Here is a 48569-nt window from a genome sequence, read left to right as displayed (position 1 = left end):
CTCGGGATCCAGGTTATTCATGAGCATGCGCAGCGGGGCTTCCGTCTGCCAGGACTTGGCGGTGAGCTCGGTGCCGCGGGCCGCTTTGACCGGGCGGGCACCGGTAGTGAAATCGGCGGGTGCCATGAGGGGCTCCTTCGTTGGTTTTGCAGACCAGTGCGGTCTGCGTTGGTGTAGGGGGACGGGATGCTCGGACTCAACTGCCGATCCCGTCCGTTTGAAGTGCTGATCTAAGTAGGCTGGATTTTCTCTCCCCGGGGTAGGGGAACGTGTGGGTTCTTGTCCGGTATCGCGGACAGGGCTGGCGCGGCTTAAACGAAGGCGGCGACGCCCGTGATGGCTCGCCCGGCCACCAAGGTGTTGATTTCGTAGGTGCCTTCGTAGGTGTAGATTGCTTCGGCGTCGCAGAAGATTTTCGCCATCTCGTAGTCAGTGACGATGCCGTTGCCGCCAAGGATGCTGCGGCCGAGCGCGACCGTTTCGCGCATGCGCTTGGTGGCGAAAGCCTTCGCCATGGCGGAATGTTCGTTCTTGGACTCGCCGGCGTCTTCGAGCTGCGCGAGCCGGACCATCATCCCCATGGAGCTCATCGAGTTGCTGAGCATGGTGACGAGCTGTTCCTGGACCAACTGGAACGCTGCCAGCGGTTTGCCGAACTGGTGGCGCTCTACGGCATATTTGCGTGCAACGTCGAAGGCGGCCATTTGGAGGCCGACAGCCTGCCAGCCGACGGTTGCCCGTGTGGACTTGAGGACTTTGTTGGTATCCCGGAAGCTGTTGGCGCCCGCGAGGCGGAACTCATCGGAAATGCGCAGATCTGTGAGCTTGATATCGGCGTTCTGAACGCTGCGCAGGGAAATCCTGTTTTGGATGAGCGTGGCGGAGAATCCCGGTGTCTTTGTGTCGACCAGGAAGCCCTTGACCTGCTCGTCCTCGATGTCCTTGGCCCAGATGATCACGTAGTCAGAGAACGTCGAGTTGCCGATCCACCGCTTTTCTCCGTTGAGAACCCATTTATCTTCTTCCCTGACCGCGGTCGTGCGGGTTCCGCCGGCCACGTCTGAACCGGCCAGCGGTTCAGTGATGGCGAACACGCCTGTTTTCTTGAGAGCGTAGATGTCCGGCAACCATGCCGCTTTCTGCTCTTCCGAGGCCAACAGTTCGATCGAACCGGTGAACAAGCCATCCTGTCCGCTCATGAAGGTTCCCACTGACGCGTCGGCGCGGTGGATTTCTGCGGTGAGAAGGCCGGCAAAGAGATGCGAGTGGCCCTGTCTGCGGACAGGGCTGATGATGTCCAGTGCGGCGATCTTCGGGATCAGCTCCATCGGAAATTCGCTGCGGTTCCAGTAGTCGGTGGCGATGGGACGCACCTCGGCGTCAAGCCACCTCCTGACTTCGTGCAGCCGTTCGCGTTCGTGAGACGGAAGGAGGCCTTCGAAGTCGAAGAAGTCCCCTGTCGGGTATGGCAGGTCAGTTGTTTGGGTACTGGGCTGGCTCAAGGTGGCCTCCGGATGTGTCAGGGATTAGGGAAGAAGTTTCCAGGCCTCCCGGCTCCGGACTCTTCCGTCGGCGGCGCGGGGGCATGGATCGAAGCTATCCGAAGCTCCGCATCAGAAATGAGCTGAATCACAGTTTTGCCCCCATTGTCCGAAACCCCGGACGAAACGTCGCGGCTTTCGGGTGATGCCGCTCACAGCCCGTGCTCAGATTGAATCAAAGGTTGGGGGACCTCCATACGGTCGTCAAAGTGAGGAATAGCATGCAGGCCACAACAAAAACGGGATCAGCGCCACGCGTTGAGCGCCGCTCCATCGACTTCGTCCCGGAAAACGAACGTCACGGTTCCCCGGCACAGCAGTTCACGCTGTGGTTCGGAGCGAACATGCAGATCACTGCCATCGTCGACGGCGCCCTCGCGGTGTTGTTCGGAGCAGACGCCCTGTGGGCGATCATCGGTTTGCTGATCGGCAACCTTCTTGGCGGTGCTGTCATGGCGCTGCATGCGGCCCAGGGCCCCAAGCTCGGGCTTCCGCAGATGATTTCCAGTCGGGCCCAGTTCGGCATTCTCGGTGCCGTTATTCCGCTGGTGCTGGTCATCATCATGTACCTCGGATTCGCTGCCACAGGTACGGTGCTGGCCGGCCAGGCTGTGGACGAGATCCTGCACACCGGCACGCCGGCTGTGGGCATGGTCATCTTTGGTGCGCTGACTATCCTCGTCGCGACGCTGGGCTACAAGTACATTCACATGCTGGGGCGCATCGCCACGATCGTCGGCGTGCTCGGCTTCACTTACCTCGGCATCCGGCTGTTCACCAGCCAGGACGTAGGAGCCCTCCTGGGATCCGGGAATTTCGAATTCCCCACGTTTTTGCTCGCCATCTCCCTCAGCGCCGGATGGCAGCTGACCTACGGACCGTACGTGGCCGACTACTCCCGCTACCTTCCTTCCAACACCCCGGCCCGCAAGACGTTCCAGGCGTCCTACTTCGGCACGGTGCTCGGCTCCCAATGGTCCATGACCCTCGGTGCTCTCTTCGCCGCCCTTGCTCTGCCGAAGGGGGAGAGGTTCCTGGACGGTCAGGTCGCCTTCCTCGGGGAAATGAGCGGCGGCGGGTTGATTGCCGTGGTCATCTACCTGGTTATCGTGATTGGAAAGCTTACGGTGAACACGCTGAACGCCTACGGCGGATACATGACCATGCTGACCTCGGTCACGGCGTTCACCCGCAAAACCGGTGTAGCGACCTGGACCCGGTTCGCCTACGTCGTCGGCTTCATTGGGCTGTCCGTGCTCATCGCCGTTCTGGCATCGCCGGACTTCATTGCCAACTTCAAAAACTTCGTGCTGCTGCTGCTCATGGTTTTCATCCCCTGGAGTTCCATCAACCTCGTCGACTACTACCTGATCTCTAAGGAAAAAGTCGACATCCCGGCCCTGTACGACCTGAACGGCCGGTACGGGCGTTGGAACAAGACGGCCCTGATCACCTATGCGGTGGGCATCCTGGTGCAGATTCCGTTCTTGGCCCAAGCCCTTTACACAGGGCCCATGACTAAGCTCCTGGGCGGGGCTGACGTCTCCTGGCTCGTGGGGCTGGTGGTCACAGCCCTGGTGTTCTACCCGCTGGCCAAGAGGAACTCCAATGCACCATCCCACATGATTTACCCGGCTGAAACCGGTACTGAAGCACTACAACAAGTGGCGAACCCCGCGCCCAGCAGCCCGGCCCTTTAGCCTGCCAGGGCGGGCCCTGAGACGCCTGCCCCTGAAAAACAGCACTGATACCGGATGAGTGTCCCGGCCACATACGTGGCCGGGACACTCATCCGTTAACCGGCAGTCACCCGCGAATGCCCAGCCTGCGCGATATCTCGCGGGCACAGCGGCTCACCTCGGGAATCCACTCGCGGGCCACGTCTTCAATTCGCATTGCCCGTTCCTCCGCCGTCTCGGCATCCTTGGCGCGGCGTGCACCTCCAGGAGGGAACGCCCGGTTGGAAACCGTCAACGTCACGCTTGCCACGGGATAACGCTCCCGGTCCAGGACCGCGACGGCAACGGAAGAGAAACCGACAGTGATCTCATCCTGTTCCCACGCGTAGCCCAAGGACCGCGCCCGCGACAGCAGGTCCTGCAGGGCCGGCAAGGACTGCGGCCCATTGTCATTGCGAACTGTGAAGGCCTCCGGACCGGGAAACAACGCAGCGACCTGGGCGGGATCCATTTGCGCCATCATCGCCCTGCCGCTGGCCGTCAGATGGGCCGGAAGCCTGACGCCGGTGTCGGTCACCAGAGGGCGCTGGCGGGGAGCGCGTTCTTCAATGACGTAAACGACGTCCCGGCCATGCATCACCGCAAGGTGGGCTGTGCGACGGGTCCGGCCCACCAGACGCGCGAGCGGGTGACGGGCAATGCGCTGAAGAGGGGCCTGCCGTGAATAGCCGGTCCCGAGTTCATGTGCCGTGACACCCAGCGCGTATTTTTGTTCCTCCGGAAGATGAACCAGAAACCCGTCATCAACCAAGGCCGCGATCAACTGATACGTCGTTGATCGAGGTAATCCCACGTCACGGGCGATGATCGAGGCGGCCACCGGGCCGGCCTGTTCGGCGACGTACCTGAGAACGGCGAGGACCTGGACGGCAGCGGGGGCTTTGGGACGCAGCAATGAGCTACTCATGATCCTAGAATACGCCCCATCGTGTCCGGCATACCGGACACGATGCAGGTGCTTCCCATCGCTCCCTGGGCTCTCCGGTGGTGGGATGGAAACAACAAAAAGGCCGCCGGAATACCTGCCGCAGCCGCCGACGATGAGGACCTCAAATGACCAACCAACCAACCCCCTCCGCAGCCGACAGGACCGCCGGCCAGGAGGAGAACCGGACACCTGCGGGTGCCCTCCAAGGAATCCGGGTCCTCGACCTGTCCAGGGTGCTGGCCGGGCCCTTCTGCGCCATGATCTTGGCTGACCTGGGAGCCGAGGTGATCAAAGTTGAAAGCCCCGACGGTGACGACTCACGTCACTTCGGCCCCACGGTGAACGGCGAATCAGGCTACTACCGCCTCTTCAACCGCAACAAGTACGGCATCACACTCAACTTGAAGGACGACAAGTGCCGGACCACGCTCCTGGACCTCGTCAAGAACGCCGACGTCGTCATCGAAAATTTCCGACCCGGAGTGATGGGCCGGCTCGGTATCGCTGCCAGCACCCTTCTTGAAGTCAATCCCCGACTCGTGGTGGTCAGCATCAGCGGTTTCGGGCAGGACAGTGCCCTCCGCAACGCCCCTGCCTACGACCTGATCGCGCAGGCAATGAGCGGACTGATGTCCGTGACAGGATGGCCGGGAGGCCAGCCGACGCGGGCGGGGGTCAGCCTTGGCGACCTCATCCCCGGGCTCTACGGCGCAACCGCCGCCCTGGCCGCACTACAAGAGCGCCATCTGACCGGACAAGGCCAGCACATCGACATTGCCATGCTCGACAGTCTGGTATCGATCCTGGAATCGGTCGGAATGCGTGCTCTGCACGGTGAGGAACCCACTGCCTGCGGCAATGATCACGCCATGTCCACACCCTTCAGCACCTACCGGACAAAGGATGGAACCGTGGCCATCGCCATAGCCGGTGACAGGCTCTTCCCTCGCCTTACCCAAGCCCTTGGACGGGAAGAATGGCTGATGGACGAAAGGTTCAGTGAACAGACGCGTCGGAACACGCACCCTGTCGAATTCCGGGCGGCCCTGGAAGATGCCCTCAGCACGCGCACCACCGAAGAGACAGTGTCGCTGCTTCAGGAGCACGAGGTACCCGTGTCCGAGGTCTACTCCGTTACGGACGCCCTCACCAATGACTATGCCCGCGCACGGGGACTCGTCGCAGTCGAGCCCGACGGGTTCGCCACTCTCGCCTCACCAATCCGGCTGACCGGTTCCGTGCAGCCCCGCCCAGCGCCCAAGCTGGGCGAGCACAACGACCGCATCAATGAGTGGCTCACATCATCATCGGCAGTCGCAGACCTGGCCTCGATCTGATCGACGAAACCAGGAGTTTGAAGGTCCGCGTCCCTTGAACGCCATCTTCATTACCTCCCTTGACCTTCACGCTGATGGCACGGTTTACAGTTGCCGAATGACTCCAGAAACAAAAGCCGCCGCGTCATATTCCCGCCGCCCTCCACGCCTGGTGGTCGTCCACGGCTACGGGGCCACCACGGAGAACCACTGGTTCCCGTGGCTGCAGCAACGGATGGCCTCGCAGGGCTGGGACGTCACGTTGGCGGATTTGCCGGACAGTGACGCACCGGCCGCGGGACCTTGGGCCGGGGCGGTGGAAGATGCGGTGGGCCAGGTTGACGGCCGCACCTATCTCATCGGGCACAGCCTGGGCTGCATTACCCTCCTGCGGCATCTGGCCGGACGCACAGATCCGTGGAGTCTGGGCGGGATCATCCTCGTTGCAGGATTCACCGGGAAACTCGAATCACTGCCGGAACTAGACCCATACCTCGAGGAGAACGTGGAACTGCAGGACCTGCCAGGCAGCATCCGGAACCGCCTGGTGATCCACTCCGATGACGACCCGCTGGTGCCGCCGTCCGCTTCGGCGTCCTTGGCCGACAGGCTCAAAGCGCCTGCTCTGGTGATTCCCGGGGCCAAGCACTTCCTGGACGTCGACGGCGTGACGGAGCTGCCGGAAGCGGCAGCGGCACTGGCCGGCTGGGCTTCCTAGCAGCCGGGTGCATCGGAAACCGGCAGGTTGACGCCGCTTCTACTGCGCGGTGTCCGCCCAGCCTTTGCTGGCCGGACCGCCGTCGGGCCCGTCCTCACAGAGCTGCGCCGCGGTGCCGGCGGCCTGCGCGATCGCCGCGGCTGACTCCTTGGAGTCAGCCCCGCCGCTGCCGACGGCGAGTCCCGCCGCGTAGCCCACCATGAGGGTGGTGATCGGTGCGGCGGCGTGGGTCACCGACCGCGCCGACGTCCTGGCGAGATCCAGCACCTGTTCCTGGTCGAATTCAAGGTCCAAGAGCTGCAGGGCCTGCGCCAGCCGGTGGCTCCACTGGGCCAGGATCTGTGCCTCGTCGTCGTCGACAGCCATGTTCACTCCTCGGTAGTGGCTTCTGCGGCGGGGCGTGCCAGCCATCCCGCCCGGTGGCCACGACACTACAAGGCTTTCCGGCGTAAGTCACCGGTGGGAGTGTGGGCGTGCCCGCATCCTGAGGAACAGCCAGACGGTTCGGGGGAGCGGCCAGATAAGGGCCAGCGCCAACACGGGCACGAGCATGACGCCGACGTCGGGAAACTGGCGGACGATGACGGCCAGGTGGGTGTCGAACTTGGCGGGGGCGTAGATGAAGCAGAGCCACAGCGCGAACCCGTCGAGGGCGAGCGCCCCAAGGCCCACAGCCCACGGCGTCCACCGGCTGCCGGCCGCGGCGGGTCTCCGGAGCAGGACGGCGAGCGCCAGCCACAGGCTCAGCAGTTCCGCCAGCAGCAGTCCCAGCGAGACGGCCCAGCTGTAGCGCTGGAGCCAGTCCTCCTGCACCACCGTCGGCGCCGGCTGCTGCCCGTGGAGAATCCGCAGGACGTTGGTGTCGATGGCCTTGAGCCGCGACGGGGCCGAGGTGTCATTCGCGTTGATGACCATGGCGACGCCGAGCCCGGAGGAGGGGACCACGGCCTGGTAGGTGTGCGAATTGCCCCATTCCCCTTGATGCTCCGCGAGCAGCGGCAAGGTGTCCGCATCGGGCTGTTCTCCAGGGGCGGCGGACTCCACGAGCGGCCGGGTGAACCACCCCATGGCGTACCCCTTGGACGCATCCACGCGCACCCGCGGCTCCAGCAGGGCCGCCACGCTTTCGGGCCGGAGGATGCGGCGGTCACGGTACATGCCCCCGTTGAGCAGGGCGCTCAGCTCATGGCTCTTGTCCTCGGCCGAGGCGTACATGGTGGTGGACGGCATTCCGGTGCTGGGTGCGGGCACGTCGGTCTGTTGCCAGAGCGCGCCGAACCACAGTGAATAGCCGGCAGCCGCATTGTCTGCACGGGCCGCAGCACGCGCGGGATGGCTGTGGGTCATCTCCAACGGCTCCAAGATGTGCTGCTCCACATAGTCCCCGAACGGCCGGCCGGAGACCGTCTGCACCAGCAGGCCCAGTATGTTGAAGTTGGCATTGGCGTAGCCGAATGCTTCGCCCGGCACTCCGGCCAGCGGGGAAGCTGACAGGGCGCGCACCCCTTCTTCGATGGCCTCCGGGCCCTGCGCGTCCGAGGCTTCGAAGGCCGTGTCCTTGGAGGCCATGCCGCTGGCCTGATGGAGCAGATGGCGCACCGTGATCTCTGCAGCGCGGCTGCCCCGCAACGTAAACCACGGGAGGTAGGTCCGCACCGGCTCGTCCAGCCGGAGCCGGCCGGCCTCGACCTGCTGCATCACGGCGATGGACGTGAGGGACTTGGTGGTTGACGCCAGCAGCACCGGCGTCTGGGGCGTCATTGGCCGCCCCGAGTCATCGGCGCGGCCGAACGCGGCGGAGTGCACCTGGACGCCGTCCTTGACGACGACGATGGCGACGCCCGGAATCCCCAGGGCGCTGATCTGCTCTCGGAGGAAGGTGTCCACCGCCTCGAATGCCTGGTCGGAGATGACTGGTTCTGCAGCCGGGCTTCCGACGGCGGCAGACGCCGGCGTTCCGGCGGCGTCTGCCGGCAGCGTGAAACCGCAGAGAACGGCAACCGCCAGGAAGCACGACAGCATGAAGCGCGATGACCAGGGACTCTTTCGCATGCGCACCTGCTTCGGCCGACCGTCTCTTCACGGTAGGGCCTGCCCGGGGGTAAGACAATGCACGCTGGCGCCGGGCGGGCGAGTGCGGCTCCCCTGCGGCCGCAACCTTCACGCCGGAAGATTCACGGCCGCAGGGGTGCCGGTACTACCCGAGAAGATACGGCAGGGATGTGGCAGCCAGGTGCAAGTCCTCCGCGCGAGCGGCCGGCCCGGTGATCATGCTGAGCAGGGGCGTGCCGGCGGCGCCGCTCACGGTCAGCGTCACCGGCGAGTCCACGATGGGCAGCGGGACCGCCATGATTCCCTTCCGGCCGGACAGTTCCAGCACGCCGGCGTCGATGATCACCCGCAGTTCGGACCCCTCGTCCGCCGGGAGGAACGCGTAGGCGAAGTCGGCGTTCCCGGCAGCCGTCACGCGGAGGCCCTCCCCGTCGTGTCGGAGGGTGGCCAAGGGCCCGTCTAGGGTGGCCAGGTGGATAACCGCCGCGGCGGTGACGGTGCACCGCAGGTCCGCGCCGCCGTCGAGCACTGTCTCGAAAACCGAGCCGCCCACGTGCTCCAGGTGGCCCGGCTGGGAGTACGTGGCGAGGTCGGCGTGCGGGGTGGCCACCAGGGTGTCGCCGTCGAGGGTCAGCGTGTGCGGAATGCTGAGCGCGCTGGCCCACTGCCCCTCGGGGCTGACCACGCCGCGGACCCAGAAGATCAGCGACGGCGCGCCGTCCTTGTCCCGGAAGAAGGACGGAGCGTAGTAGCTCTTGCCGAAGCTGAGCTGCCCCCAGGACCGGGCGGTGAACTTTCCGCCGGAGTAGCTGCCCACACCGTAGGCCACATAGTGCAGCACGTCGTCCTCCCAGATGGAGGTGACCAGGACGTGGGAGCCGCCGATCTCAAACAGCTGGGGGCATTCCCACATGGTGCCGGTCCAAACACGGTCCGTCTCCGTGCCGTTGCGCTGCGCGGCAACGCCGTCCAGCGTCCACCGCGAAAGGTCCGGGGAACTGTAGGAAACTGCGGCGGCGGTTCCGCCCTCCAGCCCGGCGCCCACGAACATGCGCCACTGGTCCCCGTCGCGGAAAACGAACGGGTCCCGGTAGGCCACCACGCCAAGGTCCGGCGCGGTCATCAGCTTCGTGCCCTTGGTCCACGTGGTCCAGGAGGCGTCGTCCGGGGTGGCCGTGCGGACGGTGCCGACGCCGATGTCCGGCTCGGTGACCGACGTGTAGAACATGGTGGCGGCACCATCGGTGCCGGTGACGATGGAACCTGACCAGACGCCGTCGTCCCCTTCCCCGGGAGCCACGGCGACACCCTGCTCGGTCCAGGCGATCATGTCCGGGGAGGTGGCGTGGCCCCAGTGGCAGTTGGAGGCCCACGTGGTGCGGCCGGGAACGTACTGGTAGAAGAGGTGGTACTGGCCGTCCTTCCAGGTCACGCCGAGTGGATCGTTGATCCAGCCTTCGGCGGCGGTGAAGTGGAGAGCGGGGCGGGGTTCGTGCGCGTTCATGCTGATCCTTCTGTGCTGGCTGCTGGAGATGGCTGCTTGATCGGTTAGGGGACCGGGACGCTGCTGGCGGCCAGGAACCGCTGCCGGACCTCCCGCGCCTGCTCGGCGTTGGCCCTCTCCCACTCGTCAATTTCTGCCCTGCGCTCGTTCCGGACCGCGTCGCGCGTTTCGGTGAACTGCGTCATCCGCGCGGACGAGGCGTCACGGGCGGCCTGCTGGGCCGGCGACAGGTCCGGCAGGGGGCGTTCTTCCACCTGGTCACGCGGCCGCAGCGGCAGGCGCTCCTCCACGGCGTCGATGTCCAGCACGGGGGAGGGGAGGGTCTGGTACCAGTAGGCGGTGGAGGACCAATCATCGGAGAGGTGGTTGGCGTGGCCGTGCTCGAACGTGACCTTGATGCGCTTCTGGAACCTGATGGGATCCGTCATGTGGAAGCGGTAGCTGTGGTGGAAGCCCGGCACATTTTCCTCGTGGACCATCGTGCCGTTCATGAGGAAGGCGTTGTGCTGCATGCCCCAGGCGTGGCCGAAGTAGTCCTCCATGCCAGTGCCGTGCAGGCTGGGCGGCCAGGTGTCGTCGTCGATGAAGATCATGTCGTCCCCCTCGCCCCACCAGGAGCCCTGGAAGTGGCGCACCGCAAGGTTGCAGCCCACGTAGTGCCCCTGGCCCTCGGTCTCCAGGACCACGTAGTTGTCCTCGCCGGAGAGGTTGGGGATGGCCACCTCGATGCTGTTGGTCTGCAGGTCCGGGCCCCAGCCGGCGTTGGGCTTCTGCCGGCGCCAGTGGGCGTGGAAGTAGGCGGTGTCCTCCGGCAGGGGCTCGGTGTAGAGCTCATAGTCGATGTAGAAGTACTGCAGGTAGGGGATGTCGTTCTGGTTTTCGACGGTGATGCGGGCCCGGGAGTTGAAGGGCATCTCGAAGTAGCTGTTGAACGCCGCGCTGCCGCCGAACGTGTTCAGTTCCCCCTCTTTGGCTGAGACGGAGAGCGGCAGTGAATCGTAGGAACCGGACAGGGAGTTCAGCAGGCCGAAGAAGTCACCCAGGGGCGCGATCACGCTCGGGGTCTCCTGGTCATCCCAGTACATCCTGATGACGATCTTGCGGTAGTAGTCCGGGTCCACCACTTCCCAGCTGACGCCGAGGGCGTTGTGGATTTCGAGCATCGGCACGCCCACCAGTTCCGGGGAGATCTGGCCGGGGCCCGGCTGGATCCGGCACGACTGGGTCATCCAGATATGCGTGATGGCACCCGGACCCTCGATGTCCGCCAGGACGCGTTCCTCCCCGGGCATGACGATCCAGTTGTCGCGGTTGCGGCCGGTCTGGTCCCAGCTGGAGGAGCGGGCCGTGCGGGCGGTGGAGAGCTTGGTCAGGCTCGAGAGCAGGCCGGAGCGGGGCGATGAAGCCATGGTGGTGTTGCCTTTCTTTCTGTAAGGAAGAGTTGGTGGTTAGCCCTTGACGGCTGATTGGGTGAGGCTGGCGATGATCCACCGCTGGGCCACGAGGAAGACGATGAGGGCCGGTGCGATGGCGATGGTGGTGGCGGCCATGACCTGGGCCACGTTGCCGGCGCCGTACGGGCCGAGCATCAGGACCAGGCCCAGCGGCAGGGTGGCGGTGTCCGTGCTGTTGAGGAAGATCGACGGCGCGAAGTAGGCGTTCCAGCTGCCCAGGAACGTGATCACACCCAGAGTGCTCACGGCGTTCTTGGCCAGCGGCAGCGCGATCAGCCGGTAGGTCTGCCAGGCGGTGGCGCCGTCCATGCGGGCGGCGTCGATGATTTCCTGCGGCAGCCCGAGGAAGAACTGCCGCAGCAGGAAGACGCCCAGCGCTCCGGTGATGCCCGGCAGGATCAGGCTGAGCGGGTTGTCCAGCAGGCCGAAGGTCCTCATCAGCAGGAACAGCGGAATGATGGTCACCTGCGCCGGAACCATCAGCGAGGACAGCAATCCCACGAAGATGGAGTTGCGGCCGGGGAATTCCAGCTTGGCGAAGGCGTAGCCGGCCATCGGCGCCGTGATGATCATGCCGATGCTGACGGCGATGGCAATGACCGCGCTGTTGAACATGTTTTTCAGGATCGGCACCGGCCCGCTGACAGCCCCCGCGTAGTTGGACCAGTCCCATTCCGTGGGCAGCCACTGGGGCGGCAGGTCGTAGGCGTGGCTGGCGTCCCGGAGCGACGTGGTGAACATCCAGAGGAAGGGGGCGATCATTCCCACCGCGCCGATGACCAGCAGCGCAACGGAAACGGATTTCCCGACGCCGGGCCGCCGTCGTACGGTTTTTCCGGTACCCGGGCGGGACGGGAGGACAGAGACGTTGGCGTTACTCATTGTTCACCCATGACTTCCTGAGGCGGAACTGCACCAGCGTCACCAGCATGATGATCACGAACAGCGTGACCGCGATGGCTGAGGCATAGCCCATATCGAACTTGTTGAAGGCAACTTCCGCGATGTACATCACCACGCTGCGGCTGGCATCGCCCGGGCCGCCCCTGGTGAGCACGATGATCGATTCGTAGATCTGGAACGCGCCGATGATGGTGATGGTGATGTTGAAGAACGTTGCCTGGCTGATCATCGGAAGGGTGATCCGGCGGAAGACCTGCCATTCGTTGGCGCCGTCCATGCGGGCGGCCTCCACCATGTCCTTGGGGACTTCCTGCAGGGCCGCCACGAAGATCAGCATGGCGAATCCCACGTTCCGCCAGGTGTCCACGATGATCACGGAGACCTTGGAGAACTCCGAGCTGTTGAGCCAGTCGATCCGTTCGCCGCCCATCGCGGTGATGTAGTAGTTCAGGATGCCGGTGTCCTTCTGGAACAGTGCCTGCCAGATGATGGACACGTACACCAGGGCCACCAGGTAGGGGAAGAAATACGCCGAGCGGAAGACGTACGTCAGGGCCCGGGGGAGGCGCTGGTTGATCAGGACGGCGAACAGGAGCGCGAAGCCGTTGATGAGGACGACGGCGGCGCCGACGTAGAGGACCGTGTTGCCGTAGGTGGTGGCCAGCCGTTCGTCCCGGAACATGCGGACGTAGTTGTCGAGGCCGACGAACTTGGGTGCCGTGAGGATGTTGTACTTGGTGAGGCTCAGGTAGAGGGCGGCCACCAGCGGGCCGAGGACGAAAACCAGGAACCCGATGACGGTGGGTGCCGTGAACATGTATCCGGTGAGGGCTTCCCGACGGCGGGCCGCGCTGCGGTGCCCGGGGCCGCCCCCGCGCCCCGAGGGGGGCGCGGGCGGCAGCTGCGTTTGGGGGGCGGTCAGAGTCACTGCTGCAACGCCTCCTCAACATCCTTTTGGGCCTTTTCCAGTGAAGAGCCGATGTCCTGACCGGACATGATCTCGTCCATGGCCCGCATGAACGCCGGATCGAGCACGTTGTAGGCGCGCGGGGCCGCTACCGGCTTGGCGTAGGAGAGGGAGTTGTAATACTCCGCCGCGTGCTTGGGGGAGGACAGGAACTCCGGCGATGAAGCGGCAGTCTTGGTGGACGGAACGGCGGCGCCGGCGTCGGCCCATTGCTTCTGCGTCTGCTGGTCGGTGAGCATCTTGATGAACTCCCAGGAAAGTTCCTGGTTCTTGGACGTCTTGGAGACGGCGAACGCGCCGGCGCCGAAGACCGTGGACTTGGTGGTTCCCTTCGGCCACGGGAGGATGTCGTAGTCGGAGAAGCCCGCCTTTTCGAAGCCGCCGGTGACGAAGTGGCCGGCGCCGGTCATGGCTGCCTTGCCGGCGGGGAACAGCTGGTAGGGGTCCGATCCCTTGGGCTGCGGCGACACTCCGTGTTCGGTGACAAGGTCGCGCACCCAGCCCACGGTTTCCTTGACCTTCTCGTCGGTCAGCTGGGCGGTCTCCAGGTCATCGCTCATCATCGACGTGCCGTTCGAGTACAGCCACGGGGTGATGCCAAAGGAGTAGTACGGCATGGCGAAGCCGTAGACCTTGTTCGCGCCCGAGCCCGTGGTCAGCTTCTTGGAGATCGCCAGGAACTCGTCCCAGGTCCAGTCGTCGCTGGGCCGTTCGATGCCGGCCGCCTCGAACATCTTGGTGTTGTAGTAGATCACCATGGTGTTGAAGGTGTTGGGCATCAGGTAGGTGGAGCCGTCCTTGCTGAACCCTTCGAGCAGCTTCGGGTCGATGTCCTTGCGCAGGGACGCTGCCTCGGGGTCGTTCTTGAGGAAGCCGTCCAGGGGAGTGAACAGCTCGTTGGCCAGGCCCAGCTCCACACCTTCGGTGGCGATGTTGATGACGTCCGGGGCCTGGCCGGCAGCGGCCTGCGTGACGAGCTTGTTGACGTATTCCGTCCACGTGGTGATGGGAGTGAAGTTGTTGTTCACCGTCACGTTCGGGTACTTCTCCTTGAAACGCTCGGCGACGCCGTCGTACACGGCTTTGTCTCCCGGATCGCCCCAGTTCGAGACGGAGATGGTGGCGGTGATGTCCTTCGCGGGGGCCGCGTAGGGGCCGGCCGCCGCCGGGGCGGCGGATTCGGTGGCGCTTCCGCAGGCGGTGAGGGCCAGCAGGGCCACGGCTGCCGCCGTGGCGATGGACGTGCGGACTGTTTTTCTCATGTGATGCTCCTTTGCATGCGGCGCGGGGGTGCGCTGATGGGATGCGTTGGGGTTTGTACAGCAGTTTTGGGGCCTGGCTGGTAGAGCTGTGAATCGGTGGAGCTGTCAGTCGGTGGAGCGGCGGAATTCGATCTCTGATTCGAGTCGAAGGATCTTGGTGGGGGCGGAGGGGGTCTCGAGGCGCCGCATGAGTAGACCCACGGCGCTCTCGCCAAGCTGGAACGCCGGCTGGCGTACGGTGGTGATCTGGGGCTGGAACAGGTCCGAGTAGGTAAAGCCGTCAAACGTGGCGAATGCCATGGTCCCGGGAACCTGCAGCCCTTCGTGCTGGACGGCACGCAGGGCCCCTGCCGCCAGCAGGGTGCTGCAGGCCAGGATCGCCGTCGGACCCGCGGCGGAGTCGCCCAGCAGCGGCCGGACCCGGTCAAACGTTGCCGCCGCCGTGACCGTGCCTTCGCACAGCAGGCTGTCCGGCACCTCCAGGCCCCGCTGCAGCATGGCGGCGCGGAAACCGTCATGGCGCTCGCGGAGCGAGGAGACCCGCAGGTCCCCGGAGACGAGCATGATCCGTTCGTGGCCGCGGTCCGTGAGGTGCTCAACCAGGGCTGCCATGGCGGACTGGTTGTTCACCCCCACCTGGTCCACGTCCAGGTCCGCGAGCCGGTCCAACAGGACCAGGGGCTTCTTCTCGTTGCGGATCCGCTCAAGCAGCCCGGCCCGTGACCCGGCTGCCCGCGCGATGATCAGGCCATCGACGCGGCGGTCCAGGAGTGCCTCCACCGCAGCGCGTTCCCTGGCGGGATCTTCCGCCGAGTTGGCCAGCAGCAGGGACAGGCCGTGCTGTGCCGCGGCCTCTTCCACCCCGTGCACCATGTCCGCGAAGGCAGGCTCCCCGGCGTCTGAGACAACCAGGCCGATGGAGTCCGTCCTGGCGCGGCGCATGGAGCGGGCCAGTGCGTCCCGCCGGTAGCCGGTGGCCTGCACCGCACTGATGACGCGGGCCTTGGTCTCCGGTTCAACGTGCCGTGTCTCGTTGAGGACGTGCGACACAGTGGACGTCGAAACGCCTGCAAGTGATGCGACATCGACGATGGTTGCCACTGCGACTCCTTCTAGCGAAACGATTGCGCGAACGTTTCGATAGTAGAGACAAACGTTTCGATGTGCAATGGGTCACATGAAAGATTCTGAAAGTCAGTGCGTTGCGGCCGCCGGTAGGGGCGGCGCCGCCGTGCGCGGCCGCCGGTAGGTGCGCCGCCGCAGAAGCCGATTGCGCGAACGTACACTTGAGGCCCCAAAAGCGGGGGCCTCAAGTGTACGTTCGCGCTCGGGGCGGTTTAGGAGGCCGGGGTGGAGCCGGTCGAGGCCCGGTATTCGATCGTCGGCGCCAGCCGGACAACGGAGGTCTCGGCCGACTTGTCGGCGATGCGCCGGGTCAGCAGCTCGGCGGCCGTGGCGCCGACCTGGAACGCCGGCTGCCGGACGGTGGTGAGCTGGGGCTCGAACAGGTCCGCATAGGCGAAGCCGTCGAACGCCGCGAAGGCGATGTCCTCGGGCATCCGCAGCCCCCGCTGCTGGATGCGCCGCAGCGCGGCTGCAGCCAGTACCGTGCTGCACGCGATGACGGCGGTGGGCGGGGCGGCCGCCGACAGCGCGTCCTCTATCCCGGCGTCGGACTCTGCCTGTCCGGCGGCGGTGACCGTGAGCTGGTCCGACGGTGGGATGCCGGCCGCCGTCATGGCGTCCTGGAAGGCGCGGTGCCGTTCCCGCAGTGTGGACACCCGGGTGTCCCCAGCCACGAGCAGTATCCGCTCATGGCCCTGCGACGTGAGGTGCTCCACCAGTTCCGTGATGGGCACGGTGTTTTCAACGCCCACCTGGTCAAAGGGGTCCTCGGACAGCCGGTCCATCAGCACCAGCGGCGTGTCCCGGTTGGCGAACTCCGCCAGGGCCTCCGGGCCGGAGCCGGCGGCGCGGGCCAGGATGAGGCCGTCCACCCTGCGTTCCAGGAGGGCCTCGACGGCGCGGGCCTCGCGCTGAGGGTCTTCGGCGGAATTGGCCAGGAGGAGGGTGATGCCCTGGTTGGCGGCGGTTTCCTCCACGCCGCGGATCATCTCGGCGAAAGCCGGCTCGCCGCCGTCGGAAACGATCAGGCCGATGCTGTCCGTCCGGGAGCGCCGCATGGCGCGGGCCAGCGCGTCCTGGCGGTAGGAGGTTTCCTCGATGGCCTTGAGGACGCGCTGCCGCGTCTCGTCGCCGACGTGCCTGGTGCCGTTCAGGACATGGGAAACAGTGGAGATGGACACCCCGGCAAGCTGGGCCACTTTTACCATCGTCGTCATCGTCGCCGCCCTCGGAGAATCGTTTACGCGAACGTTTCGCGCCCGCCTCCGCCAGTCTACAGACGGGCGCCCGGGAGCGGGCACAGGGCTTCAGGAGCGCGCCGGGCCCCAGGAACTGAGGGCGGCAAGGCCGGCGGCTGCTGCGGTGCTCAGCACCACAGCCCCCAACCAGAGTGATGGCGGCCAGCGGATCGCATCCGTCACCGCGAAGGCGACGAGCTGGCCCGTCCACAGGAGCGCCGCGATGCCTGCCGCGACCCCGGGCAGCCGCCGGCTTAGCCAGGCGTCCGGTGCCGTGGCCAGCAGCAGGTCAGCCACCACGGCGGCCACGGTGGCTCCGGCTGCTCCGGCGATGGCGAACGGTCGCAGGCCCACCATCGCGACGGGCAGCCAGGCCGCCGCAACGACCAGCATGGTGACGATCCCGCGGGCGGGGCGCCGGGCTGCGGAGAGTGTGAAGAGGAAGGGTGCGATGATCAGAGCCGTGGTCAGCAGGTAGCTCGCCAGGGCGATGACCACCGGCATCTCAGACTGGATGCGCCCGGGCGTCCCCACCGGCATTGGCGTGAAGAGGGCCGTCGGTCCCGGCCGGACGAAGGCGGAGCAGTAGATGAGGAAGAACGCCCCTAGCCCGGTCAAGAGGACGACGGCGAACAGCGCCGCCGGGGTCCACGCAAAGTTCCCGGGGTGGCTGGCCGCGCGGGCGCTGCGGACCGCGGTGCCGAGGATGAGGAAGAGGCTGAAACCGAGCAGCAGGTGGGTGGGGCTGACCAGGGCATCCAGCGAGACTTCGATGCCCAGCAGTTCGTGCCACAGCAGGTCCAGCCCGCCGGCGGTGGCAAAGAGGATTACCCCTACCGCGGTTCCGCGGTAGCCGGGCGGAGCGGCCTGCCACAGCGGCTGCCCGGGCGCCCTGTTCCGCCAGATCACGACGGCGGTCCACGCGGCCGTGGCCACCATGCCGGAGTAGAGGGCCGCGTGCCATGGGGTGAAGAAGGTTTCCAGGCTGGGGACGTTGAGGTGCGCCCAGCCGTCCAGGAACACGGCCAGCAGCAGCCACAGGCCCAGGAGCTCTGTCACCAGGTCGCGGAGTCCGCCGGCCCTTGTGTTGCGCGCAGTGTCGAGCATTGGTGCCCACTTCCACGGAGCCATCAGGTGAGGGGATGGTACTGCCGTGGCGGGGCAGTCACAAGGGAGGAGCTTCCGTGCCGCCATCACACTCCGGAGTGGCCTGTGACGGCGGCAGGGAATGGCTCCACTATCCGTAGCTCATTCCGTGCATCAGGTTGTTGCTTCGATCGGCGTGGTTTCAAGCGACAAGCTTTGCGTAGATCACGTAATTGTCGTCGAACAGACCTGTTTCCGGATCATAACCATCACACGTGATAAGCCGCAGTTCGGGGCCCGCGGTATTCCCGTAGACCGTCTGTGTTGGGAACGCATCCTTGGGGTACTGGTCGCCATGGTCGAATGCGAATACGCTCGTCGTGCCAGGTTCTAGTCTTCGTTGGCGGTCCCCATCCGCTTCATCTTTCCACCAGCGATGAGCATCCAAGCCATTGATCAAGTTCCTGGGACGTTCCGTATGGAACGGTTTCGGAAAGGGCCACGGTGTAGTGATCGTGCCGGTGCCTGGTGACAAGAATTCCGTGCGCTTTTGTGTGCCGGGCCAGTTGCTGGAGTTGCCAGACGGCTTCTTCAAGCTGTTCTTCAAGGCCGCGCCGGGTGGTGGGTTGGATTTTGCATTCAGAGAAAGCCGACATTATGGCCTTTCATTTGGATCCTTCGGGTCTTGGCTTTCACGCCAATTAGCCGGCCGGCACGAAGCGTACGGCAGAGACGCCGATGGAGCTTCCCTCAGTGGGAAGACAGGAGAACACCGTGCCGGGCACAGCAGCCACTACCTGTGACCGGCACGGTCACCCGTTCGCTCATGATTGCAGACCGACCGGGAGCCTCGAGAGCGTCTGCATGCCGCGTGGAGAAACCGTTCCTGGTTATTGGCGTCAGACGTACCTTCAGCGTTAGCCCTTCTGGAGTACGCCCACGGTCAGCAACGCGTTCGCGAACCGCCGTGAATCTCCCGTCACGACGCACAAGGCAAGATTCTGTGACCTGGCGAGGTCATAGAATCCGAATCGATCCACGAACTCCGTTTCGGTGCCTTCGGGCATTAGGTCATCGACTTCTGCATGAACAAGACACGGAGTTGCGTCCCCGGTGGGAGTGATCCGCGTCAGTTTTTCGACACGGACCGTGCCCAGGACGGCGCGTAGGACCTGGGGCACTGTCGGAAAGTCCGCCTCCAGGTTCAGGTACACGGTTTCTGCATTTGGGCCGACAGCGGTCGCTGCTGAATAGTGTCCGTCTGTGATCAGGACGGTGGCGCCGTGGCCGGCGGCAGCCAGAGCGGAGATGATGCGTGGATGCGTCAGTTGTCCGGTGATCATGCGAAGTACTGGCCGCCGTTGATGTCGACAACGGTGCCCGTGATGAAGCGTGCGTGCTCGGACGCAAGCCATAACGCCGCGCCTGCTACATCTTCGGGAACTCCTGCCCGTCCGAGCGGGATCGTCTCGATCGTGGCGGCTTTGGACTCCGCGGTGGTGAAGGTGTCATGGAAGGGTGTCGCTTCGATGAAGCCAGGGGCCAGGGCATTGACGGTGATACCGGACGATGCCATTTCTTTTGAAAGCCCACGGGTGAAGCCAAAGATAGCGGCTTTGGACGTGGCGTAGGCTGTCGCACCGGCGTGTCCGCCGTTGCGTCCTGCCAACGAGGCGACATTGATGATGCGGCCGCCGCCGTTGATCAATGGCAGGGCGAAGTGGGTCATCAGGAAGGTGCTGTCCAGGTTGACGGCCAGAACCTCCTTCCAGAGTTTGAAGTCCATGTCACCGATGGCCGAACGCTGAATGAGGCCGCCGACATTGTTGACGAGAATATCCAGCCGTCCGAAGTCACGGCCGAGGACTTCCACCGCCCGCTGGACTTCTGTTTCGATGGTCGCATCCAACTGCAGGGAGGTAAGGGGGTGTCCCGAGTGGCGTTCCACCTCATCGGCGAAATCCTGATCGGGTTTGTGGTTGTTGTAGGTGATGGCGATCCTGGCCCCGGCCTTGGCGATGGCCAGGGCAATGCCTTGTCCTATGCCGGTGCCTCCGCCTGTAATCAGAGCGGTCTTTCCGCGCAGTGACTGTTCAAACACGTTGACTTGTTCCTTTCATGCCAGCCGGTTCTCGGCTGGGCTAATTGGTTTTGGCTAGTTCGGCTGCTGCGACGGCGCTGGGAGTGGCTGTGCCTTCGGGCCGGTTCCGGGCGTAGAGGAAAGTCGCGACGGCGGTGATTACCAGGCATGCAGCGAGGAAGAGCAGGCCGGCAAGGTTGCTGTGTGTTGCGTCGTTGAGCAGCCCGACGGCGTAGGGGGCTACGAACCCTCCAACGTTTCCTATGGAGTTGACCAGCGCCAGGCCTGCTGCTGCGGCGGCGCCGCCCAATGCGGCTGATGGCATGGAGAGGAGGGGTGCTGTTGCAGAGAAGACGCCCATGGCGGCGATCGTGAGGAATAGCAGTGCTGCGACAGGGTTGAGCGGGAGGAGGAACGCGGCCCCGGTCAGCCCGAATGCTGCGATGAGCATGCTGATGCTGGCGTGGGCTGCGCGTTTGCCGGTCCTGTCGGACCGGCGGCTCCAGTAGAAGACGAAGAACGTTGCTGCGGCGTAGGGTATGACGACGATGAAGCCGACTTGTGCGGGATCGAGCTTGCCCAGTCCGGCCACCACTGTGGGAAGCCACAAACCAAAGCCGTAGATGCCGCAGACCATGCCAAAGTTCAGGAACGCATACACGAGGGCGCGGCGGTCTTTGAGCCCGTCCAGGAAGCTGTGCGATCCGCTGCGCTGCTTCTCGGCCAGTTCGTTGGCCATGGTCGTACTCAGCCAGCTACGTTCGTCCGGCCTAAGCCAGTGGGCCTCTTCCGGACGGTCGGTCAGTAACCGTGGAGCCATGAACCCCAGGATGATGGCGGGGATGCCTTCAATAATGTATAGCCACTGCCATCCGTGGAGGCCCAGCAACCCGTCCAGGTTCAGTAGCAATCCCGAGAGAGGTGCGCCGATGGCGTTGGATACCGGCTGCGCGAGGATGAACAGTCCGAGTACGGTTACCCGCTGGGCCGCCGGGAACCACAGGGTGAGGTAGAAGACGACGGCAGGAAAGAAGCCGGCTTCGGCGGCTCCGAGCAGGAAACGGATCACGTAAAACGTCGTCTCACCGCTGACCAGCGCCATGGCGGTGGCGCAGATGCCCCAGCTGACCAGGATCCGGGCGATCCACTTCCTCGCCCCGAACCTGTACATGCCTCCATTGCTCGGGACTTCGAACAGGGCATACCCAATAAAGAAGATGCCGGCACCAAGGCCGTAGGCGGAGGCAGTCAGGCCGATGTCTTCGCTCATCGTCAGTTTCGCAAAACCGACGTTGTTCCGGTCCAAAAATGCGACGAAATATAGAAGGCAGATCACAGGGATGATCCGGCGACGCACCTTGGCCAGGGTCCGGTCGCCAAGCTCCCCGAACGTGAGCTGGGCGGGGCGCTGCCTGGCTGAAATCAATGTCTTCATCAAGACTCCTTTGGCTTAATTCAAAGCCGCAACGGATCATTTGGCGATCCCACGACTCGTCGTACACATGGAAGTGTGCACCATATGCACGGCATGTGCAAGAAGCGCGCGCTCTTCGGTCATGGGCACTCCGGAATGTCGCCCCGTCTTGACCTCCATTCGACTAAGATCGTAGATTTATACACATGATGTGCATATGTTGCACCAGTGTCGATCGGCGAGATGATGCAGGATTTTCTCGAGGCAAGCGTGGTGGTTGTCCCTTTGCCTGCCGGGGAACGGGCGCTGCGGTATCAAGAGGGCCTAATCTGACTGGCGGGCCTGATCCAGAACGCTAGGCAATCCCGGTGATACTGCCAACCTCAAGTGGGCTGCTGTCTAAACTGGGAACCCTGATCAGCTGATGAGCCGTAATCCCGACCGACCACCAAAACACAGGATCGAGCAGAAACCATGTCGCAGACGGTAGCCCGGGCAATCCAGATTCTGGAATATTGCAGTGAACACCCGCGGACGCTGAAAGACATCGCCGCGGACCTAGGGGTTCACCGGACAACAGCATCTAGGATCCTGCAGACCATGATCGAAGCGGGGTTTGTACGGACGGATGAGCGCGGCTATTTCGGTGTCGGCTTCAGACTGGCTGGCCTGGCACAGTCAGCCCTGGAACAATTCGATCTCAGGTCAGTCGTACACCCTCACATTGTCCGACTCAGTGAACACCTTGGCCACACCGTTCAGTTCGCCGTACCGGAAGCCAGCCGCATCGTCTACGTCGATAAGGTCGAACCCGAACAATCCATCAGCCTGAACACAAGAATCGGCGGATTCGTAGTCATCCACACAGCCGGGGTCAGCAAGGCCATTCTCGCGTTCATTGATGACGCCCGCCGTGAGTCCATTCTGGATAACGCCACGTTCGAACAACGGACGCCCAACTCCATAACTTCCAGGTCCGAATTCGTGAAGCGTCTTGAAGCGGTACGCGCACAAGGATGGGCTGAGGACAACGGCGAGTTCGACATCGTCTCGAACTGCATAGCAGCGCCCGTATGGGATCACGCAGACCGCGTCGCAGGCGCGATATCCATAACAACGTTCCGGGAGAAGACCGGCCTGGAAGAGCTCCGCCGCAGCGTTCCTGACCTTCTGGCGACAACCATGTCCATCTCCCTCGAGCTCGGCTGGAAGCCTAAAGGAGAGACCGTACAGTCATGGGCAAGGGCAACAGGATGACCGAACGGAATCCACCGGCGATAGATAAGCTCCACGTCGTCACCATGGGAGTCTCGGGGAGCGGCAAAAGCCTCATCGGCCACACCCTCGCGGAAATCCTCGGGGCGCACTTCCTGGACGGCGATGACCTTCACCCGGCATCTAACATCGAAAAAATGGCGACGGGCCAGGCCCTCACCGACGCGGACCGCGGACCGTGGCTTTGGCAAGTCGGACTGCGCTTGGCCTCTGCGGAAGGACCGCTCGTCATCGCGTGCAGCGCACTAAAGCGCTCGTACCGCGACATCATCAGGCAAGCAGCACCAGAAGCCGTTTTCATACATTTAACAGGGAGCATCGCCCTGTTGCACGCCAGAATGTCCCGCAGGGAGGAACACTTCATGCCGGTCACTCTGCTTCAGTCCCAGCTCCCTTGCTTGAATTTGACGGTCCGCACGCAAAAGCGAAACCGTCAGCAGGCCTCAGGATGCAGAAATTGACCATGGCCTACCGAGCGCGTGCCGACAGATCCCCTGCGCAGTGGACTACGCCGAACATGGAGTCGTTGACCTTTTCGTGAACACGGCGTCCCGCTCCGGCGGCCGGACCGAACTGGCACGCTTCGGTCGGCCGGTGTCCGACCCGATCGTCATCGCGGACAAGCTGACGACCGCCCAGGATGCCCGCGCGAAGGGACCGACCGCGGAAGACGCCGCCCGCCTCGTAGGCTGGAGCCGCACAACGCTCTACCGCCACCATCAAGCCCTGGCTACACGCCAGAGCGACGACTCCATATCCAGCCTCGCGTTCCGGTAGTCCTGGCGGTTCATACAGTTCGCCGCACAAGCGCCCCGTGCGCCAGACTGTTGCCGTGAGCAACTCTCCCCGCACCGGCCTCGCCGTGGCCGGCCTCAGCCTGGGCACGTCGCTGAACCCTCTGAACTCGTCGATGATCGCAGTCGCCCTGGTGGTGCTGCGCGAGGATTTCAGGCTCGACGTCGCCACCGTCACCTGGGTAATCACCGCCTTCTACATCACCTCGGCCGCGGGCCAGCCGCTGATGGGTCGGCTGGCGGACAGGTTCGGGCCGCGGCGGCTCTTCATGCTCGGCATGGCGCTGGTGGCAGTGTCCTGCGCGCTGGCGCCCTTTTCGCCCAACTTCGTGTTCGTCTGCGTCGCCCGTGCGCTCATGGCGCTGGGGACCGCGACGGCGTACCCGAGTGCCGTCGTCATGGTCGGTGCGCTCGCCAAGCAGGCAAACACGACCTCGACCCGGCCGCTGGGCCGGATCCAGATGGCCAACACGTCCGGGGCGGCGGTCGGCCCGGTGGTGGGCGGGCTGCTGGTGAGCCTGGTGGGCTGGGAGGCATTGTTCGTGATCAACGTCCCGCTCGCGCTCGCCGCTTTGCTCATCGTGCGGAGGTCTGCGCCCGCGGACCAGGCGCGGGAGCGGGGCAGCGTGGCCGTCCTGCTGCGCGACTCGGACATCCCCGGCATCCTCGCTTTCGTGGGCGGCATGGTGCTGCTGCTCATGGGTCTGCTGGACGCGCTGCCCGGCTTCCGCTGGTGGCTGCTGGGCGGGGCCATGCTGCTCGCCGTGCTGTTCGCGTGGCGGGAGCTGAGCTTCAAACGCCCGTTCCTGGACCTGCGGCTGCTGGGCAGGAACCGGCCGCTGCTGCTGGTGTACCTGGGCTTCACGGTATTCAGCGGCGTGTACTACTTCGCCTTCTTCGGGCTGCCGCAACTGCTGCAGGAGGCCGGAGGCTATGACCCCGGCCTGGTGGGCCTGCTGATGCTGCCGCTGGCGGCCATGTCCGTCGTCATCACACCGCTCGCCGTCCGCGCGATCGACCGGTTCGGGGTGCGGCGGGTGCTGATCGCCGGCGTCGTAGTCCTTACAGTGGCGGCAGCGGCACTCTGGCTGCTGACGGCGTCCTTCGCCGTGCTGCTAGTGCTGGCGCTGACTGCCCTGATGGGCGTGCCGTACGGCTCGGTCAGCATCGCCTCCAACCAGGGGCTGTACCTGTCCGCCGCGCCGGAGGACAGGGGAGTGGCCGCCGGGATCTTCCAGACCTGCCGGTACGTCGGCGCCATCGGGGCCACCGTGATGATCGGCATCTTCTACGGCACCGGCGTCAACCAAGAGAACTGGGGCCGCATGGTGCTGGTGATGCTCGCGCTCAGCGCGGTGACGTTCGTGGTGTCGCTGCTGTGGCGGGAGCACAGGGAATAGGCGCCGTCCACTGCACGGGCGGGTGCAATGACCGAGTGAAGCCGCCGTAGGAAATGAGGACACGAGCATTTCACACTTGCCGGTAACGTACACAAGAGTCGTGAGAGGCGGCCGTCACAGGGACGGCCGCCTTCATGCTCCCACTGCGGGGAGGCTCTTTACACGCCCGAGTTTTAGCGCAATTTGAACTGAATAGGGGAAGAGGTCGGCGCTGCGCCTGCGAAAGTGCCTTCCTCAGGAATAGGGCTACTTTGTTACATGAACCACAACCGCTTTATCGACGGATTGCTCGATCCCAGGTTTATCAATCCCCGTGACCGTCCAGTTGCTGAGCAGCAAAACGGTCTTGCCGGTATCGGAGTTGTAAATGACCTTTTCGAATCCCAGGGCAGTCAGGTCGTCGTCGAGGGCTTCGGCATTCATTCCCGCCACATCTGCAGGGATAATGGCGGTTGTTGTCGCGATCGGAGCGGCGGCTGCCGGAGCAGGCGCCGCAGGAGCGGCCGCAGCGGGGGCCGGTGCAGCTGTCACAGTTGCGGTGGCTGTAGTCGTCACGGTTGCAGTAGCTGTTTCCGTAACGGTATGCGTGACTGCGGGAGCTGCTTGCGGCGCGGCGCATCCCGCGGAACCGGCGAGCGCCAGACACACGAGGGCTCCAATGGCCAATGCTTTCGTCATTTTCCCCATTTTCTCTTTCCATTGTCGATTGCTATGGCCCTTGAGTTCATGAATTGCCTTCATCAGTAAAATCATCGTGGAGGGCTTGTAGCAAAAAAATAGTGAGCGATACCCGTGGTCCCGATATTGGTGGGCAACACCAGGAAAACAAGCCGTCCCAAAATATTTTGTCTCTAATTCCGCTGGCCTAGCCGGGTTTGCGGAAATCCTCAGGGAATACTGCGGGAAGGCTTAGGAGAAGTGGATGCAGGCAGCACGGCGTCCTTCGCCGTGCTGCTCAACAGCACGCTGCGGCGGATAGCATCGGCACCGCATGCCGCGGGCACCGTCGGGAGCCGAAGGGATAGGGCACCGGTTTGTGCGCAGGGATTGACCGCCGGGCCGAAAGGCCTACGATGAGCGGCGTCGGTACATTTCAAGGAGGAGATGTGTGATGTCACGCGCTGAAGTAGAGCAGCTTGACGACCGCGGAATGGCGGCCTGGGACCAGCATGATGCGGCGGCGTTCACCGCACTGCTGGCAGATGAGTTTTCGTTTTCCGACGTGATGGCGCCGGAGCCTTTCCGCAGCCGGGAGCAGGTGCAGGCCTACATGGAAACGTGGTTCACGGCGTTTCCGGATATGCGCGTCAAGACTGCCAGCAGGGTGGTTACCGAGGATCAGGTGGCGGCGGAGGTGGAGTTCACCGGCACGAACACGGGGCCGCTGCGCATGGGCGACCATGAGATTCCGGCCACAGGCAAGTTGGTGTTCGGCACTGGCACCTACTTCGCCTCCATCAAGGACGGAAAGTTTGTCTCCTTCCGCGCCCATCCGGACGTGGCATCCATGATGCAGCAACTGATGCCGGGGGCCATGAACTGACGCCGTGCCCGGGGCCAGTTGGCCCTACGCGGCTACTGGGCCAGGCGCCGGTTGCGTGCCTGGCGGGCCAGCCGGCTGAAGGCAAAGACGAAGACGGCCTCGATCAGGACCATCAGTCCGAGTAACAGCCACTGCCCCTGGGCCGTGAACACGATCGCGCCGGCGAGGACCAGTACCGTTCCGAGGACCAGGGCGTACACGGCGAACCCGAAGGCCACTCTTGCGCTGCGCACGCCGGTGCGGAAGCCAAAGCCCAGCGGCTGGCCCCCGGGTATTCCTTGGACGCGGTCGGGGCCTGCGGGTTGGAGCGAGTCGAACTCTTCCCACGGATCCCGGTCCTGATCCTGATCGGTCATGCTTCCATTATCTCGCGCAAACGGGCGGCCAGGGCCGGCGCGCGCGCCCAGCGGCGGGCGCGGTTGCTGTGGGCGGCAGTACGCGCCGTCGTCATCTGGCTTCTTGCACAGTGCGGGCGAGCAGACAGAACTCGTTGCCTTCGGGATCACTGAGAACAACCCACGTTGCCTCGGGCCCCTGGCCCACGTCCGTGTGCCTCGCTCCCAGGCCCAGGAACCGCTCGAGCTCGTCGGCTGTCGATGTGCCGTCGGCGCGAAGGTCGAGATGCAGCCGGTTCTTGACGGACTTGTTCTCCGGCACCGGCACGACGTCGATGGTGGGCCATGCGCCGTCTGGTGGCCCGATGCTGATGACGCCGTCGTCCTCCTCGACCACATGCCAGCCGAGGACGTTGCACCAGAATTCGGCGACCACGCTCGGCTGTACGGCGTCGATCACGATGGCCGCTATACGACTGGACATGGCACCATCCTATGCGCGGTGGGAAAATGAGCGGACAGCCCACAGCCAACGACGGCGCCATCCGCAAAATGACGCCCTCCACTGGACCTGGAGGAACGAAAATGCCTGCTGAACGGTGCACGCACAGTTTGAAGAATGATGCGGTGGTGGCGCCGCTATGACCGAGCGGCCGTTGAAGACGCGGCGGCTACGCGTTTCCGACATCAACGTAGTTAACCACCGGACGCTGAAAAAGGCACTTGGCGGAACGATCGTCGGCAACACCATGGAGTGGTACGACGTCGGCGTGTTCGGTTACCTGATCACCACCATGGGGCCGGTGTTCCTGCCCGAGGCCGACAGGGCCGTGCAGAACCTGTTCCTGCTGGGAACCTTCGCGGCCACGTTCATCGCCCGCCCGCTGGGCGGCGTGTTCTTCGGCTGGCTGGGCGACAAGATCGGCCGGCAGAAGGTGCTGGCCATGACCCTGATGCTGATGGCGGCGGCAACGTTCGCCGTCGGCGTGCTGCCCGGATACGCGGTGCTGGGCATCTGGGCGGCGGTGCTGCTGGTGGTCACCAAGCTGGTCCAGGGCTTTTCCACCGGCGGTGAGTACGCCGGTGCCACCACGTTCGTCTGTGAGCATTCGCCGGACAAGCGCCGGGGCTTCTTCGTCAGCTTCCTGGACATGGGCAGCTACCTGGGGTTCGCGCTGGGCGCGGGCGTTGTTTCCGCCCTTCAGCTGACGCTGGGCCAGGACCAGATGGAGGCGTGGGGCTGGCGCATTCCGTTCCTGGTCGCCGGCCCGCTGGGCATCGTCGCCATCTACTTCCGGATGAAGATCGAGGAGTCACCGACATTCCAGGCAACCCTGGAAGCGGAAGAGGTATCCGCCCGGCACCCCGAGACCGGCGAAGTGATCGGAGCCGTGGGCCCGATGGGCATTTTCAAGGCCCACTGGCGGCCGATAGTGCTGGCGATGATTCTTGTGGCGGCCGCCAACACGGTGGCCTACGCCCTCACGTCCTACATGCCCACGTACCTGACCAGCAACAAGGGGTACGACGAGATCCAGGGGACGCTGCTGACCATCCCAGTCCTGGTGGCCATGGCGCTGTGCATCCCGCTCACCGGCCGTCTCTCGGACAGGATCGGACGCCGTCCTGTGCTCTGGATCGGGGCCATCAGCACCGTGGTGCTGTCGATTCCCGCGTTCCTGGTGATCTCGATTGGGACCGTCCCGGCCACGCTCCTGGGCCTCGCCCTGCTGGCCTTCCCCGTGGCGTTTTCCGTGGCCAACCTCGCGTCGGCGCTGCCGGCGCTGTTCCCGACGGAGCACCGCTACGCGGCCATGGGCATCGCCTACAACTTCGCGGTGGCCATCTTCGGCGGGACCGCCCCGTTCATCATCGCCGCGCTCATCGAGGCGACAGGCAACGACATGATGCCGGCGTACTACCTCATGGCCATGGGGGCCATCGCCGCCGTCACCATTTACTTCCTGCCGGAATCCGCGCGACGGCACCTGCCCGGCTCCATGCCCAGCGTGGATTCGGAGGAAGCGGCCCGCGAGCTGGTGGCGACGCAGGACGCGAACCCGCTGCTGGACATGGACACGCTGCCGTTCGACAGCAGCTACGAGGCCGCGAGGGCGGCGCACGTGGGACATCAGGGGAGGCCGGGGGAGGGCTGAGGCGGTCTAGGCGTCGGAGACCTTCATGCCCCGGGCGCGCTTTCCGGGGAACGCGGTCCGGAGCTGTGCCCGGAACGTCAGCGGGCTGCGCCGGCTGACCGCCATGACCGAGAGCAGGCCGGTCAGCAGCACGATGATGCCGCCCGCCGCCACCGACCAGCGCGCGCCGAACTCCGTGCCGATCCACCCCATGAGCGGCGCTCCCACGGCGGTGCCGCCCTGGAGGACGGCCAGGTAGAGGGCCAGTACGCGCCCCCGGAACTGCGGCTCCACGGAGAGCTGGATGCTGGTGTTGCAGCTGTTCAGGAAAGTGATGGAGGCCAGGCCCACCGGTATCAGCACGGCGGCGTAGAGCCAGAACGACGGCGACACGCTCGCTACCAGCGTGAAGATCCCGAGTCCGAGGGCCCCGCCGAGCAGGAACCGCAGCCGGGGGCCGCTCCGGCGGGCCGCGAGCAGGGCGCCGGCCAGCGTCCCGACGGCCATGATGGAGCCCAGCAGCCCGAATTCACCCGGCCCCATTCCGAACTCTGCGGTGGACATCAGGGCGTTGGTGATGGCGAAGTTCATGCCGAAGGCGCCGAGGACGCCCACCATGACCAGGATGAGCACCAGGTCCGGCCGCTGCCGCACATAGCGCAGGCCCTCGGCCACCTGGTGCTTGCCGCGGGAGGCCAGCGTGGCCGGGGCCAGCTCGGAGGTTCGGATCCGGAACAGCGAGATGATGACGGCGGCGAAGCTGGCTGCGTTGAGCAGGAAGACCGGTCCGGTGCCCACCCAGGCGATGAGCACACCGGCGATGGCGGGACCGGTGAGCCTGGCGGTGTTGAAGGAAGCGGAGTTCAGCGCCACCGCATTGGCCACCCTGTCCTGCCCCACGAGTTCGGAGACGAAGGCCTGGCGGGCCGGCGCGTCAATGGCGCTGGCCAGTCCAAGGCACAGGGCGGCCAGGTACGCGTGCCACAGCTGGGCGTTGCCTGTTACCACCAGGAGTCCAATGGCCAGCCCGCACAGTCCCATCGCCAGCTGCGTCCACAGCAGGATCACACGTTTGCTGTGCCGGTCGGCGAGCACGCCGCCGAAAGGGCCAAGCAGCAGCATCGGCAGAAATTGCAGGCCCGTAGTGATGCCGACGGCGGTGCCGGAGTGGTCCGTGAGGACGGTCAGCACCAGCCAGTCCTGCGCCACCCGCTGCATCCAGGTGCCGATATTGGAGACGAGTGCCCCGCCCGCCCAGATGCGGTAGTTGGGATTCTCCAATGCTTGGAACATGGCGCTCATTTGGCGGCCAGCTGCTGCATGATGTGGGCGGCGCGGCTGAGGGTCTGGCGGTCCTCGTCGCTGAGTCCGGCGACGCGTTGGGCCAGCCAGGCTGTCCGCTGTTCCCGGGCCTCGGCCAGGACATCCTTCCCGGCCGGGGTGATTCCCACCTGGACCTGGCGGCCGTCTGCGGGGTGGGCTGTCCGGGTGACGAAACCTTGCTCCGTGAGGGCGTTGACGATCCGGGTCATGGATGGCGCCTGCACGTGCTCGCGTTCGGCCAGTGCGCGGAGGGTCTGCGGGCCGTTGCCGTGCAGTTGCGCCAGGACCGTGTACTGGCCGGGTGTGATGATGTCCCCGGTTGCCTCCACGCGGAGCCTGCGGGAGGTGCGCATCACCGCTGTCCGCAGGTCGATGGCCAAACTGTCCGGCGTGATGCTGTCCTTGGGCTCCCGGTCCGTTGCTGTCACTGTGTGTTGCGCCTCCTGCAAATTTAGTTAGCAATGCTAATTAGCTCCGCTAACCATTATGCTCCCGCCGGGTGATGGCGGCAAGTGGGTGGCGGCGTCGGCTACTGACCGGACGTGGTTGTACCAACGGGCGGGGCTCCGCCTCGCGCTATTTCCGTAGCCACGAATCGGTTCCATAATGGCCCCATAAGTGTCGGGACCCTCGCGCCGATGATGGCTGGCGTGCGCGCGGGAGAGTCCCAGGTGGCCGCCCCGGGACCTGGCGGAGCGGGCGGCCACGCGGCGACGGGACGAAGACGACCCGGTGCCGCTGCCGGGGGAGAGCATCGCCATCAACGAGAGAACAATGGACAAAGGGAATCATCATGCTCACGGATTCAGACATCATCGCTGTCCTGCCCGCGAAGGACATCAACAGGGCGAGGGATTTCTACCGGGACAAGCTGGGGCTGGAGCCTTCCGAGACCCCGGAGGCGGACAGTCTGTTGTACCGCGGCGGCCACGGAACGGGCTTCCTTATTTACCAGACAGACAATGCAGGCACGGCGAAGAACACCCAGATGGGCTGGACCACGGACAACCTCGAACGCGAAATGGAGGAACTGCGGGGCCGCGGCGTCGTCTTTGAAGATTACGACCAGCCCGGGCTGAAGACTGAGAACGGCGTTGCCACGAGTGAGTCTGAGAAGGCCGCCTGGTTCCTGGACAGCGAAGGGAACATTCTCAACATCTCCCAGCGCACGTAACTGATTGAGAACGACGACGGCGCTCGCCGCTGCGGTCCCTCGCCGGCCGGGACGGTTGCCAGCGTGGTGATGCAGTGCGCGGTCAGCCGTTGAGGATCTGCTCGCGCAGGATGTCTGCGTGCCCGCAGTGCTGGGCGAGCTCGCGCAGCAGGTGAAGGTACACCCAGCGCAGCGGCAGCGGACCCCGCCGGTTGCCCAGAACCAGATCGTCGAGCCCGAGGGAGGACGCCGCGCGGCGCGACGCATCGCACGCCTCCCGGTGGGCCTGCTGCACGCTGGCGATGGAGTCGCCGTCGTCGAGGATGAACGATTCGTCAGGCGTGGCCGGGATGCCGATCTCGGCGCGCGGCCGGCAGGTTATTGCCTCGTCGAACCAGACCTTCTCGACGAAGGTGGCGTGCTTCACGAGGCCCAGCAGCGTGGTCCGCGACGGCACGAGTGACCGGCGCGCCTGCTCCTCGGTCAGTCCGTCCAGACAGGAATTGAGCATGCTGCGGTGTTCATTGAGGAATGCCTCGAACTGGACGCGGACCGGCTGGTCGATGACGCCGTCGGCGAAGTTGGCGGGGAGGGCAGGCATGCGTGAAGTATTGCAAGGCCGAGCAGTATGGGGCAAACACCACACATCTGTTGCGAAGGCTGCTTCGATCAGGCCCGCGTGGCGGCCAGCCGTTTCGCCAGGTACTTGGCGTCCCGGCATACGCCGGGGAGGGTTTCCGAGACTGCCGAGAAGATGAAATCCTTCCCCAGCAGGTACAGGCCGGGCAGGGCATCCACGATCCCGCGGTGCTGCTGCTCCCGCCAGTCCGCGGGGAGCGCCGCGATGTCCAGCCACGGGTAGTCCTCGGTGAAGCCGGTGCACCAGATGACGTTTGCCACCGGAAGGTGCCGGCCGCCGTCGAGCATTACTTCGCCGTCCTGGACGCCGGCGACCCGCGGCACCAGGTGGACGCCAGCGGCGCCGAGGTCCGCGAGCTTGGTGCGGATCAGGGGCGTGGCCATGACTGCCATCTTGGGCAGCACCTTGCGCCCCACCGGGGTGCTGGTGGTCAGCACGTGCAGCCCGGCGAAGCGGACCACCGGGATAATGAACCGCGCCGCGGTCCGGCCGTGCCGGAACGGGACCTCGGCGCTCGGCTTGCCAGCCAGCCAGGTGTCATGCTTGCGGCTGGTCTCCAGGGCGATCTCTGCCCCGGAGTTGCCCACGCCCACCACCAGGACCGGCCCGGGCTGGAGCTGGGCCGGGTTCCTGTAGTTGGAGGAGTGGAGCTGGACGACGTCGGACGGCAGTTCCGCGGCAAAGCGTGGCGTCTTGGGCAGCTGGCAGGCGCCGGTGGCGAGGACGACGTTCGCCGCCGTCCAGTGCTGCGCGCCAGCCGTGACGTGGAACCGCTGCCCGTCGTGGCTCACCCGGGTGACGGCCGTGTTGGGCCGGACCGGCAGGTGGAACCGGGAGGCATAGTCCTCCAGATAGTCCGCCTGCTCGTCCTTGGTGGGGAAGGCGAGGCGGTCCCCGGGGAAGGGCCGGCCGGGCAGGCCGTCGTACTTGGCGGGGGTGAACAGGCGCAGCGAGTCCCAGCGGTTCCGCCACGCGTCGCCGACCCGTGTGCCGGCGTCGAGGATGACGAAGTTCCGGTGCTGCTGCGCCAGGTAGTAGCCCAGCGCCAGGCCGGACTGTCCGGCGCCGATGATGACAGTGTCGACGGCGGCTGTGCCGACGGCGCCGCGGGTGTCAGTTGCTGGGGTGGTGGTCATAGTGGTTCCTCCTTGGTGATGCAGGTGCGGTTGCGGGGTTATGAACGTTGTGCTCCGACCGGAAGCGCAGGTACCAGATGAGCAGCAGCGCGGAGGCGACGACGTAGAAGGAGTGCAGCAGCCAGATCGGCCCCATTGGGAGGCTGACGACGTAGACGGAGTGCACTGCATTGGCGGCGTTGCTTAGCGCCAGGTAGCCGAGGCTGTAGGAGTCAAGATCCCGCGTGCGCAGGGCCTTGAGCAGCATGGGCAGGTAGCTCACCGCGAAGAGGACGGTGGAAACCATTCCTGCGAGCACCGAAATGTTCATGCCACTAACGCTATTTTTCGGCGCGGCGCGGCAAATCGGGCGAACCACCCATTTCCGGGCGCAATCCGGCGGGCGGGGAATGGGTAATTCTATGCAGGGAGGGAGGTCAGACGAGCCCGTGCCGGTACGCGTAGGCCGTGGCCGCGGCCCGGGAGGTCAGGCCCAGCTTGGTGAAGATATTGCTCAGGTGCCGGGCCACCGTTTTCTCGCTGATGAACAGCTCTGCGGCGATGTCCCGGTTGCTCAGTCCGGCGGAGACGAGCTGGACCACCTCGGTTTCGCGGGCGGTGAGCGGCCCGGCGCCGGCGGGATGGCCGACGTCGTCCGCGGAGGCTGGCAGCGGGGCTGTCCGGGCGTCCGGCGCAACGGGCACCGGTTGCCCAAGCCCCGATTTTTCCAGCCCCGACAACTCAAGTCCCGATGACTCAAGCGCCGACAGCGCCGGCGTGGCGCTCAGTTCGGAAAATGCTGTCCGGGCCGCCGCACGCTCCAGCCGGGCGGATTCCTCATCGCCGAGCGCGGCGCACAGGCTGGCCAGCAGGGCTCGGCAGCGGGCCGCCTCGAACGGCGCGTCGAGGCTGATCCAGCGGGACCACGCGCGGCGAAGCAGGACCATGGCAGCCTCGGGGTCGCCTTCGTGGAACAGGACAGCGGCCTCGGACTGCTCGGCGAGGGCGTGCAGCATGGGCATGTCGAACGAAGCGCACAGCGAGGCCAGCTCCTCCATGGCGGCCCGCGCTGCCCCTCCGTCGCCTGCTGCCAGTTCGATCTCTACCCGGGCGGCGAGCATCCGGCGCCGGTAGTCGGGGGCGGCACCGTCCATGGCCTGCCGGAGGAGGGACTGGGCCTGGTCCGGCTTCCCTTGGGCCAGGCGCAGGAGCGCCAGCCCGGGGTGCGGCGGGAAACCGGTCTCCTGCGCTTGCAGGTAGGAGGCTTCGGCGGCGTCGAAGTCGCCGCGGAGCCGGTGGATTTCGCCCTGTTCGTAGAAGCCGCCGTAGGTGGCCATCCGGTCGCCGCGGAAGGCGAGGCCCTGCGCCGTTTCGGCGGCGTCGATCGCCTCCGTCCAGGCGCCGTGCAGCCGGTACAGCTCGGCCCGGTGCATCTGGCACTGGCCGCTGTAAGCCACCAGGTTCTGTTGAGCGTTGCACCACCGGTCCAGCGCCCGTGTCCACTCGTGGGCGCGGTGCAGGTCGAAGGCCAGATGGCACGTTCCGATCACTGCGCAGTAGATGATCCCGGCGGGGACCGGGGAGATTTCCCCGACCGTGACGGCGACCATGGCTTCGTCGAGCAGGGCCAGGCCGTCGTCGAGCTGGCCCAGCATGATCTTTGCCTGCCCGAGGCCCAGCATGCCGAGGGCCGCCGTGTCAGCGTCGCCACGTTCCCGGCCGAGGTCGGCGGCCCGGGTGAAGGCTTCCGCGGCGGCGGCGCCGTCGCCTTGGTAGAGGGCGCCCAGCCCGGCAGGGACGAACAGCAGGCCCTCGACGGGGCAGGGCTCGGGCAGGTCCTCGACGATCCGGCGGGCGCGGCCGAGCCAGCCGGCGCTGCGGGCCGGTTCGCCCAGCAGGATGAGGTTCATCCCGGTCCAGACGGCGCAGCGGGCGGCGGCGGGGTAGTCGCCGTCGGCGAGGTACTTCAGGTGCGCCCGGGCCAGGATGTCCACTCCCTCTGGGGCCCGGCCGGTGAGGATGACGGAGGTGGCCAGCCGTTCCAGATCGCCGGCCGGCAGTTCGGCGTCGTGCTCGGCAGCGGTGTACTGCCCGACGGCGTCCGGCCAGCGCCGTTCGGCGTAGGCTTCCCGGCCGTCTGCGAGCGTAGACATCGCGCCTCCCCGTTCCCGGTGGCGGGTCTGAGCCGTGGGCGCTGCGGTGCCGGCGCTTTCAGAACCGGTGGTGGGCGGCGCGGCCCGTCATCTGTTTTTCAGGCTACCGCCGGGGTTGAGAGGGCGGCAAGGTGCAGGACGACCCGTCCGTCCGGGGTGTCAGGCACACGACGTGAGGAACGCCGTCGCGTCCCCGGCGACCCGCTCCGGGCACTCCCACAGGACCAGGTGCGCCACGTCGGGGTAGACCGTCAGCACGGCGCCGGGGATCCGGATGGCGAGGGTTTCCTGGTCGCTGCGCGGCAGCAGGTTGTCCTGGGCGCCCCACAGGATCAGCGTGGGTGCCTCGATGGTTCCCTTTTCCGTGGGCGGCGTGGCCGTGATCAGCCCGTTCAGGATGGCCTTCCACGCGTGGGCGGGCATCCTGAGGCCGTCGCGCACGCGGTCCTCGATGAACCAAGGGGGAACGTCGTGCAGCAGGGGAAACCAGGACAGGGAATCCCGGACCCAGCCCTCGTCGAGGGGATCGGTCAGGGCATCCACGTCATCGGCGAAGGGGGTCCGCCCCCGAAGGCTCAGGGGAGAGCCCACCAGCACCAGCGCCGCAACCTGCCCGGGGTGGGTAACAGCCAGCTGCTGCGCGACGTAGCCGCCGCTGGAGGAGCCGACGACGAAGGCCCGCGGCACGTCGAGGGCGTCCAGGATCGCGGCGGCGTCCTCGGCCTGTTCTGCCAGGGAGTAGCCGTCTTCCGGTTTGTCCGCCTCGCCCTGCCCGCGGAGGTCGGGGGCGTAGATCCTGAAACCGGTCAGCAGGGGTATCAGGCGGTCAAAGCTGCCGCGGGATTCGCCCCACGCATGCAGCAGCAGCACCGGCTTCGCAGCGGCGTCGTCCTGGACGAGGCACGGCAGAGTGATGCCGGTGCGGAGCCTCAGGTTCCGGACCTCGATTTCCATAGCCTCAGGGTACGCCGCGTCAGTACACGGTTCGCGGAATGGCCGTGGACCTAGTTTGCGTCCTGTTCTCCACGCCGCCGGTGTCGGTGGTGCAGCTCGTAGCTGTCGAACACATCGGAAGACGTTGTTCCTGGATGGCCGAATTTGCCGCGAAGGACGTCTGCGAGTCCGTCCAGCGCCGCGTGGAGCATCCGTCCGGCGAACTGGAGTTCAGGGTTCGCGCTGCGCTGGGCCTCGGACGCCAGCTCCTGGGCGTAGGCGACCGTGGCCGGCAGGGAGCCGCGCTGCTCGACTTCGCGGAAGTAGTAGGTTTCATGGAACGCAAGCAGGTCTATGCTCACCGACGCCACGTTTCCGGCCATTGACTCCAACAGCCCGGCAGCGTGCAGGGGGTCCAGCGACAAGACACCGGCCGGACCTGCAGCCTCCCTGAACAGGTTCAGCTGGTGGGCGAGGGCCCGGCGGCGGTTCAGGGCCGGGTACGTTTGCAGGATCCAGGTGACCGTTGCCGTCAGCAACCCGAAACCCGTGACGGCCTGGAGGGCCACAACCAGCCTGAGCAGCGGATGTGCCGGCACGATTTCGCCGAACCCCACAGTGGAAAGCGTGACAAGGGAAATGTACAGCGCTTCGGCGAAGTCGCCCCGCTGTGGAACCCCGGCCGCGTGCACAAAACCGGCCGGCAGATGGGGCAGATAAAGCAGGGCCCAGCCGATGGCCGCCAAGGCTGCCCAGGCGCCAATCACAGCGGCCATGGCCAAGGGTGCTGCGATGAAAGAGCCCCGGCCGCGCAGTTTCCTTGACGCCAGCCAGAATCCGCGCACGATCGCCCGGCCTACTGGACCGGAACCGTGCGGGTATAGGAGCGTACGAAAGACGTCGACGAGCATCAGCAGAACCAGCCCGGCCCCCAAAACCGTCCAAAGCGTGTCCTCGAAGTCCATGCCTCATCTTATGGGCGGCACTGTCGGAACCCGTGATGGACATCGGGGGACAGAGCGACGGCGCCAGCTTGCTCAGAACGGCAGCGCAGCCAGCGCAATAAGGGGCGGGACGGTCGCGCCGAGCGTGCCGGGGATGCTGTCGCCCTTCTTGGGATAGTGGCCCAGCCAGTCCGCCAGCCCCATGGCGGCGCCGCTGAGCACCATGTTGGCGCAGCAGTAGACCACCAGGGTGTAGCCCACCACCAGGTAGCCGGTGTTCACCGCAACCACCCCGGCGATGTTCCCCAAGCCGATCAGAAGGTTGCGGAAGCCGGTGGGGATGGCCCACATCATCACGGCGGGCACGTTCTGTGCAGGTGTGCTGAGGAACTTCTGCGCTGCCGGGTGCCGCAGGAAGAAACTTTCCAGCGGGAACACCACGATATAGATCAGTGCGGCAAGCACCGCGAAGAGCTGCGATACGGCGTTCATGGAGGAAGAGTACGACGGCGGCGCGCGGCCCTGCGATCCCCTCACCGGGGGTTCCTGGAGACCCACGCAATCCCCGGTTTGGGGGATTGCGGTCCGGCCCTCCGGCCGGATACTGGACGTATGTGGGAGGAGCGCGCTGAGCGCGCCCGGCGGGAGATGGCGGACCTCGCCGCGGGCGGCCTGGACCTGGCTGAGCTCTACACTGCGGCACTGGCCGTGGTGCGGCAGGCGGTGCCGTTCGACCAGGGCTGCTGGGCCGCGGTGGACCCGGACACGCTGGGGATGACGTCCGTGACCAACTGGCGGCCGTGGCCGGTGACGGACGAATATGCCGCCCGCTTCGCCGAGTCCGAGTACACCGGCGCCGAACCCAACACCTTCAGGGAGCTGCTGCGGCGGCCGCGGCCCGTGGCCAGGATTTCCGATGCCCCGCACCGGGACGTGGTCCGCAGCGTCCGGATCAACGACCTGTTGGGACCACTGGGTCTGCATCATGAGCTGCGCGGGGCGTTCCGGGTGGACGAGGCGTGCTGGGGTGTGGGCAGTATCTTCCGGGAGGGCGGGCAGGACTTCTCGGACCGCGAGGTGGAGTTCCTGGACGCCGTCACCGCCACCCTGGCAGCTGCCACCCGGGTGGCCGTGCGGGTGCGGCGCGGGCAACGCGCCGCTGCGGGTGGGCCGGTGATCGTGATCGCCGGCATCCACGGCGAACTGCGGGCGGCCACTCCTGCCGCGGTCCTGTGGTTGGCCGAGGTGGAGGATGCGGCGCCGGGCGGTTTCACCATGACGCTGCACTCTGTCGTGGCGCAGGCCCATGCCTCCGTCTCAGGCACTGCCCGGGCCAGAATGCGGGACGCCGGCGGCAACTGGGTGGTGCTGCAGGCCAGCCGCCTCATTACGGGCGACGACCCCGAGCAGATGGTGGTCACCGTGGAGCCGGCCACCACGCACGACGTGGTCAGCCTCCTGCTGGCGGCCTACGGGGTCTCCGCCCGTGAGCGGGAGGTCTGCCTGGAGCTTCTGTCCGGAATTTCGACGGCGGACGTCGCCCGGAATCTGTTCATCTCCCCGCACACGGTGCACGACCACCTGAAGGCGCTCTACGGAAAAGTGGGCGTCGGCAGCCGCGGGGAGCTGGTGGCAAAGCTGCTGGTTTAGCCTCCGGTGGTTGAGCCTGTCGCTGGTTGAGCCTGTCGAAACCCCGGCGTGCGAGCGGGCCGGAATGACGTCAAGGGGGAGCGTTGTGAGTAGTGGATCTCGGCCGAATGAAAGGGCCTTGCCGCGCTGGGCCAGAGCCGCCGTCGTCGTTTATCTGTCGGTGACGGTCGCCGCAGTAGTTGCGGCGCTACTTACCAATGGCTTGGGGCTGGACCTGGATGCCCGAACCAAAGAGGGCCTGCTGCTCGCCATGGTGTATCTGACACTGCCCCTGTCGGCTGCCTATTTGATCATCGGCATGTTTAGTTCCGAGGGTCCGACCTCGCCGGATGAGTTCAGTTTGGCCGGATTGAGCCCGACGACGGTCCTCTATTATCTGGGATACGTCCTCCTTGCGGTGGTCAACACGGGTGTCTTCCGGTTGATTGTCCTTGGTATCCGGAGGGTCGCACAGGTTCCGGCCGCCGGCCTGCCCGGCGCCTCGGCTCAGTATCCGCGGGTGGCGCTGCGCGGGGTCACCCCGGACGTCAGCAAGCTCTGGTGGGCCGTGCCGCTGGCAGTTCTGCTGAGCCTTCCGCAGTGGATGGTGGCCGGTTTTTTCTGGTGCGGGATCAGCGGTTGCAGCGGCGGAGGTTTCGGCGTGGCCACCGGGACCGAGTGGGTCGCGGTCATCCTGAGCGTCGTCAACGGCGTCATCCTGGCAGTTGCTGTATTCGCAGTGCGCTGGCTGTATCCCACCCGGAAACGTGCCCTCGTTGCCTTGGCGGCCGGGACGTTGTTCGCTCTGGTGGGTGCTGTGGTCACTCACGGGTAGTGGGAGCGCTCTGGGCGCGTGACAGAGGAACCCCGCAGTGCTGGGCACTGCGGGGTTCCTTGCTGGCCGGATTCCGGTTACTCGGAGTCGGGCTTCTGTTCGGCGTCCGGTTTCTGTTCCCGGTCCCGGAGGTTCTTCTTGATCTCGTCGAACTTCTCCTTGATGACCCGTTCCGCGTCCGCGAGGGTTTTCCCGGCGGTGCTCAGGGGATCCAGCTGAACGTAGACGTTCTGGCTGACAGGCACGTCGTACTCGTCCTTCAGATGTGTGCCGCCGCCCACCCCCTGAAGCGACAGGTACACCATGGCCTCGGTCCGGGCAATGCCGGAGAGTGTTCCGAAGACAACCGTGAAGTCGTTCGATTCAAAGCTCACCGTCTGACCGATATGGCTGCGGTCTAGGTCACCGGCTGCTACCGGCTTCTCGGACTGACTTCCGCTGTAGCTCATGAACTTCTCCTAATAGTCGAGGTACACCTACCACAGCAGTCTATATACAGGCCCTTGGCGTTCCGGTGGCTAGGTGAGTACTGCCATTCCACCAAACGGTTTCGACACACAGTTATGATTCGTCAGCGACGGAGGCAGGTGTTCACCGACCGGAATTTCCTGACGAGATCTGCCGCTTGACCTGCTCAAGTTCCTCTTGGAGCAGGTCAACGGTGGCACGGTACTTTTCGAAGTCCGCCGTTCGGCGCCTAGCCTCGGCGTAACTGATGCCGGCGGCGAGAATGGCAAGCGGGAACGTCACCAGCAGGGCCCAGCCGGACGCGGCAAGGAAGTCCAGCGCGACGGGAAGTGCCTGCTTGAACGCCAGGAACTCGTTCACCCCGCCGACCACTCCGTTCAGAGCGGAGTCTAGGGGTCCCAGAAACTGCCCCACGACAGGCGTCCCGGAAAACGACGGCGCGCTCAGCGGCGGCTCTCCGCCTGTGGACCAGCGCGAGTCACTGAAGTGGTTCAGGACGTAGATCCCGGCACCCGCGTTGAGGGCAGCGAAGACCAGGGCGGAGCCAAGGGCGTTCCAATGAAGCCGGCGCGGACGCCAGACGCCGGCCACAAGCGCGAAGACGGCGGCGGCAACCCAAGTAGAGATGCTGAGTTCGTCGCGGCTCATGCCGCCCAGTAGATCCAATGAATTCCCCGCCCTGAAAGTTTGAGTCAGTGCTTGTTCGGTCCCGAGCGAGCCTATCCCAGGCGCTCCCGGGCATTCCGCTGCAGTTACGGGCGGACGCTGCTGAAGCCGACCCATGCATCTCACCAGCAACAAGGGACCGAGACGAGCCAGCGGTGCGCGCGCCTCATGCACAAGATGCGTGGCAGTTACGCGTTGGATGCGCAGTGTGACACGGATCCTCAAGGTTGGCTCAAGACTGGATCAACGTTGCCCCAAGATCAACGCTGTTGTCGTTTTCCCCAGGCGCCGGGGAAATACGCTTTTCATTAGCTACATTTCGGCTTAAGCAAAAGGCCCGGCTACTCGCCGGGCCTTTATTAATGGGGATACGAATGTCGAAGTACGAGAGCCTTCTGGGACCAGGACCAACCGGTGCGGGACCAGGCCCGAGGCCACCGCGAAAGCCACGCGCGTCCACGTTCATTGTCGGGGGCATTACCGCGCTGTTCGTGATGCTGGGGGCATTCAGTGGCGGCATTGGGGGTGCCCTGGTCGTCCTGGCCATCTCGGCCGCCCTCACCGGTCTCTATGTCCTGGCGACCGGGCGCCGTTCGTGGGCGTGGCTCCCGGCCAAGCGGAAGGCGGGGGCCATTGCGCTTGCTGCCGCCTTTGCCTTGTTTATCGCGGGCGGCTTGGCGATGCCGCGCAGTGCGACGGCGGAGCTGGAGGCCGCCTCGTCGGAGGGCACTGCCTCGCCAGCCTCCGCAGAGGCGGGCCCTACCTCCACAGCGACGCCGACGCCGTCGTCCGCTCCAACCGTGCAGGAGACAGGCTCCCCGCTGGATCCTGACAGCCTGCCCCTCTTGGCGCAGGGCGCCAGCGTGACGGCTCCAAAGACGCAGCCTGCCTTCGCCACTAAGGCGGTCGACCTGCTGGCCACCCTTCCCATCAAGGGCCGGGCGCCAAAGACGGGATATGACCGCGCGCTGTTCGGCCAGGCATGGGCAGACGTTGACCGCAACGGTTGCGACACCCGGAATGACACTCTCAAACGAGACCTCACCGGTATCAAATACACCAACAGCGTCCCGTGCAAGGTGCGCTCCGGCACGCTGGCGGACCCTTACACGGGCACCACCATCAACTTCCTGCGGGGGGCTGCGACCAGCAGCGCCGTCCAGATCGACCATGTTGTTGCCCTCAGCGACGCCTGGCAGAAGGGCGCTCAGCAGCTGACCACGGAACAGCGGACAGCCTTCGCCAATGACCCGCTGAACCTGCAGTCGACGGACGGCCCGACAAACATGCAAAAGGGCGACGGCGACGCAGCCACCTGGCTGCCGCCAAACAAGGGCTTCAGGTGCGAATACGTTGCCCGGCAGATTTCGGTGAAGGCGACGTACAGCCTGTGGGTTACCCAGGCGGAGCACGACGCGATGGCCAGGATCCTGGCCGACTGTTCGGGCCAGCTCGCACCAACAAATGAGAAGGCGCCGGCCGCCGCGGCGGCGGCTCCTGAGCCTGCACCGGTGGTGGCACCTGCCCCGGCTGTCGTTGCTCCGGCCCCGGCCGCCGTGGCACCTGCCCCCGCTGTCGTTGTCCCGGTCCCGGCACCGGCAGCTCCGGCGCCGGTTGTGCCTGCCCCCGTTCCGGCAGCACCGGTGCCCGCCCCCGCTCCGGCAGCACCGGCTGCCGCCTATTACGCCAACTGCGCGGCGGCCAAACTTGCTGGTGCAGCACCGCTGTATGCCGGGTCGGCGGGCTATCGACCGGCGCTGGACCGCGACTCCGACGGCGTTGCCTGCGAGAGCTAGACCAATTCCATCACTCCACAGTTTCAAACTTTCCAAGGGGGAAAAATGAAAAAGACATTGATATTAGTCGTACTGGCCGGCCTCATGCTGACTGGATGCGGCGGCAAGCAGGAGGCTGCGCAGCCGGCAGAATCAGCAACCGCTGTTGCAGTGGCTGAAGAGACTGCCACGGTTCCAGGCGTAGTGGGCCTGACCCTGGATGTCGCCACGGAACAGCTGGAGGATCTCGGGCTCGAGGTCGAGGCTGAGGACACCGTGGACGGCAAGTCGATCATTGTGAAGAAGAACTGGCAGGTAGTGTCCCAAGACCCCACGGACGGTGCACAGGTGGCAAAGGGCTCCACCGTGCATCTCGGCGTCAAGAACCTTGACACGATTGCGGCGGAAAAGGCAGCGGCGGAGAAGGCTGCTGCAGACAAAGTGGCCGCCGAGAAGGCTGCTGCAGTAAAGGCTGCAGCTGCGAAAGCTGCCGCGGACAAGGCTGCAGCGGACAAAGTAGCCGCTGATAAAGCGGCCGCCGATACGGCTGCCGCGGACAAGGTTGCCGCGGATGCGGCTGCGGCTGCCGAGAAGTTGGCGGCCGAACAGGCGGCGCAGCAGGCCGTCCCGCAGGCTCCGGTGCAGCAGGCTGCCCCGCCGGCACCCGCCTCCGCCTACTACGCCAACTGCGCCGCAGCAAAGGCCGCAGGAGCCGCGCCGCTGTACGCCGGGCAGGCTGGCTACAGCACCAGCCTTGACCGCGATCGCGACGGCGTCGCCTGCGAGTCGTAGCCAAAGCTGTCCAAAGTAACAGCCCTGCCGTGGATGTCTTCCTTCGTGGAATGCATCCACGGCAGACTGCTTTAAGGACTATGAGTCCCGCCGTGCGTCAGCCCCCTGAACATGGGGGCCCCGCGCCACTCGACGCGGCAGCCTGCATTATTCGCAGCCGCTACCGTCGCTGTCACGGTCGAGGTGGTGGGGTGCGTATCCCGGTGCCCGCGCAGACAGGCGCAGCGCCAGCGGCCCTGGCGGCGGTGCAGTTTCCAAGTGTCTCGTAACTAATGGTTGGTACAGCGATTTAGCAACTCGGTTTCGACACATAGTTATGAGAATCGCCGACTCGCAGCGTACCACCGTACCTTCGCGAGCCGAGCATGCAACCGTCGAGACGTCTCGTATCCGAAGGGTTATGAGACTGCCCACCCTTTTATCAAAGGCAAACAATTCTACGGTCCCCACCTGTCGGACGTCCGGACGCCACTGGGGGTGTCTAACAGACACTGCCACTGTCCACCCCGGGTGCGTAGCGTGATGGATGTGGACAGAAGAGAAGACATCCGTGAGTTCCTGATCTCGCGCCGCGCGAAGATCAGCCCGGAGCAGGCAGGTGTCCCCAGCTATGGGGAACTGCGCCGGGTGCCGGGCCTGCGGCGTGAGGAAGTGGCGCAGCTGGCCGGGGTGAGCACCGACTACTACACCAGGCTGGAACGCGGCAGCCTCCGCGGTGTCTCCGACTCAGTCCTCGAGGCCGTGTCCGCCGCCCTTCAGCTGGATGAGGCCGAGCGGGCCCATCTGATGGACTTGGCCCGGACCGCCAACACACCGGCACGCCGTACTCCCAGGAAGCCGGCCCAGCAGCGGGTCCGGTCCGGGGTGCTGCGCCTGCTGGACGGGATGACGGGCGTGGCCGCGCTGGTGCAGAACGGCCGCTCGGACGTGCTCGCAGCCAACCTTCTGGGCCGGGCACTGTACGCAGACGTTTTCAACTCAACAGTGTCCTTCGGCCACGACCTTCCGGGCAGGCCGCCGAATCAGGCACGCTACCTTTTCCTCGACCCCGGCGCCGGGGACCTGTACCCGGACTGGAACGCGGTGGCCGCCACCACGGTGGCCATGCTGCGCCTGGAATCAGGCCGGAACCCGCACGACCGGGCACTGAACGAACTGATCGGTGAGCTGACCACTCGCAGCGGACAGTTCGCCGCGCTATGGGCCGGGCACGACGTGCGGATCCACACCACCGGGACCAAGCGCTTCCATCACCCGGTGGTCGGGGACCTGTCCCTGCAGTTCGAGACCCTGCACCTGCCCGGCGACGAAGGCCAGACCCTGTTCACCTTCACCGCAGAGCCCGGCTCGGCCTCTGCAAGCGCGCTGGCGTTCCTGGCCAGCTGGGCGGCGGCGCCGTCCACCACCAAGGACGCAGAAGAAGAACCGGCCATAACTTCCCGTTCCCAGGCGCAACCTCGCATCCAGGCCGTGGAAAAGGCCGAACAGGAAACTGACTAAGAACGCTCCGCCTTCACCGTAAGAGCAAAACAAACTCAACAAGCTAGGCAACTCGCGTTGAACCAGCTTTGCTGACGTCTGCCCAATTTCAGCCAAACCCCTATGAAAGAGAACAACCAATGACAGAAAAACTGACCGGAACTGTTGCCCTGGTCACCGGCGCGAGCAGCGGCATCGGTGACGCCACCGCCCGTGCCCTCGCCGAGCAGGGGGCGTCCGTCGCCGTCGTCGCCCGGCGCAAGGACCGCCTCGACACACTCGTGGCCGAGATCGCAGGTTCCGGCGGCACTGCCTACGCCGTTTCTGCTGACATCACTGACCGAACCCAGGCTGAACAGGCTGTAGCAGAGGTGGTAAACCAGTTCGGCCGCCTGGATATTCTCATCAACAACGCCGGGCTCATGCTCCTCGGACCGGTTGTCGATCAGGACATCGACGAGTGGGAACGGATGATCGCGGTCAACCAGAGCGGTCTGCTCTACATCACGAAGGCGGCCCTCCCGCACCTGCTGGCTGCAGCGGAGGACGAACTGCGCGGCGTCGCGGACATCGTCAACATTTCCTCGATCGCCGGCCGGCAGGCATGGGCGAACTTCGCCGCGTACAACATGACGAAGTTCGGCGTGAACGGCTTCACCGAAGCGCTCCGCCAGGAGATCACGAAGAAGCACGTCCGGGTCGGCGTACTCGAGCCCGGCGCAGTCGAAACAGAACTGATCTCACACAACAACGACACCATCAAAAGCGACCTCGCCGTCTCCGACGCGAAGAACATCCCCGAAAAGCTGCAGCCTGAGGATATCGCCGAGAGCGTCGCGTACATGGTGACCCGCCACCGCCGATCCTCCATCGCCGAGCTGTGGGCCATGCCCACCTCCCAGGCCTGAAAAACCCTACCGAAGGAGAACACAGCATGAAAACCGCACGTCTCGGAGACCTGGAAGTCTCCCGCATCGGCCTCGGCGCCATGACCATGGCCGGCACCTACACCAGCGAGGGCGCCCTGGATAACACCGAATCGATCCGCACGATCCACCGTGCACTCGAGCTCGGAGTCACCCACATCGACACAGCGGAGATCTACGGGCCGTTCCTGAGCGAGGAAATCGTCGGCCAAGCAATCAAGGGACGCCGTGACGAAGTGAAGATCGCCACCAAGTTCGGCCTTGTCTCCCACTCCGGTGGCGGCCCCGGTGTCACGGACAGCAGCGCAGCGAACATCCGCACGGCCGTCGAGGGATCCCTGAAGCGACTGGGCACCGACCATATCGACCTCTACTACCAACACCGGGTCGACCGGAACATACCCATCGAAGAGACCGCCGGGGCCGTTGCGGACCTGATCACCGAAGGCAAGGTACTGCATTTCGGCCTGTCCGAAGCCTCCCCGGACACCATCCGCCGGGCACACGCCGTGCAGCCCGTCTCGGCCCTGCAGACCGAGTACTCCCTGTGGACCCGCGACGTCGAAGACGAAATTCTGCCGCTGCTGCGTGAACTGGGCATCGGCTTCGTCCCCTACTCGCCGCTCGGGCATGGTCTGCTCACCGGGCAGATCCGTACTGTGGAGGATTTCGCCGACGACGACTGGCGCAAAACCAACCCGCGCTTCACGGGCGAAAACTTCATCCGGAACCTGCGCATCGTCGACGAAGTCCAGAGCATCGGCGCGGAGATTGGTGCCACCCCAGCCCAGACCGCGTTGGCGTGGGTGCTGACCCGCGGCGAGGACATCGCCCCGATCCCGGGCACCCGCCGCGTCTCCCGTGTAGAGGAAAACACCGCAGCCGACTGCGTCGAGCTCACCACGAACCAGCTCGAACGCCTGAACGCTCTCCAACCCGCAGCAGGAGCGCGGCACGACGACGCGAACATGGCCTCGATCGACCGCTGATTCCTGGCCGTGCTGTCCTCGCCAAAGGTCCCAGTTCCAAGAATCAACGTCAATCAATGCTCGTCCCGATGAGATGTCTCGTATCCCCAGGGATGTGAGGCGTCTCGCCGACCACACGATTGCGGCCACTGTAAGCTTGGCCCTCGAAAACGCATAGGGAAACATGAAAAAGCCACTGTCCATCATCGCCCTCACGGCAACGGCCGCGATCGCCCTCGCCGCATGCTCCACACCCTCAGCCGAGAACATCACCGCATCCCCTGCCACGACAAGGGACCTGTCCTCAGCCACCACCACCGAGTCCTCGGCCCCGGCAGATGCCTCCACGGGCGGTACGCCGATCACCATCACCGCCGGTGATGTGGTCATGACCGCGACGCTCAATGACACCCAAGTCGCCCAGGACTTCGCCGCCATGCTACCGGTCACGCTGCCCTGGTTCCGGAACGCCGGCATCGAATACATCACCGAGCTCAACGCCCCGATGACGGAAAGCGGTCCGTTCTACACGGACGTGCAACCCGGAGACATCGTCTACTACAACCCCCTCGACAGCATCACCATCATCTACGAGGAAACCAGCTCCGTTCCCACCCTCACCAAAATGGGTGAGATCACCTCAGACCTCAGCGTCTTCGAAAACCTGCCGGGCGATGTGGACATGCGCGTGGAGCGGGGATAACACCCCTATTGGGGGGGATAGGTCAGCCAGCACGCCCGCCCCGAACCTGCCCACTCAACCCGGACAGGACAGAACACCGGACACTAGGACAGGGCGCAGCTCAGGCGCAAGCTTGAGGAGGACTCACTAAGCCCCGGCATCTGACAACAGAACCAGGGTTGGGCTACCGCTTCGAGATATAGCCCGGTCCGGTGTGGCGGGAATAGGTGCGCCCTGGTCCTCGTGCCCAGGACTACAGCCACTTCTTGTGTCTGGCGCTCCGGCGGTGTCTCCGCTCCGGACTCGGGCTCGCCCTATCGCTAACAAGACGACGTCCGGTGGCGCTGCGATTCACCGCTCTAGGGGCTTCAGCTTGTAAAGCTGCTCCTTTGCGGGTCCTCCAGTGTCTCAAAACCTCAGCGTCTCGAAACGCTAGCGTTACGAGACGAGGATGCCTGCATTTCCGGGAAGCTATTCCGAGCGAGAAATTAGGCCGGGGGCTTCTCGGAGTGGCGCGATGTAGCACAGGCTGGCTTGGCTGGCCCTCGCCAGAACGCGTCCGAGCAAAGCGCATCCAGAAGGCAACGGAAGCACCCCGACGCCCCTTCGGAGCAGCCGCGTGAAGGAAGCAAGCGTTTGCGCTCTCTTTGTGCACAGGCGAATATTCACCGCAACAGCAAAGACGCAAGCGCTTGCGTGCGGCGATGTTCGTCGCGTAGCGTAGCTTGCTGTGACGGCGAAGATTGAAGAGGTGGCAGAGCGGGCGGGCGTGGCCGTGTCCACGGTGTCCCGGGCGCTGCGTGACGTTCCCGGCGTTTCGCTGGCGACCCGGCAGCGGATCAAGGACATCGCGGCCGAGGTCGGCTACCTGGCGTCGCCGAGTGCGGCGCGGTTCGCGACCGGGGTGACAGGCACCATCGCCGTGATCGTCCCGGATGCCACCAAGTGGTTTTTTGGCCAGGTCATTTCCAGTGTCGGCGCGGCGCTCAGGGCCGCGGGCCGGGACGTGCTGCTGTACGAGCTCGGAGATGCCGACGGGCGCCGACGCTTCTTTGAAGGCCAGACACTCCGGGGGCGCGCCGATGCCGTCCTGGTGCTTTCACTGCGGTTGTCCGAGGAAGAGACCCAAAGCCTGCGCGCCCTAGGTGTAATTCCCACGGAGGTTATGAACGCGGCTGATGGGAGTTTTTCCTCCGATGCCGGTATGGGTCCTGTGATGATTGTACTGATGTAGCCAATCGGGGTACGTGGCTGCTCGCTCGGTTTCTGATGTGTAGGG

Annotated in this window: 50 protein-coding genes and 3 pseudogenes; 21 read left to right on the top strand and 32 right to left on the bottom strand. The window is 65.2% G+C overall.

The annotated features are described in order from the left end of the window. Both JYA52_RS02720 and JYA52_RS02715 read right to left on the bottom strand, forming a co-directional pair. A partial coding sequence (locus JYA52_RS02720; protein WP_205651616.1) for a hypothetical protein occupies positions 1-126 on the bottom strand: 126 nt, incomplete at its 3' end. Positions 127-311: 185 nt separating this feature from the next. Beyond that, on the bottom strand, positions 312-1502 hold the full coding sequence (locus tag JYA52_RS02715) for an acyl-CoA dehydrogenase family protein (RefSeq protein ID WP_240459882.1): 1191 nt from the start codon (positions 1500-1502) through the stop codon (positions 312-314). Positions 1503-1762: 260 nt separating this feature from the next. Here JYA52_RS02715 and JYA52_RS02710 point away from each other — a divergent pair, with 260 nt between their 5' ends. Then, the gene (locus JYA52_RS02710) at positions 1763-3241 is read left to right on the top strand and encodes a purine-cytosine permease family protein (protein WP_205651609.1); all 1479 of its coding nucleotides are present in this window, start codon (positions 1763-1765) and stop codon (positions 3239-3241) included. A 106-nt stretch (positions 3242-3347) separates the two neighbouring features. On the opposite strand, the gene JYA52_RS02705 is transcribed toward JYA52_RS02710, so the two are convergent. Then, positions 3348-4187, bottom strand: coding sequence for an IclR family transcriptional regulator (locus JYA52_RS02705; RefSeq protein WP_205651608.1), 840 nt, complete (start codon positions 4185-4187; stop codon positions 3348-3350). A 21-nt stretch (positions 4188-4208) separates the two neighbouring features. Here JYA52_RS02705 and JYA52_RS22755 point away from each other — a divergent pair, with 21 nt between their 5' ends. The 3 genes from JYA52_RS22755 to JYA52_RS02695 all read left to right on the top strand — a co-directional run bounded on the left by JYA52_RS22755 (position 4209) and on the right by JYA52_RS02695 (position 6242). After that, a complete protein-coding gene (locus JYA52_RS22755; RefSeq protein ID WP_276208526.1) occupies positions 4209-4337 on the top strand; it encodes a hypothetical protein in 129 nt (42 codons plus the stop codon). Beyond that, a complete protein-coding gene (locus JYA52_RS02700; protein WP_205651607.1) occupies positions 4334-5545 on the top strand; it encodes a CaiB/BaiF CoA transferase family protein in 1212 nt (403 codons plus the stop codon). The genes JYA52_RS22755 and JYA52_RS02700 overlap by 4 nt, the downstream gene beginning before the upstream one ends. Positions 5546-5642: 97 nt before the next feature. Beyond that, complete coding sequence (locus JYA52_RS02695; protein ID WP_205651606.1) at positions 5643-6242, top strand: RBBP9/YdeN family alpha/beta hydrolase; 600 nt, start codon at positions 5643-5645, stop codon at positions 6240-6242. A gap of 39 nt (positions 6243-6281) precedes the next feature. On the opposite strand, the gene JYA52_RS02690 is transcribed toward JYA52_RS02695, so the two are convergent. The 10 genes from JYA52_RS02690 to JYA52_RS02645 form a co-directional block, all read right to left on the bottom strand. Then, positions 6282-6608, bottom strand: a complete 327-nt coding sequence (locus JYA52_RS02690) for a DUF6457 domain-containing protein (protein ID WP_205651605.1) — start codon at positions 6606-6608, stop codon at positions 6282-6284. An 87-nt stretch (positions 6609-6695) separates the two neighbouring features. Beyond that, positions 6696-8294 carry a serine hydrolase domain-containing protein gene (locus JYA52_RS02685; protein ID WP_205651604.1) on the bottom strand — a complete coding sequence of 533 codons (1599 nt, stop codon included), beginning with the start codon at positions 8292-8294 and terminating at the stop codon, positions 6696-6698. A 145-nt stretch (positions 8295-8439) separates the two neighbouring features. After that, positions 8440-9798, bottom strand: a complete 1359-nt coding sequence (locus JYA52_RS02680; protein ID WP_205651603.1) for a glycoside hydrolase family 32 protein — start codon at positions 9796-9798, stop codon at positions 8440-8442. A 44-nt stretch (positions 9799-9842) separates the two neighbouring features. Further along, positions 9843-11207 carry a glycoside hydrolase family 172 protein gene (locus tag JYA52_RS02675; RefSeq protein WP_205651602.1) on the bottom strand — a complete coding sequence of 455 codons (1365 nt, stop codon included), beginning with the start codon at positions 11205-11207 and terminating at the stop codon, positions 9843-9845. A gap of 39 nt (positions 11208-11246) precedes the next feature. Beyond that, positions 11247-12134, bottom strand: a complete 888-nt coding sequence (locus JYA52_RS02670) for a carbohydrate ABC transporter permease (RefSeq protein WP_205651601.1) — start codon at positions 12132-12134, stop codon at positions 11247-11249. Beyond that, positions 12127-13083, bottom strand: a complete 957-nt coding sequence (locus JYA52_RS02665; RefSeq protein ID WP_205651600.1) for a carbohydrate ABC transporter permease — start codon at positions 13081-13083, stop codon at positions 12127-12129. Before JYA52_RS02665 ends, JYA52_RS02670 begins: the two co-directional genes overlap by 8 nt. Next, positions 13080-14384: an ABC transporter substrate-binding protein gene (locus tag JYA52_RS02660; RefSeq protein WP_205651599.1), complete on the bottom strand. Its 1305-nt coding sequence runs from the start codon at positions 14382-14384 to the stop codon at positions 13080-13082. Before JYA52_RS02660 ends, JYA52_RS02665 begins: the two co-directional genes overlap by 4 nt. Positions 14385-14489: 105 nt before the next feature. After that, a complete protein-coding gene (locus JYA52_RS02655) occupies positions 14490-15485 on the bottom strand; it encodes a LacI family DNA-binding transcriptional regulator (protein WP_205651598.1) in 996 nt (331 codons plus the stop codon). A gap of 236 nt (positions 15486-15721) precedes the next feature. After that, complete coding sequence (locus JYA52_RS02650) at positions 15722-16726, bottom strand: LacI family DNA-binding transcriptional regulator (RefSeq protein WP_205651597.1); 1005 nt, start codon at positions 16724-16726, stop codon at positions 15722-15724. Positions 16727-16816: 90 nt separating this feature from the next. After that, entirely contained in the window at positions 16817-17854 is a 1038-nt protein-coding gene (locus tag JYA52_RS02645; RefSeq protein ID WP_205651596.1) for a hypothetical protein, read from the bottom strand. A 431-nt stretch (positions 17855-18285) separates the two neighbouring features. Between JYA52_RS02645 and JYA52_RS02640 the strand changes: the two genes are divergently transcribed. Then, entirely contained in the window at positions 18286-18636 is a 351-nt protein-coding gene (locus JYA52_RS02640; RefSeq protein ID WP_205651595.1) for a hypothetical protein, read from the top strand. Positions 18637-18750: 114 nt separating this feature from the next. Here the strand turns inward: JYA52_RS02640 and JYA52_RS02635 are convergent, their stop codons facing one another. From JYA52_RS02635 to JYA52_RS02625, 3 genes are read right to left on the bottom strand one after another with little or no spacing between them, the layout of a single operon-like run. Then, positions 18751-19176 (bottom strand): RbsD/FucU domain-containing protein, encoded by a 426-nt coding sequence (locus tag JYA52_RS02635; RefSeq protein ID WP_205651594.1) that lies wholly within the window; start codon positions 19174-19176, stop codon positions 18751-18753. Beyond that, a complete protein-coding gene (locus JYA52_RS02630) occupies positions 19173-19934 on the bottom strand; it encodes an SDR family NAD(P)-dependent oxidoreductase (protein ID WP_307869286.1) in 762 nt (253 codons plus the stop codon). Before JYA52_RS02630 ends, JYA52_RS02635 begins: the two co-directional genes overlap by 4 nt. Positions 19935-19974: 40 nt before the next feature. Next, positions 19975-21348: an MFS transporter gene (locus JYA52_RS02625; protein WP_205651593.1), complete on the bottom strand. Its 1374-nt coding sequence runs from the start codon at positions 21346-21348 to the stop codon at positions 19975-19977. 453 nt (positions 21349-21801) lie between these two features. On the opposite strand from JYA52_RS02625, the gene JYA52_RS02620 reads away from it, so the two are divergent. The 4 genes and pseudogenes from JYA52_RS02620 (at position 21802) to JYA52_RS02605 (ending at position 24796) form a co-directional block, all read left to right on the top strand. Further along, positions 21802-22584: an IclR family transcriptional regulator gene (locus JYA52_RS02620; RefSeq protein ID WP_205651592.1), complete on the top strand. Its 783-nt coding sequence runs from the start codon at positions 21802-21804 to the stop codon at positions 22582-22584. Beyond that, a complete protein-coding gene (locus JYA52_RS02615; protein ID WP_240459881.1) occupies positions 22563-23063 on the top strand; it encodes a gluconokinase in 501 nt (166 codons plus the stop codon). The genes JYA52_RS02620 and JYA52_RS02615 overlap by 22 nt, the downstream gene beginning before the upstream one ends. 112 nt (positions 23064-23175) lie before the next feature. Next, positions 23176-23379: pseudogene (locus JYA52_RS02610) on the top strand (hypothetical protein); the annotation flags it as partial. 55 nt (positions 23380-23434) lie between these two features. Continuing rightward, positions 23435-24796 carry an MFS transporter gene (locus JYA52_RS02605; protein ID WP_205651591.1) on the top strand — a complete coding sequence of 454 codons (1362 nt, stop codon included), beginning with the start codon at positions 23435-23437 and terminating at the stop codon, positions 24794-24796. A 246-nt stretch (positions 24797-25042) separates the two neighbouring features. Here the strand turns inward: JYA52_RS02605 and JYA52_RS02600 are convergent, their stop codons facing one another. Then, on the bottom strand, positions 25043-25549 hold the full coding sequence (locus JYA52_RS02600) for a hypothetical protein (protein WP_205651617.1): 507 nt from the start codon (positions 25547-25549) through the stop codon (positions 25043-25045). 358 nt (positions 25550-25907) lie between these two features. Between JYA52_RS02600 and JYA52_RS02595 the strand changes: the two genes are divergently transcribed. Further along, positions 25908-26339: an ester cyclase gene (locus tag JYA52_RS02595; protein ID WP_205651590.1), complete on the top strand. Its 432-nt coding sequence runs from the start codon at positions 25908-25910 to the stop codon at positions 26337-26339. Positions 26340-26371: 32 nt separating this feature from the next. Here JYA52_RS02595 and JYA52_RS02590 read toward each other — a convergent pair whose 3' ends face one another. Continuing rightward, a complete protein-coding gene (locus tag JYA52_RS02590) occupies positions 26372-26695 on the bottom strand; it encodes a hypothetical protein (RefSeq protein WP_205651589.1) in 324 nt (107 codons plus the stop codon). 91 nt (positions 26696-26786) lie between these two features. Continuing rightward, positions 26787-27158: a VOC family protein gene (locus JYA52_RS02585; RefSeq protein WP_205651588.1), complete on the bottom strand. Its 372-nt coding sequence runs from the start codon at positions 27156-27158 to the stop codon at positions 26787-26789. 157 nt (positions 27159-27315) lie between these two features. On the opposite strand from JYA52_RS02585, the gene JYA52_RS02580 reads away from it, so the two are divergent. Next, positions 27316-28830 (top strand): MFS transporter, encoded by a 1515-nt coding sequence (locus JYA52_RS02580; RefSeq protein WP_205651587.1) that lies wholly within the window; start codon positions 27316-27318, stop codon positions 28828-28830. A 6-nt stretch (positions 28831-28836) separates the two neighbouring features. Here the strand turns inward: JYA52_RS02580 and JYA52_RS02575 are convergent, their stop codons facing one another. Both JYA52_RS02575 and JYA52_RS02570 read right to left on the bottom strand, forming a co-directional pair. Further along, positions 28837-30111: an MFS transporter gene (locus JYA52_RS02575; protein WP_205651586.1), complete on the bottom strand. Its 1275-nt coding sequence runs from the start codon at positions 30109-30111 to the stop codon at positions 28837-28839. After that, positions 30108-30485: a MarR family winged helix-turn-helix transcriptional regulator gene (locus JYA52_RS02570; RefSeq protein ID WP_205651612.1), complete on the bottom strand. Its 378-nt coding sequence runs from the start codon at positions 30483-30485 to the stop codon at positions 30108-30110. Before JYA52_RS02570 ends, JYA52_RS02575 begins: the two co-directional genes overlap by 4 nt. Before the next feature lie 440 nt (positions 30486-30925). On the opposite strand from JYA52_RS02570, the gene JYA52_RS02565 reads away from it, so the two are divergent. After that, positions 30926-31306 carry a VOC family protein gene (locus tag JYA52_RS02565; RefSeq protein WP_205651585.1) on the top strand — a complete coding sequence of 127 codons (381 nt, stop codon included), beginning with the start codon at positions 30926-30928 and terminating at the stop codon, positions 31304-31306. An 82-nt stretch (positions 31307-31388) separates the two neighbouring features. Here JYA52_RS02565 and JYA52_RS02560 read toward each other — a convergent pair whose 3' ends face one another. From JYA52_RS02560 to JYA52_RS02530, 7 genes are all read right to left on the bottom strand, one after another. After that, entirely contained in the window at positions 31389-31886 is a 498-nt protein-coding gene (locus JYA52_RS02560) for a DinB family protein (RefSeq protein WP_205651584.1), read from the bottom strand. A gap of 68 nt (positions 31887-31954) precedes the next feature. After that, positions 31955-33061 carry a flavin-containing monooxygenase gene (locus JYA52_RS02555; protein WP_205651583.1) on the bottom strand — a complete coding sequence of 369 codons (1107 nt, stop codon included), beginning with the start codon at positions 33059-33061 and terminating at the stop codon, positions 31955-31957. Beyond that, a complete protein-coding gene (locus JYA52_RS02550) occupies positions 33039-33371 on the bottom strand; it encodes a hypothetical protein (RefSeq protein WP_205651582.1) in 333 nt (110 codons plus the stop codon). Before JYA52_RS02550 ends, JYA52_RS02555 begins: the two co-directional genes overlap by 23 nt. A gap of 106 nt (positions 33372-33477) precedes the next feature. Next, the gene (locus tag JYA52_RS22340; protein ID WP_240459880.1) at positions 33478-35193 is read right to left on the bottom strand and encodes a helix-turn-helix transcriptional regulator; all 1716 of its coding nucleotides are present in this window, start codon (positions 35191-35193) and stop codon (positions 33478-33480) included. 159 nt (positions 35194-35352) lie between these two features. Next, positions 35353-36147 carry an alpha/beta fold hydrolase gene (locus tag JYA52_RS02540; RefSeq protein WP_205651581.1) on the bottom strand — a complete coding sequence of 265 codons (795 nt, stop codon included), beginning with the start codon at positions 36145-36147 and terminating at the stop codon, positions 35353-35355. 50 nt (positions 36148-36197) lie between these two features. Beyond that, positions 36198-37091: a potassium channel family protein gene (locus tag JYA52_RS02535; RefSeq protein WP_205651580.1), complete on the bottom strand. Its 894-nt coding sequence runs from the start codon at positions 37089-37091 to the stop codon at positions 36198-36200. 72 nt (positions 37092-37163) lie between these two features. Next, on the bottom strand, positions 37164-37562 hold the full coding sequence (locus tag JYA52_RS02530; RefSeq protein ID WP_205651579.1) for a DUF1304 domain-containing protein: 399 nt from the start codon (positions 37560-37562) through the stop codon (positions 37164-37166). Between the two features lie 120 nt (positions 37563-37682). Here JYA52_RS02530 and JYA52_RS02525 point away from each other — a divergent pair, with 120 nt between their 5' ends. Beyond that, positions 37683-38720: a helix-turn-helix transcriptional regulator gene (locus JYA52_RS02525; protein ID WP_205651578.1), complete on the top strand. Its 1038-nt coding sequence runs from the start codon at positions 37683-37685 to the stop codon at positions 38718-38720. 85 nt (positions 38721-38805) lie between these two features. Beyond that, positions 38806-39534 (top strand): hypothetical protein, encoded by a 729-nt coding sequence (locus JYA52_RS02520; protein WP_205651577.1) that lies wholly within the window; start codon positions 38806-38808, stop codon positions 39532-39534. A gap of 77 nt (positions 39535-39611) precedes the next feature. Here the strand turns inward: JYA52_RS02520 and JYA52_RS02515 are convergent, their stop codons facing one another. Continuing rightward, positions 39612-39983 carry an MATH domain-containing protein gene (locus JYA52_RS02515; RefSeq protein WP_205651576.1) on the bottom strand — a complete coding sequence of 124 codons (372 nt, stop codon included), beginning with the start codon at positions 39981-39983 and terminating at the stop codon, positions 39612-39614. Positions 39984-40125: 142 nt separating this feature from the next. Beyond that, positions 40126-40650, bottom strand: coding sequence for a hypothetical protein (locus tag JYA52_RS02510; protein ID WP_240459879.1), 525 nt, complete (start codon positions 40648-40650; stop codon positions 40126-40128). A 512-nt stretch (positions 40651-41162) separates the two neighbouring features. Here JYA52_RS02510 and JYA52_RS02505 point away from each other — a divergent pair. Then, positions 41163-42464 (top strand): GmrSD restriction endonuclease domain-containing protein, encoded by a 1302-nt coding sequence (locus JYA52_RS02505; protein WP_443623170.1) that lies wholly within the window; start codon positions 41163-41165, stop codon positions 42462-42464. Positions 42465-42509: 45 nt separating this feature from the next. Beyond that, positions 42510-43235 (top strand): excalibur calcium-binding domain-containing protein, encoded by a 726-nt coding sequence (locus tag JYA52_RS02500; RefSeq protein ID WP_205651573.1) that lies wholly within the window; start codon positions 42510-42512, stop codon positions 43233-43235. Positions 43236-43382: 147 nt separating this feature from the next. On the opposite strand, the gene JYA52_RS23045 is transcribed toward JYA52_RS02500, so the two are convergent. Then, positions 43383-43547, bottom strand: a complete 165-nt coding sequence (locus JYA52_RS23045) for an excalibur calcium-binding domain-containing protein (protein ID WP_372433709.1) — start codon at positions 43545-43547, stop codon at positions 43383-43385. Positions 43548-43757: 210 nt separating this feature from the next. Here JYA52_RS23045 and JYA52_RS02490 point away from each other — a divergent pair, with 210 nt between their 5' ends. The 5 genes and pseudogenes from JYA52_RS02490 to JYA52_RS22745 form a co-directional block, all read left to right on the top strand. Continuing rightward, positions 43758-44735 (top strand): helix-turn-helix transcriptional regulator, encoded by a 978-nt coding sequence (locus JYA52_RS02490; RefSeq protein ID WP_205651610.1) that lies wholly within the window; start codon positions 43758-43760, stop codon positions 44733-44735. Positions 44736-44854: 119 nt separating this feature from the next. Beyond that, positions 44855-45622, top strand: coding sequence for an SDR family NAD(P)-dependent oxidoreductase (locus JYA52_RS02485; protein ID WP_205651571.1), 768 nt, complete (start codon positions 44855-44857; stop codon positions 45620-45622). Positions 45623-45648: 26 nt separating this feature from the next. Further along, a complete protein-coding gene (locus JYA52_RS02480) occupies positions 45649-46629 on the top strand; it encodes an aldo/keto reductase (protein ID WP_205651570.1) in 981 nt (326 codons plus the stop codon). 163 nt (positions 46630-46792) lie between these two features. Beyond that, on the top strand, positions 46793-47311 hold the full coding sequence (locus JYA52_RS02475; protein ID WP_205651569.1) for a cyclophilin-like fold protein: 519 nt from the start codon (positions 46793-46795) through the stop codon (positions 47309-47311). Positions 47312-48020: 709 nt separating this feature from the next. Next, positions 48021-48149 (top strand): annotated as a pseudogene (locus JYA52_RS22745) (LacI family DNA-binding transcriptional regulator); the annotation flags it as partial. A 282-nt stretch (positions 48150-48431) separates the two neighbouring features. Here JYA52_RS22745 and JYA52_RS02470 read toward each other — a convergent pair. Next, positions 48432-48569, bottom strand: a pseudogene (locus JYA52_RS02470) (IS481 family transposase); the annotation flags it as partial.

It is taken from the genome of Arthrobacter pascens (assembly GCF_017052465.1).
Classification (GTDB): Bacteria; Actinomycetota; Actinomycetes; order Actinomycetales; family Micrococcaceae; genus Arthrobacter; species Arthrobacter pascens.
The sequence above is the reverse complement of the archived record's forward strand: the minus strand, read 5'-3'. Positions and strand labels throughout refer to the sequence as shown.

Bases quoted from the DNA above. Each gene is read 5' to 3' on its own strand.
- JYA52_RS02710 (WP_205651609.1), top strand. From the start codon at position 1,763: ATGCAGGCCACAACAAAAACGGGATCAGCGCCACGCGTTGAGCGCCGC.
- JYA52_RS02705 (WP_205651608.1), bottom strand. From the start codon at position 4,187: ATGAGTAGCTCATTGCTGCGTCCCAAAGCCCCCGCTGCCGTCCAGGTC.
- JYA52_RS02700 (WP_205651607.1), top strand. From the start codon at position 4,334: ATGACCAACCAACCAACCCCCTCCGCAGCCGACAGGACCGCCGGCCAG.
- JYA52_RS02695 (WP_205651606.1), top strand. From the start codon at position 5,643: ATGACTCCAGAAACAAAAGCCGCCGCGTCATATTCCCGCCGCCCTCCA.
- JYA52_RS02690 (WP_205651605.1), bottom strand. From the start codon at position 6,608: ATGGCTGTCGACGACGACGAGGCACAGATCCTGGCCCAGTGGAGCCAC.
- JYA52_RS02685 (WP_205651604.1), bottom strand. From the start codon at position 8,294: ATGCGAAAGAGTCCCTGGTCATCGCGCTTCATGCTGTCGTGCTTCCTG.
- JYA52_RS02680 (WP_205651603.1), bottom strand. From the start codon at position 9,798: ATGAACGCGCACGAACCCCGCCCCGCTCTCCACTTCACCGCCGCCGAA.
- JYA52_RS02675 (WP_205651602.1), bottom strand. From the start codon at position 11,207: ATGGCTTCATCGCCCCGCTCCGGCCTGCTCTCGAGCCTGACCAAGCTC.
- JYA52_RS02670 (WP_205651601.1), bottom strand. From the start codon at position 12,134: ATGAGTAACGCCAACGTCTCTGTCCTCCCGTCCCGCCCGGGTACCGGA.
- JYA52_RS02660 (WP_205651599.1), bottom strand. From the start codon at position 14,384: ATGAGAAAAACAGTCCGCACGTCCATCGCCACGGCGGCAGCCGTGGCC.
- JYA52_RS02650 (WP_205651597.1), bottom strand. From the start codon at position 16,726: ATGACGACGATGGTAAAAGTGGCCCAGCTTGCCGGGGTGTCCATCTCC.
- JYA52_RS02645 (WP_205651596.1), bottom strand. From the start codon at position 17,854: ATGCTCGACACTGCGCGCAACACAAGGGCCGGCGGACTCCGCGACCTG.
- JYA52_RS02635 (WP_205651594.1), bottom strand. From the start codon at position 19,176: ATGATCACCGGACAACTGACGCATCCACGCATCATCTCCGCTCTGGCT.
- JYA52_RS02625 (WP_205651593.1), bottom strand. From the start codon at position 21,348: ATGAAGACATTGATTTCAGCCAGGCAGCGCCCCGCCCAGCTCACGTTC.
- JYA52_RS02620 (WP_205651592.1), top strand. From the start codon at position 21,802: ATGTCGCAGACGGTAGCCCGGGCAATCCAGATTCTGGAATATTGCAGT.
- JYA52_RS02615 (WP_240459881.1), top strand. From the start codon at position 22,563: ATGGGCAAGGGCAACAGGATGACCGAACGGAATCCACCGGCGATAGAT.
- JYA52_RS02600 (WP_205651617.1), bottom strand. From the start codon at position 25,549: ATGATTTTACTGATGAAGGCAATTCATGAACTCAAGGGCCATAGCAAT.
- JYA52_RS02595 (WP_205651590.1), top strand. From the start codon at position 25,908: ATGTCACGCGCTGAAGTAGAGCAGCTTGACGACCGCGGAATGGCGGCC.
- JYA52_RS02590 (WP_205651589.1), bottom strand. From the start codon at position 26,695: ATGACCGATCAGGATCAGGACCGGGATCCGTGGGAAGAGTTCGACTCG.
- JYA52_RS02585 (WP_205651588.1), bottom strand. From the start codon at position 27,158: ATGTCCAGTCGTATAGCGGCCATCGTGATCGACGCCGTACAGCCGAGC.
- JYA52_RS02580 (WP_205651587.1), top strand. From the start codon at position 27,316: ATGACCGAGCGGCCGTTGAAGACGCGGCGGCTACGCGTTTCCGACATC.
- JYA52_RS02575 (WP_205651586.1), bottom strand. From the start codon at position 30,111: ATGAGCGCCATGTTCCAAGCATTGGAGAATCCCAACTACCGCATCTGG.
- JYA52_RS02570 (WP_205651612.1), bottom strand. From the start codon at position 30,485: ATGCGCACCTCCCGCAGGCTCCGCGTGGAGGCAACCGGGGACATCATC.
- JYA52_RS02565 (WP_205651585.1), top strand. From the start codon at position 30,926: ATGCTCACGGATTCAGACATCATCGCTGTCCTGCCCGCGAAGGACATC.
- JYA52_RS02560 (WP_205651584.1), bottom strand. From the start codon at position 31,886: ATGCCTGCCCTCCCCGCCAACTTCGCCGACGGCGTCATCGACCAGCCG.
- JYA52_RS02555 (WP_205651583.1), bottom strand. From the start codon at position 33,061: ATGACCACCACCCCAGCAACTGACACCCGCGGCGCCGTCGGCACAGCC.
- JYA52_RS02550 (WP_205651582.1), bottom strand. From the start codon at position 33,371: ATGAACATTTCGGTGCTCGCAGGAATGGTTTCCACCGTCCTCTTCGCG.
- JYA52_RS22340 (WP_240459880.1), bottom strand. From the start codon at position 35,193: ATGTCTACGCTCGCAGACGGCCGGGAAGCCTACGCCGAACGGCGCTGG.
- JYA52_RS02540 (WP_205651581.1), bottom strand. From the start codon at position 36,147: ATGGAAATCGAGGTCCGGAACCTGAGGCTCCGCACCGGCATCACTCTG.
- JYA52_RS02535 (WP_205651580.1), bottom strand. From the start codon at position 37,091: ATGGACTTCGAGGACACGCTTTGGACGGTTTTGGGGGCCGGGCTGGTT.
- JYA52_RS02530 (WP_205651579.1), bottom strand. From the start codon at position 37,562: ATGAACGCCGTATCGCAGCTCTTCGCGGTGCTTGCCGCACTGATCTAT.
- JYA52_RS02525 (WP_205651578.1), top strand. From the start codon at position 37,683: ATGTGGGAGGAGCGCGCTGAGCGCGCCCGGCGGGAGATGGCGGACCTC.
- JYA52_RS02515 (WP_205651576.1), bottom strand. From the start codon at position 39,983: ATGAGCTACAGCGGAAGTCAGTCCGAGAAGCCGGTAGCAGCCGGTGAC.
- JYA52_RS02510 (WP_240459879.1), bottom strand. From the start codon at position 40,650: ATGAGCCGCGACGAACTCAGCATCTCTACTTGGGTTGCCGCCGCCGTC.
- JYA52_RS02505 (WP_443623170.1), top strand. From the start codon at position 41,163: ATGCTGGGGGCATTCAGTGGCGGCATTGGGGGTGCCCTGGTCGTCCTG.
- JYA52_RS02500 (WP_205651573.1), top strand. From the start codon at position 42,510: ATGAAAAAGACATTGATATTAGTCGTACTGGCCGGCCTCATGCTGACT.
- JYA52_RS23045 (WP_372433709.1), bottom strand. From the start codon at position 43,547: ATGTGTCGAAACCGAGTTGCTAAATCGCTGTACCAACCATTAGTTACG.
- JYA52_RS02490 (WP_205651610.1), top strand. From the start codon at position 43,758: ATGGATGTGGACAGAAGAGAAGACATCCGTGAGTTCCTGATCTCGCGC.
- JYA52_RS02485 (WP_205651571.1), top strand. From the start codon at position 44,855: ATGACAGAAAAACTGACCGGAACTGTTGCCCTGGTCACCGGCGCGAGC.
- JYA52_RS02480 (WP_205651570.1), top strand. From the start codon at position 45,649: ATGAAAACCGCACGTCTCGGAGACCTGGAAGTCTCCCGCATCGGCCTC.
- JYA52_RS02475 (WP_205651569.1), top strand. From the start codon at position 46,793: ATGAAAAAGCCACTGTCCATCATCGCCCTCACGGCAACGGCCGCGATC.